The 56,590-nt window shown below is 59.0% G+C and carries 56 protein-coding genes and 1 pseudogene (2 of these 57 running past the window's edge); 22 read left to right on the forward strand and 35 right to left on the reverse strand.

Annotated elements, in window-relative coordinates; genetic code table 11:
* Positions 1-105, forward strand: partial view of a valine--tRNA ligase gene (locus AC6IY8_RS15200; RefSeq protein ID WP_497775368.1) — the 3' end only. Its footprint begins 2,661 nt before the window's first position; the window shows 105 of its 2,766 coding nt (coding positions 2,662-2,766); the start codon falls outside the window, past its left edge; its stop codon occupies positions 103-105.
* Between the two features lie 2 nt (positions 106-107).
* Positions 108-983 carry a carboxylating nicotinate-nucleotide diphosphorylase gene (gene nadC / locus AC6IY8_RS15205; protein ID WP_497775369.1) on the forward strand — a complete coding sequence of 292 codons (876 nt, stop codon included), beginning with the start codon at positions 108-110 and terminating at the stop codon, positions 981-983.
* Between the two features lie 124 nt (positions 984-1,107).
* Here the strand turns inward: nadC and AC6IY8_RS15210 are convergent, their stop codons facing one another.
* The 3 genes from AC6IY8_RS15210 to rpe all read right to left on the reverse strand — a co-directional run bounded on the left by AC6IY8_RS15210 (position 1,108) and on the right by rpe (position 5,613).
* A complete protein-coding gene (locus AC6IY8_RS15210; protein ID WP_497775370.1) occupies positions 1,108-3,318 on the reverse strand; it encodes a response regulator in 2,211 nt (736 codons plus the stop codon).
* Between the two features lie 228 nt (positions 3,319-3,546).
* On the reverse strand, positions 3,547-4,911 hold the full coding sequence (gene bamD, locus AC6IY8_RS15215) for an outer membrane protein assembly factor BamD (RefSeq protein ID WP_497775371.1): 1,365 nt from the start codon (positions 4,909-4,911) through the stop codon (positions 3,547-3,549).
* A 27-nt stretch (positions 4,912-4,938) separates the two neighbouring features.
* Positions 4,939-5,613, reverse strand: coding sequence for a ribulose-phosphate 3-epimerase (gene rpe, locus AC6IY8_RS15220; protein ID WP_497775372.1), 675 nt, complete (start codon positions 5,611-5,613; stop codon positions 4,939-4,941).
* 232 nt (positions 5,614-5,845) lie between these two features.
* On the opposite strand from rpe, the gene AC6IY8_RS15225 reads away from it, so the two are divergent.
* Positions 5,846-6,625 (forward strand): ABC transporter ATP-binding protein, encoded by a 780-nt coding sequence (locus AC6IY8_RS15225; RefSeq protein ID WP_497775373.1) that lies wholly within the window; start codon positions 5,846-5,848, stop codon positions 6,623-6,625.
* A 4-nt stretch (positions 6,626-6,629) separates the two neighbouring features.
* Here the strand turns inward: AC6IY8_RS15225 and AC6IY8_RS15230 are convergent, their stop codons facing one another.
* A complete protein-coding gene (locus AC6IY8_RS15230; protein WP_497775374.1) occupies positions 6,630-7,091 on the reverse strand; it encodes a styrene oxide isomerase in 462 nt (153 codons plus the stop codon).
* Positions 7,092-7,307: 216 nt separating this feature from the next.
* Positions 7,308-8,165 (reverse strand): 16S rRNA (cytidine(1402)-2'-O)-methyltransferase, encoded by an 858-nt coding sequence (gene rsmI, locus AC6IY8_RS15235; RefSeq protein ID WP_497775375.1) that lies wholly within the window; start codon positions 8,163-8,165, stop codon positions 7,308-7,310.
* Between the two features lie 187 nt (positions 8,166-8,352).
* Here rsmI and AC6IY8_RS15240 point away from each other — a divergent pair, with 187 nt between their 5' ends.
* A complete protein-coding gene (locus AC6IY8_RS15240; protein ID WP_497775376.1) occupies positions 8,353-8,706 on the forward strand; it encodes an FmdB family zinc ribbon protein in 354 nt (117 codons plus the stop codon).
* A gap of 115 nt (positions 8,707-8,821) precedes the next feature.
* On the opposite strand, the pseudogene AC6IY8_RS15245 reads toward AC6IY8_RS15240, so the two are convergent.
* Positions 8,822-8,995: pseudogene (locus AC6IY8_RS15245) on the reverse strand (DUF6496 domain-containing protein); the annotation flags it as partial.
* Between the two features lie 31 nt (positions 8,996-9,026).
* On the opposite strand from AC6IY8_RS15245, the gene AC6IY8_RS15250 reads away from it, so the two are divergent.
* The 4 genes from AC6IY8_RS15250 to AC6IY8_RS15265 all read left to right on the forward strand — a co-directional run bounded on the left by AC6IY8_RS15250 (position 9,027) and on the right by AC6IY8_RS15265 (position 11,024).
* Positions 9,027-9,320: a hypothetical protein gene (locus AC6IY8_RS15250; RefSeq protein WP_497778659.1), complete on the forward strand. Its 294-nt coding sequence runs from the start codon at positions 9,027-9,029 to the stop codon at positions 9,318-9,320.
* Between the two features lie 156 nt (positions 9,321-9,476).
* On the forward strand, positions 9,477-10,181 hold the full coding sequence (locus tag AC6IY8_RS15255) for a pirin family protein (protein ID WP_497775377.1): 705 nt from the start codon (positions 9,477-9,479) through the stop codon (positions 10,179-10,181).
* A gap of 20 nt (positions 10,182-10,201) precedes the next feature.
* Positions 10,202-10,633, forward strand: a complete 432-nt coding sequence (locus AC6IY8_RS15260; RefSeq protein WP_497775378.1) for a hypothetical protein — start codon at positions 10,202-10,204, stop codon at positions 10,631-10,633.
* 172 nt (positions 10,634-10,805) lie between these two features.
* Entirely contained in the window at positions 10,806-11,024 is a 219-nt protein-coding gene (locus AC6IY8_RS15265) for a hypothetical protein (RefSeq protein ID WP_497775379.1), read from the forward strand.
* A 52-nt stretch (positions 11,025-11,076) separates the two neighbouring features.
* On the opposite strand, the gene AC6IY8_RS15270 is transcribed toward AC6IY8_RS15265, so the two are convergent.
* From AC6IY8_RS15270 to AC6IY8_RS15315, 10 genes are all read right to left on the reverse strand, one after another.
* The gene (locus tag AC6IY8_RS15270; protein ID WP_497775380.1) at positions 11,077-12,132 is read right to left on the reverse strand and encodes an extracellular catalytic domain type 2 short-chain-length polyhydroxyalkanoate depolymerase; all 1,056 of its coding nucleotides are present in this window, start codon (positions 12,130-12,132) and stop codon (positions 11,077-11,079) included.
* A 143-nt stretch (positions 12,133-12,275) separates the two neighbouring features.
* Positions 12,276-12,734 carry a YybH family protein gene (locus AC6IY8_RS15275; protein WP_497775381.1) on the reverse strand — a complete coding sequence of 153 codons (459 nt, stop codon included), beginning with the start codon at positions 12,732-12,734 and terminating at the stop codon, positions 12,276-12,278.
* A 151-nt stretch (positions 12,735-12,885) separates the two neighbouring features.
* Positions 12,886-15,528 (reverse strand): ATP-dependent chaperone ClpB, encoded by a 2,643-nt coding sequence (gene clpB / locus AC6IY8_RS15280; protein WP_497775382.1) that lies wholly within the window; start codon positions 15,526-15,528, stop codon positions 12,886-12,888.
* Between the two features lie 170 nt (positions 15,529-15,698).
* Positions 15,699-16,187 (reverse strand): Hsp20/alpha crystallin family protein, encoded by a 489-nt coding sequence (locus AC6IY8_RS15285; protein WP_497775383.1) that lies wholly within the window; start codon positions 16,185-16,187, stop codon positions 15,699-15,701.
* 320 nt (positions 16,188-16,507) lie between these two features.
* Positions 16,508-18,187 (reverse strand): pyrrolo-quinoline quinone, encoded by a 1,680-nt coding sequence (locus AC6IY8_RS15290; RefSeq protein WP_497775384.1) that lies wholly within the window; start codon positions 18,185-18,187, stop codon positions 16,508-16,510.
* Positions 18,188-18,339: 152 nt separating this feature from the next.
* A complete protein-coding gene (gene ftsH, locus AC6IY8_RS15295; RefSeq protein ID WP_497775385.1) occupies positions 18,340-20,253 on the reverse strand; it encodes an ATP-dependent zinc metalloprotease FtsH in 1,914 nt (637 codons plus the stop codon).
* Positions 20,254-20,518: 265 nt separating this feature from the next.
* Positions 20,519-21,076, reverse strand: coding sequence for a phosphoribosyltransferase (locus tag AC6IY8_RS15300; protein ID WP_497775386.1), 558 nt, complete (start codon positions 21,074-21,076; stop codon positions 20,519-20,521).
* The gene (gene tilS / locus AC6IY8_RS15305; protein ID WP_497775387.1) at positions 21,043-22,527 is read right to left on the reverse strand and encodes a tRNA lysidine(34) synthetase TilS; all 1,485 of its coding nucleotides are present in this window, start codon (positions 22,525-22,527) and stop codon (positions 21,043-21,045) included. The genes AC6IY8_RS15300 and tilS overlap by 34 nt, the downstream gene beginning before the upstream one ends.
* Positions 22,528-22,553: 26 nt before the next feature.
* On the reverse strand, positions 22,554-24,218 hold the full coding sequence (locus tag AC6IY8_RS15310) for a GMC family oxidoreductase (protein WP_497775388.1): 1,665 nt from the start codon (positions 24,216-24,218) through the stop codon (positions 22,554-22,556).
* Positions 24,215-24,859: a gluconate 2-dehydrogenase subunit 3 family protein gene (locus AC6IY8_RS15315; protein ID WP_497775389.1), complete on the reverse strand. Its 645-nt coding sequence runs from the start codon at positions 24,857-24,859 to the stop codon at positions 24,215-24,217. The genes AC6IY8_RS15310 and AC6IY8_RS15315 overlap by 4 nt, the downstream gene beginning before the upstream one ends.
* A 216-nt stretch (positions 24,860-25,075) precedes the next feature.
* Between AC6IY8_RS15315 and AC6IY8_RS15320 the strand changes: the two genes are divergently transcribed.
* Positions 25,076-25,246, forward strand: coding sequence for a hypothetical protein (locus AC6IY8_RS15320; RefSeq protein WP_497775390.1), 171 nt, complete (start codon positions 25,076-25,078; stop codon positions 25,244-25,246).
* Between the two features lie 118 nt (positions 25,247-25,364).
* On the opposite strand, the gene thrS is transcribed toward AC6IY8_RS15320, so the two are convergent.
* Positions 25,365-27,374, reverse strand: a complete 2,010-nt coding sequence (gene thrS / locus AC6IY8_RS15325) for a threonine--tRNA ligase (protein WP_497775391.1) — start codon at positions 27,372-27,374, stop codon at positions 25,365-25,367.
* Positions 27,375-27,938: 564 nt separating this feature from the next.
* On the opposite strand from thrS, the gene AC6IY8_RS15330 reads away from it, so the two are divergent.
* The 3 genes from AC6IY8_RS15330 to AC6IY8_RS15340 all read left to right on the forward strand — a co-directional run bounded on the left by AC6IY8_RS15330 (position 27,939) and on the right by AC6IY8_RS15340 (position 31,562).
* Positions 27,939-28,337: a BlaI/MecI/CopY family transcriptional regulator gene (locus AC6IY8_RS15330; RefSeq protein ID WP_497775392.1), complete on the forward strand. Its 399-nt coding sequence runs from the start codon at positions 27,939-27,941 to the stop codon at positions 28,335-28,337.
* Positions 28,338-28,339: 2 nt separating this feature from the next.
* Positions 28,340-30,115, forward strand: a complete 1,776-nt coding sequence (locus tag AC6IY8_RS15335) for a M56 family metallopeptidase (protein ID WP_497775393.1) — start codon at positions 28,340-28,342, stop codon at positions 30,113-30,115.
* Positions 30,116-30,266: 151 nt separating this feature from the next.
* Positions 30,267-31,562 (forward strand): cation:proton antiporter, encoded by a 1,296-nt coding sequence (locus tag AC6IY8_RS15340; RefSeq protein WP_497775394.1) that lies wholly within the window; start codon positions 30,267-30,269, stop codon positions 31,560-31,562.
* Positions 31,563-31,644: 82 nt separating this feature from the next.
* Here AC6IY8_RS15340 and AC6IY8_RS15345 read toward each other — a convergent pair whose 3' ends face one another.
* Both AC6IY8_RS15345 and aceA read right to left on the reverse strand, forming a co-directional pair.
* Positions 31,645-32,688 carry a hypothetical protein gene (locus AC6IY8_RS15345; protein ID WP_497775395.1) on the reverse strand — a complete coding sequence of 348 codons (1,044 nt, stop codon included), beginning with the start codon at positions 32,686-32,688 and terminating at the stop codon, positions 31,645-31,647.
* Between the two features lie 279 nt (positions 32,689-32,967).
* Entirely contained in the window at positions 32,968-34,302 is a 1,335-nt protein-coding gene (aceA, locus tag AC6IY8_RS15350; protein ID WP_497775396.1) for an isocitrate lyase, read from the reverse strand.
* A 600-nt stretch (positions 34,303-34,902) separates the two neighbouring features.
* On the opposite strand from aceA, the gene AC6IY8_RS15355 reads away from it, so the two are divergent.
* On the forward strand, positions 34,903-35,688 hold the full coding sequence (locus tag AC6IY8_RS15355) for an ATP-binding protein (RefSeq protein ID WP_497775397.1): 786 nt from the start codon (positions 34,903-34,905) through the stop codon (positions 35,686-35,688).
* A gap of 81 nt (positions 35,689-35,769) precedes the next feature.
* On the opposite strand, the gene AC6IY8_RS15360 is transcribed toward AC6IY8_RS15355, so the two are convergent.
* Positions 35,770-36,195 (reverse strand): MarR family winged helix-turn-helix transcriptional regulator, encoded by a 426-nt coding sequence (locus AC6IY8_RS15360; RefSeq protein WP_497775398.1) that lies wholly within the window; start codon positions 36,193-36,195, stop codon positions 35,770-35,772.
* A gap of 94 nt (positions 36,196-36,289) precedes the next feature.
* Between AC6IY8_RS15360 and AC6IY8_RS15365 the strand changes: the two genes are divergently transcribed.
* Positions 36,290-37,567 (forward strand): MFS transporter, encoded by a 1,278-nt coding sequence (locus AC6IY8_RS15365; RefSeq protein WP_497775399.1) that lies wholly within the window; start codon positions 36,290-36,292, stop codon positions 37,565-37,567.
* Positions 37,568-37,587: 20 nt separating this feature from the next.
* Positions 37,588-37,971 carry a tautomerase family protein gene (locus AC6IY8_RS15370; RefSeq protein WP_497775400.1) on the forward strand — a complete coding sequence of 128 codons (384 nt, stop codon included), beginning with the start codon at positions 37,588-37,590 and terminating at the stop codon, positions 37,969-37,971.
* A 68-nt stretch (positions 37,972-38,039) separates the two neighbouring features.
* On the opposite strand, the gene AC6IY8_RS15375 is transcribed toward AC6IY8_RS15370, so the two are convergent.
* A complete protein-coding gene (locus tag AC6IY8_RS15375; protein ID WP_497775401.1) occupies positions 38,040-38,327 on the reverse strand; it encodes a hypothetical protein in 288 nt (95 codons plus the stop codon).
* A gap of 223 nt (positions 38,328-38,550) precedes the next feature.
* Here AC6IY8_RS15375 and AC6IY8_RS15380 point away from each other — a divergent pair, with 223 nt between their 5' ends.
* Positions 38,551-39,762: a hypothetical protein gene (locus AC6IY8_RS15380; RefSeq protein ID WP_497775402.1), complete on the forward strand. Its 1,212-nt coding sequence runs from the start codon at positions 38,551-38,553 to the stop codon at positions 39,760-39,762.
* Positions 39,763-39,857: 95 nt separating this feature from the next.
* On the opposite strand, the gene AC6IY8_RS15385 is transcribed toward AC6IY8_RS15380, so the two are convergent.
* From AC6IY8_RS15385 to folK, 4 genes are all read right to left on the reverse strand, one after another.
* Positions 39,858-40,376: a sunset domain-containing protein gene (locus AC6IY8_RS15385; protein WP_497775403.1), complete on the reverse strand. Its 519-nt coding sequence runs from the start codon at positions 40,374-40,376 to the stop codon at positions 39,858-39,860.
* A gap of 143 nt (positions 40,377-40,519) precedes the next feature.
* Positions 40,520-42,034, reverse strand: coding sequence for a hypothetical protein (locus AC6IY8_RS15390; protein ID WP_497778640.1), 1,515 nt, complete (start codon positions 42,032-42,034; stop codon positions 40,520-40,522).
* A gap of 21 nt (positions 42,035-42,055) precedes the next feature.
* Positions 42,056-43,282, reverse strand: coding sequence for a hypothetical protein (locus AC6IY8_RS15395; RefSeq protein WP_497775404.1), 1,227 nt, complete (start codon positions 43,280-43,282; stop codon positions 42,056-42,058).
* Positions 43,283-43,411: 129 nt separating this feature from the next.
* Positions 43,412-43,924 carry a 2-amino-4-hydroxy-6-hydroxymethyldihydropteridine diphosphokinase gene (folK, locus tag AC6IY8_RS15400; protein WP_497775405.1) on the reverse strand — a complete coding sequence of 171 codons (513 nt, stop codon included), beginning with the start codon at positions 43,922-43,924 and terminating at the stop codon, positions 43,412-43,414.
* 305 nt (positions 43,925-44,229) lie between these two features.
* On the opposite strand from folK, the gene AC6IY8_RS15405 reads away from it, so the two are divergent.
* Positions 44,230-44,529: an HU family DNA-binding protein gene (locus AC6IY8_RS15405; RefSeq protein WP_497775406.1), complete on the forward strand. Its 300-nt coding sequence runs from the start codon at positions 44,230-44,232 to the stop codon at positions 44,527-44,529.
* A gap of 88 nt (positions 44,530-44,617) precedes the next feature.
* Here AC6IY8_RS15405 and AC6IY8_RS15410 read toward each other — a convergent pair whose 3' ends face one another.
* From AC6IY8_RS15410 to AC6IY8_RS15425, 4 genes are all read right to left on the reverse strand, one after another.
* Entirely contained in the window at positions 44,618-44,977 is a 360-nt protein-coding gene (locus tag AC6IY8_RS15410) for a Smr/MutS family protein (protein ID WP_497775407.1), read from the reverse strand.
* Between the two features lie 15 nt (positions 44,978-44,992).
* Entirely contained in the window at positions 44,993-45,385 is a 393-nt protein-coding gene (locus AC6IY8_RS15415; RefSeq protein ID WP_497775408.1) for an ester cyclase, read from the reverse strand.
* Positions 45,386-45,447: 62 nt separating this feature from the next.
* A complete protein-coding gene (locus tag AC6IY8_RS15420) occupies positions 45,448-46,314 on the reverse strand; it encodes a Bax inhibitor-1 family protein (RefSeq protein ID WP_497775409.1) in 867 nt (288 codons plus the stop codon).
* A gap of 68 nt (positions 46,315-46,382) precedes the next feature.
* Positions 46,383-47,426 (reverse strand): hypothetical protein, encoded by a 1,044-nt coding sequence (locus tag AC6IY8_RS15425; protein WP_497775410.1) that lies wholly within the window; start codon positions 47,424-47,426, stop codon positions 46,383-46,385.
* An 81-nt stretch (positions 47,427-47,507) separates the two neighbouring features.
* Here AC6IY8_RS15425 and AC6IY8_RS15430 point away from each other — a divergent pair, with 81 nt between their 5' ends.
* Together AC6IY8_RS15430 and AC6IY8_RS15435 are read left to right on the forward strand one after the other, a co-directional pair.
* A complete protein-coding gene (locus AC6IY8_RS15430) occupies positions 47,508-48,470 on the forward strand; it encodes a M20/M25/M40 family metallo-hydrolase (protein ID WP_497775411.1) in 963 nt (320 codons plus the stop codon).
* Positions 48,471-48,527: 57 nt separating this feature from the next.
* The gene (locus AC6IY8_RS15435; protein WP_497775412.1) at positions 48,528-48,947 is read left to right on the forward strand and encodes a PH domain-containing protein; all 420 of its coding nucleotides are present in this window, start codon (positions 48,528-48,530) and stop codon (positions 48,945-48,947) included.
* 20 nt (positions 48,948-48,967) lie between these two features.
* Here AC6IY8_RS15435 and AC6IY8_RS15440 read toward each other — a convergent pair whose 3' ends face one another.
* Entirely contained in the window at positions 48,968-49,396 is a 429-nt protein-coding gene (locus tag AC6IY8_RS15440) for a M67 family metallopeptidase (RefSeq protein ID WP_497775413.1), read from the reverse strand.
* Between the two features lie 191 nt (positions 49,397-49,587).
* Between AC6IY8_RS15440 and AC6IY8_RS15445 the strand changes: the two genes are divergently transcribed.
* Positions 49,588-50,046 (forward strand): hypothetical protein, encoded by a 459-nt coding sequence (locus AC6IY8_RS15445; protein ID WP_497775414.1) that lies wholly within the window; start codon positions 49,588-49,590, stop codon positions 50,044-50,046.
* 229 nt (positions 50,047-50,275) lie between these two features.
* Positions 50,276-51,031 (forward strand): lipid-binding SYLF domain-containing protein, encoded by a 756-nt coding sequence (locus tag AC6IY8_RS15450; RefSeq protein ID WP_497775415.1) that lies wholly within the window; start codon positions 50,276-50,278, stop codon positions 51,029-51,031.
* 106 nt (positions 51,032-51,137) lie between these two features.
* Here the strand turns inward: AC6IY8_RS15450 and AC6IY8_RS15455 are convergent, their stop codons facing one another.
* A complete protein-coding gene (locus AC6IY8_RS15455) occupies positions 51,138-51,899 on the reverse strand; it encodes a lysophospholipid acyltransferase family protein (RefSeq protein ID WP_497775416.1) in 762 nt (253 codons plus the stop codon).
* A gap of 221 nt (positions 51,900-52,120) precedes the next feature.
* Between AC6IY8_RS15455 and AC6IY8_RS15460 the strand changes: the two genes are divergently transcribed.
* Complete coding sequence (locus AC6IY8_RS15460; RefSeq protein ID WP_497775417.1) at positions 52,121-54,463, forward strand: alkaline phosphatase family protein; 2,343 nt, start codon at positions 52,121-52,123, stop codon at positions 54,461-54,463.
* A gap of 80 nt (positions 54,464-54,543) precedes the next feature.
* Here the strand turns inward: AC6IY8_RS15460 and AC6IY8_RS15465 are convergent, their stop codons facing one another.
* The 4 genes from AC6IY8_RS15465 to AC6IY8_RS15480 form a co-directional block, all read right to left on the reverse strand.
* Entirely contained in the window at positions 54,544-54,897 is a 354-nt protein-coding gene (locus tag AC6IY8_RS15465) for a hypothetical protein (RefSeq protein WP_497775418.1), read from the reverse strand.
* Positions 54,898-54,931: 34 nt separating this feature from the next.
* Positions 54,932-55,558 carry a LysE family translocator gene (locus tag AC6IY8_RS15470; RefSeq protein WP_497775419.1) on the reverse strand — a complete coding sequence of 209 codons (627 nt, stop codon included), beginning with the start codon at positions 55,556-55,558 and terminating at the stop codon, positions 54,932-54,934.
* A gap of 103 nt (positions 55,559-55,661) precedes the next feature.
* The gene (locus AC6IY8_RS15475) at positions 55,662-56,213 is read right to left on the reverse strand and encodes a GNAT family N-acetyltransferase (RefSeq protein ID WP_497775420.1); all 552 of its coding nucleotides are present in this window, start codon (positions 56,211-56,213) and stop codon (positions 55,662-55,664) included.
* A 136-nt stretch (positions 56,214-56,349) separates the two neighbouring features.
* Positions 56,350-56,590, reverse strand: the 3' end of a protein-coding gene (locus AC6IY8_RS15480) for a tetratricopeptide repeat protein (RefSeq protein ID WP_497775421.1). Its footprint extends 863 nt past the window's final position; 241 of the gene's 1,104 nt are visible here — the last part of the coding sequence; the start codon falls outside the window, past its right edge; the stop codon is at positions 56,350-56,352.

A 56,590-nucleotide genomic window follows, 5' to 3' on the forward strand; every position in this document is an offset into this window, starting at 1 on the left:
CCGGCGAAGGTGGTCGAGGGCTTGAAGACCCGGCGGGTGCAGCTGGAATCTCTGATTGAAAAGGCGAAACTGCGCCTGGCAGACCTGGACGGTAAGAGGAATTGAACATGAACTGGAACAGCCGCCGGATTACGGCGATATTGTCGAACGCGCTGTTGGAAGATCAGGCGATTCACGACGCAACGACGCTGGCGACCATCGACCCGCAGCAGATGGCGATGGCGACGATCCTGGCGAAGGAGGATTGCGTGCTGGCGGGAATCGCCGGAGTACAACGCATCTTCGAGGTTTTTGCCGAGCTGGAAGGCACGGCGCATGCGTATCCCGAGGTCAGCATTCCGCAGGAGATTTTTGATGGCGTGAACCTGCACAAGGGCGAGGCGGTGGCTACTATCCGCCACAACGCGCGCGTGCTGCTGAGCTGCGAACGGCTGATTCTGAACCTGCTCCAGCACCTGAGCGGAATTGCGACGATCGCGCACAAGTATGCGAAGGCCGTGGAGGGAACGGGGGCGAAGATCCTGGACACGAGGAAGACGGTTCCGGGGCTGCGGCAGCTGGAAAAATACGCTGTGCGCTGCGGCGGCTGCCATAACCATCGGCTGGATCTCTCGGACGGAATCCTGATCAAGAACAACCACATCGACCTGGGCGGCGGAGTGAAAGTAGCCATCGAGCGCGCGCTGGCAAATCGCAAGGGCGAGCAGCCGATCGAGGTGGAGGTGCGCGACATGCGCGAGCTGGAACAGGCTCTGAAATACGGCGCGGAATCGCTGCTGCTGGACAATATGACTCCGGCGCAGACGCGGGAGGCGGTGGCGAGGGTCCGCAGGGAGTTCCCGGCCATGAGCATCGAGTCCTCGGGCGGCATTACGCTGGAGAACGTGCGGCAGTATGCAGAAGCTGGAGTGGACTACATCTCGATTGGCGCGCTGACGCACTCGGCACGGGCGGTGGACCTGAGCATGAGAATTCAGCCGTAGTATGCAGTGCTGCGCAGGTTAGTGCCAGAGAACGGCGCGAACCTGGGGCACCCGAAACTGAGATCAGAAATGAAGAAAGGGCACGGAGTGAATCCGTGCCCTTATTTTTTTGCCCGTACGGCTGCTAGTCGTGACGCGAGAGTTCGCGCACGATGGCGGCGATGAGCAAGGGCTTGAATTTCTCAAATACCCGCTCGACGGCCTGATGGACGCGCTCGGCTTCGCTGACTGCGGGTTCGGGGTGCAGCGCGGCCAGCATGGCTGCCTCGTCCGGAGTGGGAGCGTCCTGCGGGACGGCCAAGGTCTCGGGGACGGTTTGTGGCTCGGCGAACGCTTCGGTTGCGTATGCTGGTTCCTCAGTGACGGGCGCGAGCGTGGCGTGAATCTCGGCAGACTCGGGAACCTTCATGCTCAGAATTTCCGTCTCGTAGCTCTCGGGTGCGGTTTGGTGCAACTCAAGAGCTTCCAACTGCTGGAGCGATTGCACGGCCTCGGGTGGGAATGCCGGTTCCTCGGCGGCAAACGGCTCAGTGGTAAAGCCGGCTGCGGGCTCGGCGATCTCGTCCACGGGCAGCGCAGACAGGGGGATCTCCTGCTCAGTAGAGGCGACGGCGCTCAGCGGGATGGCAGTGGGCGCCTCGGGTCCGGGAGCGATGACCTCTGCAGGAGCTTCGTGTTCAATGGCTTCGAATTCGGAAGTTTCGAGTTCGGTAGCGTCGAGCACAGCGGGCTGTTCGGAGATGATTGCGGCGACCTGCTCGTCATCAAGCTCGGGCTCGTGAAGGGCAACCGGCGCTGCGAGCTCGATCTCTGCGGCAGCGGCTGGAACGTCTGTGGATTCAAGCTGCGCGACTACGGGCGGCGCGGCTGGTTCGGGCCAAGGCTCGGCGAAGGGCGACCGGGCGGCGGAAGAGGTGATCTCCTCGACGATGACGGGCTCGCCGTTAGTGGGCAGGCTCCAATCAATGGGATGCTCCGAGGGAGCAGCCTCGACAGGCGTGGGCGGAACCGGGGCGGAAAAGCCCTCATCGAGAAGCGGGTCCTGCTGGTAAATAGCATCGTCGGCTGCCGCAGGCGAAAACGTCTCGAGCGCGGCATCCGAGGAGTCGGCAGACGTCGGCTGGAGGTTCTGCAATTCGATTCCCGCCGCTTCCATTGGAGTGGGTTCGAGCGACGCCAGTTCGGCTGCTTGAATATCGAGGGCCGCGAACTCGCTGGCAGAGGTTTCGACCGGGGCGAATGCAATCTGGTCGAGGTCGGCGGGCGGCTCAGCAAACGGAACAGGTTCGCCGGGAAAATCCTCCATGGGGAGCAGTTCTTCGGAGTTGAAGAGCTCCTCGAAGGCATCGCGGCGTGCCACTTGATCTTGGGTAAGCTGCTCTTCCTGTTGCTCCTGCACGGGCTCGGGCGCGATTGCAAAATTTTCGAGACTGACCTCGGGCTGCTCGCCGAAAGCTGTGGCGGAGTCGAACGGGACGGGCTGCGACGGGACAGGTTCCGACGACAGCTCAAGCAGCGGGTCGATGGTCTGCTCCTCCGGCTGTTGGTCGGCTATGGCTATGGAAGCGGGCTCGTCAATGGCGATCGCAGCGGAGGACTCGACCGCAAACTGCGGGGCGGCGACATCCATTACGGGCGCGGAGGCGAACCCGGTATCGAACGAGTGAACGTCAACGGCGGACGAGGAAGCTGCGGCTGCGCTGGCAAAGGCCGGCTCCTCTTCCGCGATATCAAATCCGGCGAAAGCCGACGCGACCTTGCTGCCAGAGGACGGGGCGGAGGCGAAGAACTCTCCGGCGGAGGCCTGGAATGGAGTGTGTGCGGAGTCGGGATCGAACATCAGGCTTGCGGGGCCGGTAGGTTCTTCGTGGAGAGCAGGTTGGGCGAAGCCTTCCTCAGGAAAGTCTGGCTCGGGCAGCGGTTCAGGCTCGGCGGCAACGGGCTCAGGCTCGGGAGCAAGATCGCTGGGAGTGCCGATTAAGCTGCGCACGGCGCTGATCAATTCGGCGGCGGCGAAGGGCTTCACGATGATGGCATTGGAATGCACATGCTCGCCGTCCTCCGGGCGATAAGGCTCGAGCTTGCCTACGGTTAGCACGACGGGCAGCGACGAGGTCGCGGGGTTGGACCGCAGTTTTTCGCAGATTTCCAGGCCGGTGTAGCCGGGCATGAAGATGTCGAGAATCGCCATGTCGGGCTTCATCTCGCCGATTTTGCGCAGCGCTTCGAGACCGTTGCTTACCGTAAGTACGCTGTATCCGGCATCAACGAGGATTTTTTTGCCCATGTTCTGGGCGGGTACGCTGTCATCAGCAAGGAGAATATTGAGCGGCACGGCGCGTTCCTGACACTTCTGGATTCTGAGTAGAACTAGAAAGTCACGTTAGCGCGTTCGCCGGGCAAGGTCAATGAAAGCGAACCATCAGCCCAATCAAAGGGACGAAGAAGGCCCGCACGATGGTAACTTCGCGCGGGCCTGATTTTGACTCCCTGAACTTCGGAGTAAAGCACTGTGGTCGGGTAACACGGCGCAAGTGCGCTGCTGCCGACCGCCGGTGACTGGCTAGAACGGAATCGGAATCTTCAGGTGACGCTTCTTCTTTTGCTTGCGGCTGGAGGAAGCGTCTTCCTGCTTCGCCGTGGTGGCGGTCGAAGAAGTATTGGCCGCATTCTGATCGGCGGAGGCCGAAGAACTGGCGCTACTCGAAGTCGCCGACTTGCTCTCATCAAGCTGCTGAGGGGCCTCGGCCGGAACATCGCTCGGGTTCACGGCGGCCTGAGTGGTGGAACGCGGCACAGGCTGATTTTCCGGCAGCTTGCCGTTGGCATTCACCGGCTCGATGGCGACCTTGCCAGTGCCGTTCTTGGACTCGTACTCGGTCTTGACGACATCGTTGATCTCGCGAGCCAGACGCGGCGCATCGGTTTCCTTGGGATCGACCAATGTTGGGTCGCCGACGTGAACCGCAGCCGTGAGATCAGGCCGCTTGCTCATGTTATTGAGGAAGCGCTGGTAGCGGGTGGTCGCCTGACGGCTCGCCAACTCCTTCTTGTTCTGTTCGATGGCTTCGGGCGCCGGATTCGGAATGGGACGATCGATGGCGGCCAGACGCTTGCGAGCATCTTGATAACGCGGCATGGCCGGGTAGCGGGTCACGATCTTGCTGTAGGCCTGGGCAGCGTTGTCGTAATAGCCCTTGAGCAGCTTCTGCTTGAGTGCTTCGGGGGCGTTGACCTCGCGGGTGCGGTCAGCCTGCTGTTCATAAGACTGGCCAAGGATGTAGAGTGCTTCGTCGGACCGGCTGTACAGGGGATAGGTATCGGTCAGCGTGCGGGCACGGGCGACGGCAGCGAGAATCGATCCGCGCATGTAGTAGAAGCGGGCGATGCGGAACTCGCGCTCGGCAAGAACTTCCTGCACCTCAAGCAGACGCTGGCGGGCGGTGTCAGCCAGTTTGCTGTCGGGATACTGCAACAACATCTGGCGGTACTCGTCCTCGGCACGGCGGGCGTGGGCGTAGTCGCGATCCGGCTTCTCCATCTGGCGGTAGTGGATGTCGGCAATCTTCAACTGCGCTTCGGCGGCTTCCGGCATGTTGGGGAAGAAGGTGATGAAGTCGCGGAACTCGGTTTCAGCCTGGGCCAGCGCAGCGGTGGTGCCTTCCTGATACCAGCTCTCGCCGACGGCCAGTTTGGCGCGGGCGACGAATTCGGAGTCAGGGTAGGTATTGATGAGGGTCTGCAGCGTCATGCGCGCTACGTCGTACTTGCGCTGCTTCATCGCCTCCATCGAGCGGTCGAAGAGCACCTTGTCCGGCTGCTTGGAATTGATGTGAGCCAGCGGATTGGCGGCCTTCTTGTTCGTGCAGGCCACACCGGCAAGTAGGCTTGCGGCCAGCAACAGGGACGTGAGTACGCGACGAAACATGACACCTCGGTAGAAACTCATGAGCAGTTAAGCCCTTTGCAATGTGGCCGAACGCGCGGCCTGCAAAAGCTGTTGAACATTGTTGCCGGAATCGCCCCGGCCAAACACGGCATTGCCAGCAACCATGATTTCGGCACCGGCTTGCACCACAGTAGATATGGTATCAAGAGTGATGCCGCCATCCACCTCAATACGGAAGCCAAGAGAACGCTGGGCACGCAATTCCGCAAGATGGCGAATCTTACGAACGGTGCGGGGAATGAACTTTTGCCCGCCAAAGCCCGGATTGACCGACATTACGAGCACATAATCAACGATATCCAGAATGTCTGTAAGCGTGGCGACGGGCGTGGCAGGGTTAATCACGACCCCGGCGAGAGCTCCGCGCTGGCGAATGTGCTCGATGACGCGATCCAGATGCACGCAGGCCTCCTGATGGACGCTGATCCACGAGGCTCCAGCATCGACAAAGGCCGGGATGTACTGGTCGGGGTTCTCGATCATCAAGTGGACGTCGAGGGGAGCCTCGGTGTGCTTACGCAGGGCAGCGACGACGGGCGGCCCGATGGTGATGTTGGGCACGAAATGACCATCCATCACATCGACATGCAGCACGGTAGCCCCGGCGTCGAGCACGGGCTTGACCTCTTCGGCCAAACGGGCAAAATCAGCCGACAAAATGGAAGGCGCAATCTCGATCAAGTGGCTCTCTCTCTGGATTAGCTGCGGGAAATTCTAGCACGGGGGAGGGGTAATTGAAGGTTTCGCGAGTTAGGCGAGGTTTCGGAGGTTTCAAGGTTTCAAGGTTTCCAGGGGCTGCGGCGTTGAGACGTTATGGGGTTACTTGCGAAACTTTGAAACGTCGCGAAACCTGCCGCCGCGCTCTTTGAAACCTGCGGAACCTTGAAACCTCCGCCTCTGTTACCCTTCTCTCATGATCCTGGTGGAAGCCTCGCATCTGACAAAAACCTATGAATCGGCTGACGCTTTTGGCAGGAGAGCGGGCGCGGGGATGCGCGCGGTGGACGATGTTTCGCTCACGATCGAGCAGGGCGAAACTCTCGGACTGGTGGGCGAGTCGGGCTGCGGCAAGAGCACGCTGGGACGGATGCTGCTGAGGCTGATTGAGCCCTCGGGCGGCAAGGTGGTCTTTGATGGCAAGGAGATCACAGCTTTGGGAAAGCGTGAGTTGCGCGAAGCAAGACGCGATATGCAGATCATCTTCCAGGACCCCTTCGGGTCGCTCGACCCGCGGCTGACGGTGGAAGAGATTGTGACCGAGCCGATTGCGATTCATGACAATCCGGGGAAGGCCATGCTGCGCCAGCACGCCGCCGAACTGATGCGCGCCGTGGGGCTGGAGGCAAGCGCACTGCCGCGGTATCCGCACGAGTTCAGCGGAGGGCAACGCCAGCGCATCGGGATTGCACGCGCACTAGCATTACGCCCTAGATTCATCGTGGCCGACGAGGCGGTGAGCGCGCTGGATGTGAGTGTGGCGGCGCAGATTGTTAATCTGCTCAAGCAGTTACAGAAGGATTTTGGGCTGACCTACCTGTTTATCTCGCACTCGATGCCAGTGGTGCGGTATCTCTCGACGCGCATCGCGGTGATGCGGCGCGGGCAGATCGTGGAAATCGGCCCGGCAGAGGAAATCACCAGCGCACCGAAGCACGAATACACGCAGCAGTTGCTGAGCGCGGTGGCGGAATAGCGGACTAATCTCCGATGCCGACCGCTCGTTCGCGTGGCAGTTGCACTGCGGCTTTGGCGCGGAATCCCCACAAGAGCATGAAGCAGGCAGCAACGATCGCCAGGCCTACGATCATGAAGCCGAGTTGCACGAAGCTCTCCTGCCAGGGCGCGCCCCGATGCCCGGCTCCTGTGATGGGCGAGAGCGCGGCGGTACCGAAGACGGCTGCGAGCGTCGTGACGAGCCAGTTGGCGTAGGTGCCAAAAAGCACTGTCCAGTACGTGATGCTGCACATGCGATCTGTGAGACGGATGCCGCCCCAGGCGGCGCCCACGGAGAGCAGGAAGGTGCCGTTCATGACGCCTTCGAGGTGGGCGGCAAGGCCCATGCGCATGTTGGCAAAACTTGTCTCGGCAAAGCCGGTGAACAGGCCTAGCAGAAACAGAAATATGCCGTGCCACATCAGGCGACGATTCATTCCATTCATGAGGAACCTCCCGCAACTTTGAGGCGGTGCAGTGCTGCTGCCGCTCGATGACACAGAGAGATGCAGGAGGGTGGGGCTGGAGTTTCCGGTGGGAGGGAGTTTGGGCGGAAAAGTGGGTGCGGTCAGCAAGTCCCACATTCGCCAAAAGAAGGCGGATGTGGGCCACCTGTGAGCATCAAGTGGTTTCCGGATTCAGGTCAATCGCGGGCGCGGTGTTCATTTTCTGCCGTCTTTTTGCATTTCGCGATAGACGTCGCTCTTGCTGATGCCCATCTCCTTGGCGACGCGCTTCATGGCCTCTTTTTCGTCGATCTCTTCGGCCTTCATCAACTCGCGGACACGGGTGCGGGCGTTCTTGAGGGTGACGGCCGGGATGCCGTGTTGCTCTTCGGCACGAGCGATGAGGAGAGTGATTTCGCCGCGAACCTCTTCGCGCTGCTGGAAATTCTTAAGCACCTCGGAGGCGGTGGCGCGCACGAACTCCTCGTAAACCTTGGTCACCTCGCGAGCGACAACGACGTGGCGGCTGGGCCCGAGCACTTCGGCTACGTCTTCCAGGGTGGCTACGAGCCGGTGTGGAGCTTCGTAGAAGATCTGGGTGCGCGGCGAGTGTTGGATCTCTTCGAGAGCCTTGCGGCGCTGGCCTAACTTTGACGGCAGAAAGCCACGGAAGCAGAAAGAATCCGTCGGAAGGCCGCTGGCTACGAGCGCACTGAGAAAGGCCGAGGCTCCGGGGATGGGGACTACGGGAATCTTGTGGCGGATGGCGAGCGCGGCGAGGCGGTAGCCGGGATCGGAGACGCCGGGCATGCCCGCATCGGTGACGACGGCGATGGACTGCCCCTGCTCGAGGTGCATGATCAGTTCAGCAGAGCGCGTCAGCTCGTTGTGCTCGTGGTAGCTGATGGTGCGGGTCGCAATGCCGTAGTGAGTCAGCAGTTTGGAGGTCTGGCGCGTGTCTTCGCAGGCGATGAGATCGACTTCCTTGAGTATGCGCAGGGCGCGCAGGGTGATGTCCTCAAGGTTGCCGATGGGCGTGCCGACCAAATAGAGCGAGGGTTGCGATGCAGGCATTGCGTGAGCCTCCGGACCAACAAGCTTCGAGCGCGTCGCCCGGATCAAGCGGCGCCTACGGGCGAAGTGTACCAGAGGTGCCGGTGCAAAATTGACCGCATCCACCGCAGGAACCTAGAATCAAAGTACAGAAGACGCAATTCAGAACGCCGTGCCAGCTATCGCGGCGAGGTTCAACGAAGGAAACATGCCTCTCTACGAATACAAATGCAGTGCTTGCGCTCACCGTTTTGAGCGCATTATGAAGTTCTCTGACGAACCAGTGAAAACCTGCCCCAAGTGCCACAAGGACACGGTCGAACAGCTCATTTCCGCCCCGGTGATCCAGTTCAAGGGAAGCGGATGGTATGTCTCCGACTACGGTGGGAAGAATGGCGCCTCGACCGCGCCGTCGGAGAGTTCGACGGACTCGTCCGCCTCAACCAGCACTTCGGACAGCAAGAATACGACGAAGTCGAGCGATACGACTGCCTCGACGAGCGCGCCTGCGCCCGCACCAGCAGCCTCTAGCACCAACACGGGAGCCACGGCGAGCAAGTAGTTCGCAAGCAGCAGCAGGATTCAGTTCCGCAGACGAAAGGCCCGCGCGTCGGCGGGCCTTGTCTCTTTCTCCGAACGTCGTTCTGTCCGAACGTTTCCTTAGAAGCGTTGTTGCCTCACGCAGCCTTGCGATGCGGGGCCGGCGGAACCTTCTTCCCTGCCCGCCGCGCCTCGGATAATCCGATGGCGATGGCCTGCTTCGGATTTGTGACCTTCTTTCCGCTGCGGCCACTCTTGAGTTTCCCCTGCTTCATTTCTTTCATTTCTCTTTCGACATTCGCGCTGGCCGAGGGACTGTATTTGCGGCGCGATGTCGTTTTTTTGGCAACGGTCTTTCTTGAGCCTGAAGTCCTCGATTTTGCAGAGACATTGGAACGTCGAGTGGACCGGGAGTGCGTCGCCGAACTTGGACGCTTGCTACGGCTGGAACGCGATGAAGTGGAGCGCTTGGCGGTGCGACCGGAGGAGTTGGACCGGCTGGTGGAACGCGAGCGTCCCGAGGAAGTCGAACGCGCCGACGCACTGGAACGCCTTGCTGTGCCCGAGGAACTCCGCGATGAGGCGGAACGCCGCGACGAAGTAGATCGGTTAGCTGCCTTTCTTGCTGCGGTGTGACGTGTACTGCGCTTCGCTGTTGCCATAGAGTCTAGCCTCCAGTCCTTTTGAGACGCCGGGCAACCTGGAGCGAGTTGCGCGGACCGTTGCCTGAATCGAATTAGTTGTTGCAACATCTAATTGAGTAAAGACAAGAAATCCAGCCTGGAGGTGCCCATGATCACTGTCAGACCGGCCAACGAGCGAGGCCACTTCGACCACGGATGGCTCGACACCTATCACACGTTTTCCTTCGCGGGGTACCGCGATCCGAAGCATGTACACTTCCGGGCGCTGCGCGTGATCAATGAAGACGTGGTTGCGGCAGGCGAAGGGTTTGGCATGCATCCGCACGAGAACATGGAGATCATTACCTACGTGTTGAGCGGAGAGTTGGAACACGGCGACAGCCTGGGCAATGGACAGATCATTCGTCCCGGCGATGGACAGCGGATGAGCGCCGGATGGGGCATTGAGCACCGCGAGTTCAATCCCAACCCGAGCAAGCCTGTGCACCTGTTGCAGATATGGATTGTGCCCGATGAAGACAAACTCGACGTGGAGCCCAGCTACGAGCAGAAGCCCTTCCCCGATGAGGAGAAGAGGAAACAGTGGCGAGTGATCGCCTCGCCTACGGGCGAGAACGGCTCGGTGAAGATCAATGCCGATGCACGGCTGCTGGTAACGAAACTCGAGGCTGGCGAGAACCTTCCGTTTGAACTGAAGGCGGGCCGCCATGCGTGGATACAGGTCGCGAAGGGAGCCGCAACGCTGAACGGCACTCCGCTGCAGCAGGGCGATGGTGCCGGAGTAAGCGACGAGGTGAAACTCGAACTCGCAGCAACGGAAGACGCTGAGGTTCTACTGTTCGACCTGGCCTGAGGCGATGTAGCCTGACACACATGCTGCTTCGCAACGAAGGCGCGGAAAAACAACAGCCGCAAGCTGCAGCCGCCGGAGAACATCTGGTGGCCGTGCTGCTTGCGGCTTTTTCTTTGCTCGCGGCATTCTACGGAGTAGCGAATGAAGCAGGCTGGCTGCCGTTCAACGCAGGTGCCTGGGTGGTGGGAGAAGACATTGCGCAACGCGGGCCGGTTGCGTATCTGATCTCAGCAACGCTGCATGCAATCGCCGCTGCAGGAGTGTGGCGCGGATGGCGATGGGGCCGCTGGGGAGCCGTCGTTCTACTCGCGGTGGGATTGCTGCCCGCAGTGCCAGGAATCTCGGCGGCGGTCGTCGATCTGCGGATATCAGGAATTGCGCTGTGGGGGACGCTGATCGTGTTGCGAACGGCGGCACTCTATGCGATGTTCAGAGGAGGCAATGATGAATGAAGGGGCTCGACTTACACTGCTTGGCACGCAAAGAAAGTTGGTCATCGCCTTTGCCCTGTTCACGCCCTGGGCGATGTTAGCGCAGGCCCCAAAGTGCAAAGGTAACCCTCGACTGTCTGGTGCCTGTTATCGCGTACACGGTCGTGCGACAGTCGGAAGTGGCACGCCCGCAATGCGAATCTGGATAGTAGGCACGAAGCGAATGCTTGGCGTAACAGGCGGGCCGAAGGCTGATGATGCCGAGGCTCCAATTGCTCCCAAATCGCTGCTCTCACATCTCCCCGGGGCGGATGTATTCGGCGACTTCGAGGTATGTCCGTTCACACCTGAGAGAACGGGCTGGATGCGAATGGTGTGCGTCGAGTCGGCATCAAACCTCATCGTGAAGTGATCGGCTGAGCTCAACATCGCGTGCGCCGATGAACAACTTCAGGGTTTCTCGTTTACTTCAGCCCTGCCACGCGCGCCACCATGGAATATAGCGCCTGCATCTGCGGCCCGCTCTTCTGGGCATAATTTGCATCGTTGAGATAACCCCACCAGTCCCAACAACCTTCGCCATTGGTGATGGGCGTGGCAATGGCTTGCGGGTAGAGCACGATGATGTTGTTGGTGTCGGCCCATTGGTTGATGCCGGAGTTGTTTACGAAAGCGGTACCGATCGATTGCGCGTATTGCAGGCAGCCGTGCAGCGCGAGCACCAGTCCGCACTGAGCGCCCTTGGCACAGGCGGCGGGAATGAATGCGTAGCCAGTGTTGTCCATGCTGAGCGCCGCAGCACTGCCTCCCGGCGCAAATTGATTCTGATCAAAAGTGATGACTTTGCCGGTGAGCGTTCCCTGATTCTTCGGCTTGAGGGTTCCGAAGAAGCGCTGGAGCCACACCTGCTCGGAGTCATAGGCTGTCGTGAGTGGAACATTCGACAGCGGCGGATTGCGATCACTGTTGAGGCATTGAATGATGTAGGGCGTTGCGTTGGTCTGGCAATTCAAGGGCGCAGTGGGCGATTCCCATCCGTGCTCGGCATTGTAGTTGTTGTCGTACTGGAATACGTTGGCGCCGAAATGCTGGTAGTAGGACTGAAGCGAGTTCATCACCGGCTGCACGACCGTAGTATCAAGCACGCCGGACCACAGATAGACTGGCTGCCCTTGAAGATTGCTGACAGGATCAATGAGCTTCTGTTTCGACCAGGTGAGGGTCGTTGCTTCCAGCGCCGAGAGAGGAATCGGTGGAGCATCATCGAGGCAGGTGGTGAGCGCGGCTGTAAGGCTGTCCTGCGCGCAATAGTATGGGCCTCCGGCATATACGGCCGCGCCCTTGAACGTGCGCGAGAACGCAACGTGCATCTGCACAGCCATGTATCCGCCAGAGGAGATACCGGCGACGAAGATCTTATTGGTTGGAACGGAGTACTTGCCCAACTGCTGCGCCGTGCAGGAAAGAGCAACTGCGACAGCGACGACCAAAACCACAATTCGAATCGCAAGAGATTTCATGCTTCCCCTCTGTTCAGCGAGACAATCCAGAATGCAAACTTCGACATGCACGTCGAAGCGCTAGTGAGATGGTCTTAGCAAAAGGGGAAGTTGTCATGAAATGAGGAGCCCCGGATGGGCTCCTCAGAATGTGCGATGGTGCGCTAGCGCTTCTTCTCGTCAGGCTTCTGCTGGTCGCGCCAGATATCCGAAAGGTGTTCGCTGACGATGCGCAAGGTGCCGTCCTGACCGAGTACGAAGACCTGAGTGGCGCGTCCATCGCGAACGGCCTTGTCAAACTTGCGGTCGAGCAAGCCCAACTCCATGTTGGTCGCCATCCAGCGGAAGGGATAGCTGGCAACGGCTATGGTGTCGCTCAGCAGTTTCACATCGATCATGCCGGTGATCTCGGCGCGGAATGTGGTCTGCGGAGTAAAGTACTCGCGCTCCTTGCGGGCAGCCGATACACGCCCCGGTTCGCTGCGAGGCGAGAAGGGATTGAATACCGTGCAGTCGTAGGAGTAGAAGGCTTCCATCTCTCCCGTGGTCTTTTCCATCAATACGCGCCAATAACGGCGCACGGCGGCCTCGACTTGCGAGGTGGAAATCGTAGTTGTGGTCATGAACGCCCTGCGGGTGAATTCTGATTGCGTAGAGTTTTCCCGAAAGCGCTGGCTTTGTCCACTGGTATTCACCACTAGCAATGGTTACTTTCGGGCTAGAAAAAAGCCCCGGGATGTTTCCCCGGGGCTCGATGATCACCATGCGCTTGCGTTATGCCACTGGCGTTGCCTCTTCCGGTTGCGTGGCAGGTTCGGGTTCGCGGCGCTGAACGTTGAAGACGAGTTTGTCGTCTTTTGCGTCCACCACAACGTGGTCGCCGTGCAGAACCTCGCCATCGAGGATCTTCATCGCCAGCGGGTCCTGGATCATGCGCTGGATGGCCCTCTTCAGCGGACGTGCGCCGTAGGCCGGGTCGTAGCCCTGCGTAAACAGCGTGTGCTTTGCTGCCTCCGTAAGGTCGAGCGTGATCTTGCGGGCCGCAAGCATTTCTTTCAGGTCCTCGAGTCGCAGATCCACGATCTTCGTGAGCTGTTCGGTACCAAGCGGACGGAACACCACGATGTCGTCGATGCGGTTCAAGAACTCCGGCTTGAAGTGCCCGCGCAGAGCAGTCATCACCTGTTCGGTGGCGCGCTGCCAGCGATCGGGCACACTCAGGTCTCCGGAGAGCGACAGCGAGCCGGTGTTGGAGGTCATGATGAGGATCGTGTTCTTGAAATCCACCACGCGACCCTTGCCATCAGTTAAACGACCGTCATCCATGATCTGCAGGAAGACATTGAACACATCCGGCGCTGCCTTCTCGATTTCATCGAACAGCACTACCGAGTACGGACGACGCCGCACGGCTTCAGTAAGCTGTCCGCCTTCCTCATAGCCGACATAGCCCGGAGGCGCGCCGATCAAGCGTGAAACGGAATGCTTCTCCATGTATTCACTCATGTCAATGCGTACCATGGCGTGCTCGTCGTCAAAGAGGAACTCGGCAAGCGCACGAGCCAGCTCCGTCTTACCTACGCCGGTCGGGCCAAGGAAGATGAAGGAACCAATGGGACGGCGCGGATCGCTGAGTCCGGCACGTGAACGGCGGATGGCATTGGAAACTTTCTCCAGTGCCTCGTCCTGTCCGATGACGCGCTGCCGCAGACGTGCCTCCATGTTGACCAGTTTCTTGACCTCGCCCTCGAGCATCTTCGAAACCGGAATGCCAGTCCAGCGGCTGACGATGCGGGCGACATCTTCTTCGTCCACCTCTTCTTTCAGCATGCGTGACTGCTTGTTCTCCGCTTTCTCGGTCAGCTCGGCTAACTGGCGTTCGGCCTTCGGCAACTCGTCATACTGCAAGCGCGAGGCGCGTTCGTAATCGCCACGACGCGCGGCTTCCATCTGCTGGAGCTTCAGCTGCTCGATGGTTTCCTTGAGCTGGCGCACTCCGGCGATGCTGTCCTTCTCTTCGCGCCAGCGAGCTTTCAAGGCATTGGCCTGCTCGTTGACCTCGGCCAATTCGCGCTCTACGACAGCGAGGCGTTCCTTCGAGTTCGCGTCATCTTCCTTCTTCAAGGCCTGACGCTCGATCTCAAGGTTGGTTGCGCGACGCTGTAGCTGGTCGATCTCGGTCGGCATAGAGTCGATCTGAATACGCAGCGATGCCGCCGCCTCATCGATCAAGTCGATGGCTTTGTCGGGAAGGAAGCGGTCGCTGATGTAGCGATGCGACAGCATGGCCGCCGACACAATTGCCGAGTCCTTGATGCGCACGCCGTGATGGACTTCGTACTTCTCCTTGAGACCGCGCAGAATGGCGATGGTGTCCTCGACCGAGGGCTCGCCCACATAGACGATCTGGAAGCGGCGTTCGAGCGCAGCATCCTTCTCGATGTACTTGCGATACTCGTTGAGCGTTGTGGCACCGATAGCACGCAGATCGCCGCGGGCGAGTGCGGGCTTGAGCATGTTGCTCGCGTCCATGGAGCCTTCGGCAGCACCTGCACCCACAAGCGTGTGCAACTCGTCGATGAACAGGATGATGGTGCCCGCGCTCTCTTCAATGTCCTTGAGCACGGCTTTCAAACGATCTTCGAACTCGCCGCGATACTTGGCACCTGCGACCATGGCGCCCAGATCGAGCGAGACTACGCGCTTGTTCTTCAACTGCTCGGGAACATCGCCGGAGATGATGCGCTGTGCGAGTCCCTCGACAATCGCGGTCTTACCAACACCTGGCTCGCCGATGAGCACGGGATTGTTCTTGGTACGGCGGGACAGCACCTGCACGGTGCGGCGGATCTCTTCATCGCGGCCAATCACCGGATCGAGCTTGCCACGGCGGGCAAGTTCGGTGAGATCGCGGGCATAGCGCTCTAACGCCTGATACTTCGATTCGGGATTCTGGTCAGTGACGGTCTGATTGCCGCGCACTGCCGCTAACGCTTTGAGCAGCGTGTCTGACGTGACGCCCTGACCGGAGAGCAACTGCTGTACGGGGTCGCGCTTCAGGGCCATCATGCCGAGCAATAGGTGCTCGGTGGAGACGTACTCGTCCTTAAAGTTCGCCGCAGCCTTGAATGCCGCATCGAGCAGTTCGGTGGTCGAGTCGGCAAGGTGAGGCTGGGCCGCCGCGTGGGCCAGCTTCGGCAAGGCGGCGATTTCGCGACGCACCTGCGCGTCAACCGATGCGATCTGCACCCCGGCGCGCGTCAGCAGAGGCGGCACGATGCCTTCACGGTCTTCGAGCAGCGCCGCCAACAAATGGAGCGGTACCAGCTCCGGATTGCCGTTTTCGCTGGCCAGATCGCTGGCCCGCTGCATCGCCTCCTGCGCCTTGACCGTCAACCGATCCCAACGGATTGCCATATTCAATACTCCTTACGGGGCCGACACGCGAGAAAGTCGCGAAAGACGGCCTAAAAATCTGATTCTGAAATTCAAAAAAGGGGAGCGGGAGGATTCCACGGATCCATCCAACGCTCCCCTTTTGGATGCCCAGCGGGGCTTGGTTGAGCCCCGGCTCATCCCCTAGATCATTACTTGCCGGCGACTGCTTTTTCGCCGAGTTCGGGCGTCACGTTCACCTTGATCTGCTTCGGCCGGGCTTCGGCTTTCTTGCCCAGATGGATGTTCAGCACGCCCTTGTTATAGCTGGCTTTTACATCTTCCGGGTTCACAGTGTTAGGCAGCGTGAAGCTACGGACAAAACTGCCATAGCGGCGCTCGATGCGGTGATAGTTCTCTTCCTTGGTTTCCTGCTCAAGCTTGCGCTCGCCGCGAACGGTCAGCAGATTGTTCTCAAGCTGAATGTCGATATCCTTCTCGTCGATTCCGGGCACTTCCATCTTCACCTGAATGCCCTTCTCGTCTTCATATACATCGACCGGCGGAACGAACGCTCCAGAGGTCAGCGCTTCATTAGCGCCCTGACCAAATGTTCCAAACGAGTCGCTAAACAACCGATTCATACGCTCCTGCAAAGTGGCAAGCTCTCGAACGGGTTCCCAACGGGTAAGCAACGTCATGGTAACGATCCTCCTAGTATCAGGAATTTTTGTTTGCGTGGCCGACTCGCCTTTCGGGGGTCTCGGCCTTACACAGTGTTTGATGCAATATCAGCACAAACGAATCATGAAATATGAGCGCTGTGTTGTCAAGTATCTGGCCGGAATTTTTTGGAGTTGATCTTCCTTTGAGGGGAATGACGGTTTTTCAATGACTTAGGGTAGTTTGAAAGGATTCCGGGGCTGGAGGGGCGAGGCACAGACTGGCGGGACACCCTGCTCAAGGGTGGATTGGCGATCACCACCCCGGAGGCAGAATCTGGCTTAATGGCAGGCGCGGGCTAGTTGCTGAGGAGACCGTAGATCTCCAGCCTCTGAATGGCCCCGACGTACACCTTGCCATCGGAGATGGTGGGAACCGTGAATTTCACGGCTGATCCGGCACCGTCGCGGGCGGGGTTCTGGTTGCTGTTGTAGAGCTCATGCGCTACGTTCGTGGCATCGTAGGCGTGCAGGATGGCGAGATTCGTGTCCGTCCGCTCGACCGTCCACACGATTCCATCGGAGGTGCCATTGGCGGAAATGCCCGGGGTGGCACCCGGGAATCGATACTGGGTGGTGCCGACCGCCACGGGCGTTGGGTTGATCATGCCGTTGCTCCAGGAGAACTGCTTGATCACGTCGCGGTTTCCGACGAAATACAGATTGCCGTTCCAGTAGGCGGCGGTGGCAAAGAGACCGCCGGGAAAGGCAGAGGCCATCTCCTGTACGATCTGGCTGTCGCTGCCGGACTGGAACTTGCCAAGATTGTCGCGATCGACAAGATGCAGCCTGCCTTCCTTCCCGGCAAAGACCATCTCGTGAGCGTGGGCTGAGCTGTTTTCGGGTAGCAGGACGACGCCTCCCGAGCCAAGGTCCAGATCCGGAGGTTCGAGAGCACTCCAGTTGAAGGGCGTGAAGTAGTCGGACACAGCCAGCGAGTTGTTCGCGTAATTGAGCTTGAGCGCCGTCTCGCCATAATTTGAGGAGGAGGCGTCCACCGTGCCGTTGCCGACGACGTAGTAGAGGTTTCCGTTGGAGTCAACGCCCGGCGCAGCGCCTGACATCCAGATACCTCCCTGCTTACCGTTCGGTGTTGTATTGAACTTCGCAACTAACTTGAGGGTGTCAGCGTCAAAGCCCAGAATCCATCCATGGTACGGGTCAACGTCGGCAAGCGAGGCCCAGCCCGCATAGACGACGTTGTTCACCAGCGCCAGGGACACGCGGTTGTTCTCGTGCCACGGATCGAAGCAGACCTGGCCATTTGCCGCGTCATATCCGGTGCCGGAAACGCAGGCGGAAATCTCGACAGGCTGTCCGGTCTTTTCGGCGCCAGTGCTCAAATCGAGCGCGTGTATGTACTGGTGATACGAGCTGTCCTTTGTGTTCTTGACCCGCGAAACGACATAGATCACGTTGCGCGAGCGGTCGATGACCGGGGTAGAGATGACGCCCCACTCATCGCCCACGCCAAGATCGGTGCCAGGCACGGCGATGATTCCGTTGGCAGCGTCGAAGAGGGTGTCGTGCCAATAGGGGTTCTTAGTGGCTCCGTCGGCGTCGAATGCGTACACACTGCCATGAGCAGTAACGGCGTAAACGACATTATGAGTGCCGCCGCCGATGCTCAGATCGTGCACGACCAGCGGCTGTCCATAAACATATCCGTCCACCCCGTAGGTGATCTTCTTGCCGAATGTATTCACATTCACGTTGGCTGGCGTGAGGACGGTCTCATTCAGATATTGCCCCGTCCGCGCCGGATCGTTGTGCCACATCAGCACGTCTTTGGGGTTGGTGGTGGAGGGAGTAGGCGTAGGTGTGGGAGTGGGCGTGGGCGTAGGCGTGGGCGAAGGATTCGTAGCCGGGGGATTTGAGCTTTGATTGATTTGGGTGCTCGCGCCGGAGCCGCAACCATTCACGAAAAGCAACGACACGGAGATTAACAGGACCAGAATAGGCAAGAACTGCTTCTTCACGAGCTTCCTCCGGGAACACGCATGAGACGTTCTGATTCAGCAATGGACCGTAACGTTTGCTCGAATTCCGACATGGCTGAAGAAGCGTTCAGGAAAGAGAACGGAAAAGGGTGGCCACGAGGGCCACCCTTTGTATCGTGTTGCAAAACGAGCTATGCGGGGCTTGGACGCTCACCCGGGCTGAGACCCGGCTGGCGGCTGGGCTCCGGACGGAGTACTTGCTGCACCGAACCAGAATCGTCGGCAGGCGGATTCTGCACGCGGGCAGGAAGCGTCTTGCCAGCAATGATCATCTGCAGTTCGGCCGAGTCGAGGACTTCGCGCTCAAGCAGTGCCTGCGCGATATTCTCAAGAACGCTGCGATTGCCGTCGAGCACATCGAACGCCGTCTTGTAGGCGGAGTCAATGAACCGGCGAACCTCGGCGTCGATTTCGCGAGCGGTCTCTTCGGAGTAGTCGCGATGCTGCGAGAGCTCGCGGCCCAGGAAGATCTGCTCTTCCTTCTTACCGAAGGTCAGCGGACCAAGCTGGCTCATGCCCCACTCGCAAACCATCTTGCGGGCGATTTCCGTGGCGCGCTCGATATCGTTTCCGGCGCCGGTAGTCATCGTCTGCAGGAAGATTTCCTCGGCGACGCGGCCGCCCATCATGATCGCCAGTTGGCTCTCAAGATAGATGCGGTCATAGTTGTGCTTGTCATCGATGGGCAACTGCATGGTGACGCCCAGGGCCATGCCGCGCGGGATGATCGTCACCTTATGCAACGGATCGGCGTGCGGGACCTTGGCGGCCACCAAGGCGTGTCCACCCTCGTGATAGGCCGTGATCTTCTTCTCTTCGTCGGTCAGGATCATGGACTTGCGCTCGGCGCCCATGAGCACCTTGTCCTTCGCGAGTTCGAAGTCGTACATCAGCACCGTCTTGCGGTTCTGGCGCGCGGCGAGCAGGGCGGCCTCGTTGACCATATTGGCCAGGTCGGCACCGCTGAAGCCCGGTGTGCCACGGGCAAGGATCGAGAGATCGACGTCATCGTTAATAGGAATCTTGCGGGTGTGTACGCGAAGGATCTCTTCACGGCCACGCACGTCAGGACGGGCAACCACCACGCGGCGGTCAAAGCGGCCGGGACGCAGCAGAGCGGGATCGAGGACGTCGGGACGGTTAGTCGCGGCGACGAGGATGACACCTTCGTTCGATTCGAAGCCGTCCATCTCCACCAGCAACTGGTTCAACGTCTGCTCGCGCTCATCGTGTCCACCGCCGAGTCCGGCACCGCGATGACGGCCCACGGCGTCGATTTCGTCGATGAAGATGATGCAAGGAGCATTCTTCTTGCCCTGCTCGAATAGGTCGCGGACGCGGCTTGCACCGACGCCAACGAACATTTCAACGAAATCCGAACCAGAGATAGAGAAGAAAGGCACATTGGCCTCGCCGGCAACAGCGCGCGCCAGCAAAGTCTTGCCGGTGCCCGGAGGTCCGACGAGGAGTACGCCCTTGGGAATGCGTCCGCCCAGCTTCTGGAACTTCTGCGCCTCGCGCAGGAACTCGATGATCTCGCGCAGCTCTTCCTTGGCCTCATCCACGCCGGCGACATCTTTGAACGTCACCTTCTTCTGCTGCATGGAGAGCAGGCGCGCACGGCTCTTGCCGAACGACAGCGCCTTGTTGCCGCCTGACTGCATCTGGCGGATCATGAAGAACCACAGACCGAGGATGACGACCAGCGGCAGCATCTGGAACAGCCAGCTCGGCCAACCGCCGCCGCTGACGTCCTTAACGTTGACGCTTACGCCCTTCTCGCGAAGGCTCTTGTACATGTCGGAGTAGTTCGCCGGCACGGTGGTGTGGAAGCCCGCCTTCTCGTCGCGATAGTTGCCGCGCACCTCTTGGCCATAGATGGTTACGTCCTTGATTTTGCCCTGATCTACCTCGGCCAAGAACTGCGAGAAGTTGACTTCGCGGTCCTTCACGCCGCTGCTGTTGTTCTTAACAACCGACCACAGCAACACGCCGGAAAGAAGGATCACGAGCCAGAAAACCACTTGCTTGACGGTCGAATTCACCAAAAAGCTCCTATGTGTAAGGCGGAAAAAGCCTCTGACGAGACTGCCTCACCCGATTAGATGCCCGTCCACGTAGCTGGAATCAGGTTTTTCCCGCACCCCTCGGATTTTACCCGTTTTTTATAAATCCGGTACCGAAAGCGACCCCACGCCGCCTGAGTGAACCACTGAAGTGACTGATGAAAATACCAGATCAGAGAAGCACGTTAGATGGGTATCCCGTTAATCAAAGAGTATACATCTCTCGCCGCGAACGCGCTACTTCTCAATGGCCTGACAAGCGGTGTTCGGGAACGGCGTAGATAAACGGAATATTGCGATCGAGGTACTCGGTCGGCGTGCCCAGACCGTAACCAGCGAGCCACTGCGGGCCAATTTCAAAACCGCAGTAGGAGACATCGACATGCACGCGACGGTCGGACTCGCGGTTGAGCAGGCAGCAGAGCGCGGTCGAAGCCGCGCCACGCGCCTTGAAATTCCGAATCAGGAAATCGATGGTCTGACCGCTGGAGAGAATGCCCTCGCAGAGCAGGACATGAGCACCCTTCACGTCCACCTCGGGCGCGAAGAAGATTTCGCGCGTGGCCGTGCTGTGATGGATGATCTCGCGGGTGAAGGGCTTTACGAATTGACAGCGTACGGGGCAATCGATTTCACGAACGAGGTCAGCGACAAAAACAAACGCGCTGTCGAGAATCCCCACGCAATGCACGATTCGGCCCTGGTAGTCATGCGAAATCTGGCGCCCCATGGCGGCGATCCGGTCATGCAACTGCACTTCAGAGATTACTAAGTCGTGCTTTTCGATGGTTTGTCTCGCCATTGGAATGCCCTGTCCTCTCGACTGCACATTTCCAGCATGACTGCCTCGCCTTGCCCCGGCGACCACGCAAACTCTGCGGCAACCGGCAAACCGGGCACCCAGACGATGCGTCCGGCGGCGAGAACTACAGGCCAGCTTCGACGTTCGGTGGCCGGTACAGCTAAATCCTGCAAGAGTCGGGTCACTTTGCGTTCACCACTTGAATGCAGGATGCGGATACGATCTCCAGGCAGTAAGTTGCGAACCGCCAGATACTTGCCAGCCCGGGAGCGATCCAGCAAGGTGACGGAATTATACGCCAGCTCTGCTTGATGCCAATCCAGCAAAGATGCAGAAATCTCCGCTCCACCCCGCGCGGCAATGGTGACGCAGCCCGGAATCGCGAGTTCGATGGAGTACTCCGAAGCTGGGGCAGCCCCTTGTGGAGGATGCAGCACCAGCGACGGCGAAGCATTCTTCTTCCGGACTACCTCTGCCTGGAATCCACGCACGAGCGGCAACCGCCCTGCACGCAAGGCCAGCGCAAACTCGCGCATCAGTTCGAGGTGCGCAAAATCAAGTGCCAAGCTGTGCGACTGGCACAGACGGCGCAGCACCCGACGCTGCAACGCAAGGGGCAACTTCTGGAACGCGGGTAGCGGGACAGTGCCGGAATCGGGCACGAAATACGCCGAGACGATTCCTTCGAGGTAGTCGTTTTCTGCCGCTGCGATCTCGGCTGTCTCACACAAGGCTTCGCGAATCGCCGGGTTGTAATCGCGCTCGAGCGCAGGAAGCAACTCGGCGCGCACGCGATTGCGCAGGAAACGCGGATCGGAGTTCGAGGCGTCCTGCCGAAACGGCTGCCCGAGCGAGCGCAGATAGTCCTCGACCTGCTGACGCGAAGTCGTGAGAAGCGGGCGGATGAGGCGAACCTGCTGCGAAGTCGCATCTTCCTGTACATCTTCTTCCGGCACTGCCGCAGGCGCGAGTTCCGATAGTGGCAGCGAGCGATGAATGCCCGCCAGCCCGCTTGTCCCCGCACCACGCAGCAGGCGGAGCAGGACGGTTTCCGCCTGATCGTCGCGTGTGTGCGCCGTGGCGACGGCATCAAGATGAAGGTCGGCCGCCGCTCGCTGAAAGAAAGCGTAGCGGGCACGACGTCCCGCGGCTTCGAGTGACAGATGAAGCAGCGATGCGAGTGACCCCACATCCTGCGACTCGATTTCGCAGTCGAGCCCCAGTTGCGATGCGAGTTCGGAGACAAAGCGCTCGTCGTCGTCCGAATCAGCGCCGCGCAGGCGATGATTCAGATGCAACACGAAAGGCACGATACCGAAGGCCGGCGCCAGTTCGGCCAAAGCGCGAAGAAGCGCGACGGAATCGGCTCCACCACTGACAGCCACACCGATGCGCTCGCCCGCGTGCATCAGGCCATGCTTTTGGATGTAGCGTTCCAGAGTCTTCAGCACCCGAACATCATAGCGGAGGAAGCGGCTCAGGCATGAGGTATCTCGCCTTTGCGTGCGGCGGCCGCGATGCGGTCGGCTGCGCGGAAGGCGAGCGCCTGGATGGTCATCGTGGGCTGTCCGCGGCCGGAGGTCACAAAGCTGCTTCCATCGCACAGGTACAGGTTCGGAATGTCGTGGGTGCGATTGTCAGGGTCGATCACGCTCGTGCGGGGATCGTTGCCCATGCGGCAGGTCCCCAGCAGGTGCACTGCCGAGGTGGAGTGCTCGACCGGGAAACTCCATTTCTTCTCCGCTCCAGCGGCGTCGAGGATCTCGAGCGCACGGGCCTGCAGGAATGCGCCGGTTTTCAGATCGTCGGGATGATCTTTATATGTGACGCGGATAGCGGGAAGGCCGTGCTTGTCCTTGAGCGTGGGATCCAGCGTGATGTTGTTCGTGTCCAGTGGAAGCGACGTGCAGTGGCACAAGGTGAACATGGTTCGAGTGAAGTTCCGCGCCAGCGCTCGCTTGTATTCTCGCCCCCAGGTCGGAGTGTCGGGGGAGAGCCCTGCCTCGGCAAAGACAACGGGGCCGACGTCGAAGCGGGCGTCAATGCCGCCTCCACCGTAGAAGCCGTGCTTGGGATCGATCTCATAGAAGTCGTGAATCAATCGCGTATCGGCCACGCTGCGGTAATCGTTGAGCGGGTGCTCGAAGGTGGCCGCGGCAAAAGCTCCGAAATTGAACATTAGATAGCGCCCGACGAGACCACTGGAGTTCGCGAGCCCGTGCGGAAACTGCCGATTGGCCGACATTAGCAGCAGGCGCGGCGTTTCCGCTCCATTGGCTGAGACGATTACGGCCTTGGCACGCTGGAACTTCTCGCGTCCCTGCGCATCGAAGTATGCCGCTCCCGTCGCTCTGCCTTTTGCGTCGGTCTCAATGCGACTCACGGTCGACAGCGGACGGATTTCGCAGCGCCCTGTGGCGAGCGCCAAAGGGATCATGCTGGCCAGCGTGCTCGACTTCGCACCCATCTCGCAGCCGTAGAACTCGCAAAAGCCACAGTGCATGCATCCACTGCGCCCGTTGAAGGGCTGAGACAGGATGGCCAGAGGCGCAGGCGCAGGATGCCATCCCAGCTTGCGCGCGCCACGCTCGAACAGTACGCCCGAAGACTTCACGGGCATAGGCGGAATGGGATAGGGTTTCGAGCGGGGAGGCTCAAATGGATTGGCCGCAGCGTCGCCCGAAACACCGATCTCCCAGTCAACCTTGGTGTAATAAGGTTCGAGGTCGGCATAGCGAATTGGCCAATCGGCAAGGCCGGTTTTTGCGATCGTTCCCTTCTTGCTCGCCTCGATGAAATCGATTTCGTGAAGCCGCCAGTAGTTCCCTGTGAAGTGGACCGTGCCGCCGCCCACCATGCGTCCGTAAATGAGCGAGAGTACAGGATGCGCAGTTTCAGCTTCGGTGGAGCGGAAGGTTTGCTTTTGGTCGTGGTTCACCAGCTTGCCGAGTTGCAACTGGCTGAACTCGTCATGAGTGAAGTCGCTCTCGGTGAGGTACGGCCCCTGCTCAAGCACGACGACACCAAATCCGCTGGTAGCCAGCTCCTTTGCGAGTATGCCTCCCGCTGCTCCGGCGCCAACAATCAGGAAATCGACGGCATCTTTTTGCGCGTAGCGCGGCTGGGCAGGAATCCCACTCATGACTTCGCCTCCGGATGCTTGAGCAACTCGGCATCGTAGTAGCCGAATGGCGGCTCGTGCGTGGGCTCCGCGTCGAATCCGATGAGCTTCCAGCCGATGCCATCCTTGTTTCCGCCGAGCGCGGGATCGCTGAGGAATCCGGCGATGACCAGCGAACGCAGGACGTGGAAGCTGTTGCTGCCAATGCCGTAGAAGCTACCCAGCATGTCGGCTCTGGGTTTGTCCGGCATCTTCTCCAGCGAGGCGATGACGTCCATCTGCTGTGCCGGAGGAAGGGCGGCGAAGCGCTTGGGCGACCCTACGGTCTTCAGCGCGAGGCTGTTCAACTCCGCCAAAGCCTCGCGGAATCGCGGTTGCGCCGATGGTTCAAGCTCGAGCAGAACATGATCGATGAAGTATTCGACATTGGCTTCCGCAGCGCCCGGCGTTTCATCCATAGGAATCACCTGCGCGGCGAAGGCCTTCACGTCCGCCGCGTCTTCGGGCGTGAGAAACCGTAGCGGCGCACCGGTGGCGGCCGCCTTCTGCGCATGTTCATGTGCGGCAAAAAGCTGTTCGGGAGTGACGGAAGCAAGCAGCGCGCCGCTCACACCGATTGCAGTGCGCACCAGAAAAGCTCGCCTGGAATAGAGGTTGCCCATACTCACATCCGCATTCGCGGCCGTCCCCACAGCGGCCAAAGAATGCCGGAGAGCGTATCACGACGAGCTGCACCGGACAACCACTAGGAAAGCGCAATCTGGAGCACCGAATCGAACCCTGATTTCCAAAACGGAACAGCTCTGTTTTTCCTGCGAATCATTGCACGCCAAGGTTGCACGATTTGCTGCACGATGTATCTGGAGGAAATTACGCCCGTGGATTCAGAGCCAATAGACAAGGATTTCGGCGAATGGCGGCCACCTGTACCTCCCAGCTATGAGCAGTGCATCGCGGCACCAGCCACGGTACATGCCGACCGTGTGGTCGCTCCGCTGGAAATGGCCTCACTGCTGGTTTGGGATGAGGATCAAGACGACGATTACTGACAAACAACGGACCGAACGGTCCCCTAACCTTTGTACATTCCCCCGGCATTCATAAGACGGTCATAACGAAAGGGCAGACCACAAGGCCTGCCCCTTTTTATGCTTCGAACCAATGGATCTAGTCGAGCTTGGTGCTGCGCGACTCGATCAACCGCTTGACGCGATCGACAAAGGCTTCGACCTTTACGGTGCCCTCCGCCTTTTCCTGGCCGCGCACACGCACGTTGACCTCACCGGATTCCGCTTCTTTATCGCCCACGACCAGAATGAATGGCACTTTCTGCAACGCATGTTCGCGAATCTTCGCGTTCATCTTTTCGTTGCGTCCATCCACCTCGACACGCGCTCCGATTGCCTTGAGCGCATCGCCCACCTTGTTGGCGTACTCGATGTGGCGCTCGGCGATTGGAATCACCGAAACCTGCGTCGGCGACAGCCACACGGGGAAAGCTCCGGCATAGTGCTCGATCAGCACTCCGAAGAAGCGCTCGACCGAACCGTAGAGCGCGCGGTGCACCATCAAAGGCTGATGCCGCTGTCCATCTTCGCCCACGTACTCGAGTTCGAAACGCTTGGGCAGGTTGAAGTCGAACTGCACGGTCGAAAGCTGCCAAAGTCTTCCAATGGCATCGACCAGCTTTACGTCGATCTTTGGACCATAGAACGCAGCCTCGCCAGGGATGAACTTGTACGGAATCCCTTTGCGCTCGAGCACCGTCTTGAGCGAATTCTGTGCAAGATCCCACTGCTCGGGCGAGCCGACGTAGTGCGTGCGATCCTCGGGGTCCCACGCCGAGAGCTCGACCTGGAACTCCTGGAAGCCGAAGGTGTGGAGCACGCTGATGGCGAAATCTATGCACCCCTCGACCTCGGCCTCGATCTGCTCCGGCGTGCAGAAGATGTGAGCATCGTCCTGGGTAAAGCCGCGCACGCGCATCAGGCCATGCATCACGCCGGAACGCTCGTAGCGATACACCGTTCCGAGCTCGCCCAGACGCACCGGCAGGTCGCGATAGGAGCGGAGCTGGTCCTTGTAGATCAGGATGTGGAACGGGCAGTTCATCGGCTTGAGCCGATACTCGGCGTCGTCGAGCTCCATGGTGTCAAACATGTTCTCGGCGTAGAAGCCTTCGTGACCCGAGGTCTGCCACAGGGCGCGTCGCGCCACGTGCGGCGTAAACACCAGCGAGTAGCCGCGCTTCAGGTACTCGGCGCGCAGCCAGTCTTCCATGATGGTGCGGATCAAGCCGCCCTTGGGATGCCAGAAGATGAGTCCCGGGCCAGCGAGTTCCTGAATGGAGTACAGATCAAGCTGCTTGCCCAGGGCGCGATGGTCGCGGCGCTTGGCTTCCTCAAGCTGCTTCATGTACTCGTCCATCTCTTTCTTCGAGTAGAACGAGGTGCCGTAAATGCGCTGGAGCTGCGGATTGCCTTCCTTGCCAAGCCAGTACGCACCGGCAATGTTCAGCAGCTTGAAAGCCTTGATCTTGCCGGTGGAAGGAATGTGCGGCCCGCGGCAGAAATCGACGAACTTTCCAGTGCGGTAGAGCGAAATCTTTTCATCGGGCCTGGTGAACTGCTCGATGAAATGGCACTTCATGAAGTCGCCCTCTTCCTTAAAGCGCTTCAATCCCTCATCGCGGTTCAGGAAATCGCGCGCATAGGGCTCGTTGCGCTCGACGATCTCCTTCATTTTGGCCTCGATTTTTTCGAGGTCTTCGGGAGTGAAGGGCGTCTCGCGCAGGAAGTCGTAGAAGAATCCGTTCTCGGTCGCCGGACCGTGGCCGAGCTTCGTCTCAGGGAAGAGTTCCAGCACGGCGGCCGCCAGCAGGTGAGCCGAGGAGTGATGGAAAACTTGCCGCGCCTCGGGATCTTTGTCGGTCAGCAGGCGGAGCTGCGAATCCTCTTCGATGGGACGGGTGAGATCGACGAGCGTGCCTTCTTCTTCGGCTACTGCGGTCGCCGTCCCCCCGCCTCCGTTGCCGGATGCATTGAGTGGCGCGATTTTAGCGGCCAATGCGGCGTCGGCCAGCCGGGGCGAAATAGACTTCGCGATGTCGAGGGCGGTGGTGCCCTTAGGAACTTCTTTAATACTGCCGTCGGGGAGTTGAACCTTAATATCAGACATAGGGTAGGTCTCCGCTCGCGCTTACAAGTGCGCAATGCCGGAAATTATTGGAGTCTTAAGTCTAAAGAGTTCGATCAGGAGAAGCAAACAAGGAAACATCTCGCAAAACGGATTCTACCGGCTCGAATACAAGTGGTGCCCCTGTTCAAGGCGTTTCAACAGATGTTAGGGGCTGAAAATCACGCGCAGCAGAAAATTGAAAAAGCCGTACTCACGAATGTAGTAAATGCTCCCAGCAATCGTGAGTGCTGCGCAAGACACTTTCGCCCACATGGGAAGTCTGTCGAATAACTTCTCAATGGCCTTATAGATCAACCTTCGTACTCCTGCTCAAGGAACAACCGCGCCGATGAGGGTTGGTAGCCTCACCGTCAGCAATTTACTCCGAATCAGCTGAGAGCTCCACGGTTGTGAGAGATAGAGCGGAGAGCAGAACAGGCGTGAATAGCTATCCAAAACACCGAAAACCGGGCACCAAGAAATATTTTGACCTCATCTCCTAAAAACTTAGTTGACCTTTTTCGATTTCGGGCGTCTCATCTACGAAAGCTTTAGGAGATAGACGTGAGAGGAAAAGCGAAGTCGAACCAAACCTTGACGCCCTTGGAGTTGCAGATCATGCAGGTGCTCTGGGAACAGGGGCCAAGCACGGTGAACGATGTGCAAGCCAAGCTGCCGGGAGATCCTGCCTACACCACCGTGCAGACGATGCTTAACGTGCTGTTCCGAAAAAGTAAAGTGAAGCGGATTGCCGAGGGCCGTGCTTATCGCTATCAGCCGATTGTGAGCCGAGAACGGGCGGCTGGCTCCGCCGTACATGATCTGGTGAAGCGCATGTTCGGCGGCTCGACTGAGGCATTGCTGATGGCCATGGTCGATACTCGCCAGATCAGCGCCGAAGAACTCGAGCGTGTTGCACATCGATTGGCCGCGGCTGATCGCGACGACGCAAAGGAGGGCTAGCCATGGAACGCGCACTGCTTGAGTACATCCTGAATGCGCTATGGCAGATTCCGCTGCTCGCCTCTGGTGGATGGCTGCTGATTCGCGCACTGAAGGCCTCACCCGCCGCACAGCACTGCATTTGGCTCGCGGTACTTGCCTTGGCTGTGCTGCTTCCGTTGCGCGGCATTATGAACAGCGACGCTGGCGACGGCGCGGCTGCTTCGATCACTGCCGACGAACTCCGCAGCGCGATGGCATTGCCTGCGGTCGTCGAAGCTGTGGCTACCCCAGAACCACCTCCGCGACTCGCGGAGAGTTCTCGATGGACGCGGATCCCTGCGCGCATTCGCAATGTGCACATCAGCAGCGGCACCATGCATGCAGTCACGGTCGTTTACATCGCGCTCATGGTTTTCGGGATCATGCGCCTCGGTTACGCATGGTATTCGGCGCGCCAGCTTGTGAACGCATCGCAGCCGCTCTCGCCCATTACCGAGAGCCTGCTGAGGCGCAAGTTGCAGAGTGTCCAATCAGCCAGCGGTGAATGGACGAAGCTGCCGCCGGTTCGCCAGTCGGACGCCGTTGTGTCGCCGGTAGTCGTGGGAGCCCTCTCGCCTACGATTCTGCTGCCGCGCAACTTCGCCCGGCACTCTGACAGCGAGGTGCGAGCCGCGCTCTGCCACGAGATGGCGCATGTGCGCCGGCACGACTACCTGGCCAATTTCATCTGCGAAGTCGCATCGCTGCCGGTGGCGTGGCACCCGGTCATACGAACTGTAGAGCGGCGCATTCGCCACACGCGCGAAATGATATGCGACGCGATTGCCGCGCAGGAGATGTGCTCGGAGATGGGCTACGCGCGCTGCCTGGTAGCCATGGCGCAGAAGATGATCGGCGTCAGCCATTTGGCCGAGCGCGCACAGGCGGTTGGACTTTTCAGTAAAAACACACTCGAGGAGCGGGTCATGCGATTGATGGAAACAAAATCTGTTATGAGTGTGCGGGCGAAGCTGGCCCGCCTCGCCTGCGGCGCTGCGGCAATGGCTTCGGCCATCGTGATCGCCGCCATCTTCCACGTGACGCCAATCATGGCCGCCCCGCAATCGTCGAACGCGCCCCAAGATGCACAGGCAGCGCCGGCACCGGTCAATGCGCCAGCGGACGTTGCCCCACCTGCGACGCCTGCCCTCCCGGCATCGCCTGCTGCGCCATCCGAGGCGGCGGTCGTAGCTGCCCCGGCCGCACCGGCTGCGCCGCAGATGGCCCCGGCACCGGTTCTGCCGCCAGCCGCTCCAGCATTGCCGCAGAAGCCAAGCGCACAGCATCTGGCGCAAATGCCGCCGCCCCCGGCTCCTGGCGGAGAGCAACAGCAGAGCGCGGTCGAGATGCCAATGAACTTTCCCGACCCCACAACGCATGCGGAGTTCAAGCGCCAGTTGGAGGAAATGAAAAAGCAGTTCGAAAGCCCCGAGTTCAAGAAGCAGATTGCCGAAATTCAGCAGCACGCACGGGAACTCACGGTGCAGAGCGAGGAATTCAGGAAGCAGATGGCGATTCTCCGCAGTGAAGAGATGAAGAAGCAGATGGAATTCCTGAAGAGCGAGCAGTTCCAGAAGCAGATTGCCGAGGCGCGGAGGCAGGCGACGGATCAGGCGTTCCAGGCTCGCAACGAGGAGATAAAGCGGAACATGGAGGAACTGCAGAAGAAATTGCAGAGCGGCGAATTCAAGCGGGACATCGAGAAAGCAATGGAACAGCTAAGGCAGGAGCAGATGAAGATTCAACCTGCGCACTAGTCCGTTGCAGTCGCACTATCGCTCACTTGGGAGTTGCACGTTTGACACGTGCGCTCCCATTCTTTTTGCCACGCAATCCGAGCTCGTAACGAACACCTAGGCTGACAAACTCTGCTCTCGAAAAGCCATCCTATGCAGCAGGAGCGCCTCGGTGTCGAACTCGGAACTGACTTCTATTCTGTTCATTCTTTTGTTGCTGGTGGGTCTCGCCCAGCTTCTGGGCTCTGTATTCGTAAGGCTGCGCCAACCGAAGGTCATCGGCGAGATCGTCGCTGGAGTTATTCTTGGCCCGGCATTGATCGGGCGCCTTCCCGTGGCGGCGCCGCTGATGGAAGCGATCAAGCACGAAGGCACGGTGCTGAGTTTCGTGTACTGGATGGGCCTTCTGCTGCTGATGTTCCTCTCTGGGGCCGAAACTCGCCAGCTCTTTACTCGCGAAGAGCGCCGTGAAGTCGGCTGGCTGACGATCTTCGGCACTGGAATTCCTTTCGTACTCGGCATCATGTTTGGCTCGCGGCTGCTGCATCCGGCCCTCGCCGGACCAACCGGCAATCGCATCTCGCTGATCATCGTGCTCGCCGTCGGAGTGGCCGTAACGTCGGTCCCCGTGGTGTCGAAGATCTTTGCCGACCTCAAGATTCTGCACACGCGTTTTGCGCGACTGGTGCTTGGCGTCGCCGTGCTTGAGGACATCGTGCTCTGGCTGGCGCTTGCAGTTGCGACCTCCATCGCAGGAAAGACCGCGCTGAACGTGCGTGCAATGTCGTGGCACCTGGCAACGACCGTCGCGTTTTTCGTCCTTGGACTCACAATCGTGCCGCGTGTGGTCAAGCGCATCAACAAGGCGCGGTTAAACGTGATTGCCCGGCAATCTCCCGTGGCCTATGCCATTGCCGTGTTGCTCGCCTACTGTGCCCTGGCCGGGGCGCTGGACGTAAGCCTAGTCTTCGCCGCCTTCCTCGCCGGATTTGCCGTGGTGCACAAGAAACGCCAGCTATTTGCCGAAGCTCTCGAGGCGATTGGCAAGGTGTCCTTCGCGATTTTCATTCCCGTTTACTTCGCCATCGTGGGATTGAAGCTGGACCTCGTGCACGGGCTCTCGCTCAAGATGCTCGCTGTCTTTCTAATTGGCAGCTGCGTGGTGAAGATCATCTCCGTCTCGCTTGCGGGGCGCTTTGCAGGATTTAGAGGACTGGATCTCATCAACCTCGCCATTACGGCCAACGCGCGTGGCGGCCCCGGTATTGTGCTTGCCAGCGTGGCATTCGATGCCGGAATCATCAGCCCAAGGTTCTACACCACGCTTGTACTGACCGCTGTGTTGACGTCGCAGGTCGCGGGTGCGTGGCTCGACTATGTGTTGCGCAAAGGGTGGCCATTGCTGAGCACACCAGATGTTGCGGAGTCTTCCGTGGTAGTTCCGGGGGAGAGCCGTTCAGCTGCCTGATTTGAGACACAAGAAAACAGGTGCTCCTATGTCTGGGTAAGGAGCACCTGCCTGAAGAAGGGAAGGGCTGGTTTTCCCTTTCCTAAAACGTGGTGAACGGCAGCGTAAGGCTCGTCGGGTTCGGGCCGGCCATTGCGTCCGGAGTTCCTGAACATGCGGTGCCAACGCCATAGAGCCCTGCGCCGAAGTTAAACGTGTTTGCACTCAGCAAGGATGCACTTTGGCGGATGATTCCCGTGTGCACGGAGAGCAGGAACGTGTCACCCGGAGCAACCGAGATATTCTGCACGCAGGTGTTCTCACCCTGCGGCGTGCCGCTGCCGAAGGCCGAGATGTTGAACGAGGTCTCGTCAATCTCGCCCGTGGTGTTGAAGGTGAATACCGCATTGCCCGGATTGTTGGCCGGATTCGTTTCCCAGTGCGTATCGAGCGATATCTTGGCGTCGAAGGTTTCAGTGGTGCCGCAGGTGTTCACCACGAGCAGGTTGTCGGAAAGCTGGCCCGGATTGGTGGCAACGATGGTGCCCTTCCGGTTCACATTCACCTGCACCGAACTCAGGATCTGTGTGAAATCCTGATCGGTCGCGAAGTTGTAAACGTTAAGGCATGTCGTAGCTTTCGGCACGACCAGCTTGACTTTCACTTGGACCGAAGTGTTTGTCCCTAGATGGGGGTCGCCAGCAGAGGCATTCAGATTACCAACCAGCGTGCTGCCATCAGTAGTGTTGTTGGCAACTGCTTCCGTAGGAATATAAATGCTGACCACGGTCGATCCTGTCCATCCGGCCCCAGTCACAGTGAAACTGGAGGCAGCAGGCGTTAGCGTCACCTGCGTACTTCCCGTCTGGTTCAATGTGAGCGTCGTCGGATAGGAAGGAAGGTTTTTGGTGCTGGTCTCAATATCCTTCAGGTTCAGCGTGAAGGAGCCGAAGTACCCGGCTGGGAACTGGTTAGCAACGACCGTATAAAGAATGGAAATGCGGCCGGGCGAGATAGCTCCCTGCCCATTAGGAGTGACGATTGCAGTGGGTGTCACGCTCGTGACACTCGACTGCACGTCATCACCGGCAAATGCGAAACTGCACAGAAACGCGATAGCGAGAAGACTAAAAGCGAAACGGCGCATCGGAATTCCCCTCGAAGGACTGCTTAGAAGTTTCTGCACTGCTTAGTCCTACAGGGCCACAACTTGCGAGTAGCGTTCCAAAGTAGCTGCTTTGTTTAAGTTATTGAAAATGCGTCTTGCGCCTTATTTCGCTCCGACTTCGGCACAAAGCTCTGCAGGGAGTCGCACACCGTAGTGGAAAATGTTTTCCCACGACAAAGGAAAGCTGTTGTCCCTTTACTCACAAAAATGCCCGGCCCCATGGAGGACCGGGCTCTTCGGAGCGGGAAGAGAACTACATCATTTTCTGGTTACCGGAATGCGGCGCTCGCACTCCACGCGGGCGCACTCCACGCCATGGAACTGCTCCTGCTCGGTGGAGCCGTGGAAGGCGGTCGTGCTGCTCTCGCCTCCGGCAATCACCTGCGCCACGTCGTCGAAGTATCCGGTGCCGACAAAGAGCTGATGCTTGATGGCGCGGTAGCCATCCTTCTCGGCTGCGAACTCTTTTTCCTGCAGAACCGAGTAAGCCGACATGGCGTTCTGCTTGTAGCCCTTCGCCAGGTCGAAGATCGAGTAGTTGAGTGCATGGAAGCCAGCCAGGGTGATGAACTGGAACTTGTAATTCATCGCCGCCAGCTCATTCTGGAAGTTCGCAATCGTTGCATCGTCCAGCTTCTTCTTCCAGTTGAACGATGGCGAACAGTTGTAGGCGAGCATCTTTCCGGGGAACCGCTCGTGGATGGCCTCGGCAAATCGGCGCGCCTCCTCGATGTTCGGCTCGCTGGTCTCGCACCAGATCATGTCGGCATAAGGTGCGTAGGCCAGGCCGCGTGCAATCGCCGTGTCGAGCCCGCTCTTGATGCGGTAGAAGCCTTCGCTGGTGCGCTCCTGCCCGATCAGGAACGGGGCATCGGCAGGATCAATATCGCTGGTGAGCAGTTTTGCTCCGTTGGCATCGGTGCGGGCGATGATGATGGTCGGCACACCACAGACGTCAGCAGCGAGTCGTGCCGCAACCAGTTTCTGAATCGCCTCCTGTGTCGGCACCAGGACTTTGCCGCCCATGTGTCCGCACTTTTTCGCCGAGCTCAACTGATCTTCGAAGTGCACCGCGGCGGCGCCCGCCTCGATCATGCCCTTCATCAGTTCGAATGCGTTCAAGGTTCCGCCGAAACCCGCTTCGGCGTCGGCCACCAGTGGAACGAGCCAATGCTTGCCGTTCTTGCCTTCCTGATGCCAGATCTGGTCAGCCCGCAGAAGTGCATTGTTGATGCGACGGCAGAGCTGAGGTACCGAATCGGATGGATAAAGACTTTGATCGGGATAAACCTGCCCGGCACTGTTGGCGTCGCCCGCGACTTGCCACCCGCTTACGTAAATGGCTTCCAGTCCGGCTTCCACCATTTCGATGGCCTGATTTCCCGTCATCGCGCCCAGGGCGGGGATGTGGCTGCTGGTCTGCATCAGCTTCCATAGCCGTTCGGCGCCGAGGCGGGCCAGGGTGTGTTCAATGTGAATGGTGCCGCGCAGGCGTTTCACGTCCTCTGCCGTATAGGGACGTTCAATGCCGCTCCAGCGCGCATCCGTGTTCCAGGTATGTGTGATGTCGAAGCCGTTGTTGTTCGCAGTCACTGTCGTTGCTCCCCTTTTGTAAAACTTCGATGCTGAGATGATTGATGTCTTGCTGCAAGTTGTGCTGCAACCGCAAATAAGCTGCTGCTGGATATGCCCTTCGTACAGCGCTTTCCTTCGCCAAACGTGGTCAGCCGTGCCTGAGCGCCGCGGAATTGCGAGCACCTGGCAATACGTAAATTGAATATTTCGACTTACAGGGTCGTGCGCCTGTTCACACTTCGGGCAAGGTTCAGTCCTGAAATTCGAACTTTCGAACGCGGCGTTGGTTGACGCCGGTTCCGAGGGAGAGCCCACAATGCCTGGGGCCAGAGGTCTATAGGGTCGTTCGTTGGGGTCCCGCGCGCCGGAACTGCGTTAGTCCACGCGCATTCCTGCCTTCAGATGCACAGGTCTGATTGACGGTTGCAGATGTTATGACTGTTTCGTTCGCCAGATGGTGGCGAGAATATTTTCGCCTGTTCGCGTGCTACGCGAAGGTGTTCTTTGGCTGCTTGCTAGATATTTCTTTCGACTTTTGCAGAATTTCCCCACAGGCCTTGAGTGGTTTGCCCGAGCTTGGCTCTTGATAATTGGGCCAGCGTGCCTCAAGCTTTTTGTATGCCGAATCCGAACTCAACCGCCGAGACCCCCTGCCCGATCTGCAACGGCACGGGGTGGCACATGGTGGCACGCGAACACAAGGGCCGCACCGTCGAGCAGGCTACGCGTTGCGAATGCATCCGCCGACAGCAGGGTGGGCGATTGCTTGACGCTGCCCGCATTCCTCGCCGCTATCTTCACTGCGAGCTATCGAATTTCGAGCATGAAGGCCCCTTCCGCTCGCTGGCCTCGGCCCACATGGCAGCGCTGCGCTTCGTCGAAGAGTTCCCCATTGAGAGCGCAGGACTGCTGCTCACCGGCCCCATCGGCTGCGGCAAGACGCACCTTGCCGTCGGCATTGCCAAGGAACTGATCGCGCAGAAAAACACCGGGTGCCTGTTCTATGACTATCGCGAACTTCTGAAGCAGATTCAAAACTCGTACAACGCCTCCGTGCAGGTCACCGAGATGGAAGTGTTGCGGCCAGTGTTTGACGCCGACGTTCTGATACTCGATGAACTCGGTGCAGCCAAGCCGACCGAATGGGTCTGGGACACCGTCTCGCACATTCTCAACACCCGCTACAACGACAAGCGCACTACGATCATTACGACGAATTACAAAGACCTGCCTCCGGCCGGGACAGAAATCCCCGAGGGCCGCGCGGTACGCGCATCACGCGAAGAAACTCTCGGCGATCGCATTGGAGAACGCATGCGCTCGCGCCTCCATGAAATGTGCCGCGTCGTACGAGTCGAAGGCGAAGACTTCCGCATGAAATACAAGAGCGCCAGCCTGCGCTAGCGCTCTTGTTTGCGCACCCATTTGGGTCAAGGTTCTTGCTGTGATGTGTACAGACCTGCTGTTTGACCAGTACGGTACCGACTAGTTGGTTGCGGTGTTCGCGCACTGCCCCAGCCTCTTCAACTCCTCCGCAAGCCTGCCCCACTCCGATTTCCCGAAGCTTTCGATCAGTTTCGACTGCACTTGTTCCCAGCGCTCGACCGCTTTTGCAAGCACCCGCTCGCCTTTTGCCGTCACCACTGCAGAGCGCGAGCGCGCATCACTGCCCGCGGCCAGCTTTACCCAACCCTCGCGCTCCATCGGAGTCACTGCACGATAGAGCGATGTGCGATCCATCTCCAAATCATCGGCAACCCGCGCCAGCGGCTCACCATTGTGACGTCGAATGCTGCGCATCACCGCGAACTGCGTCACTGTAATCCCCGAAGGCGCAAGTGCCTGGTCATACCTGCGCCCAAGAATGCGCGAGAGCTTCTTCACCGTCGTGCAGGCACAGGGTGAAACCAAAAGTCCGGAATCCTTCTTTGATGTGTACACATCATTCATGCTAGCATCACCACTCTCGCGGTTCAACGGGCGTGTTCGACGGCAGGTTCAAACCATGAAGTTGAGAAACTCACATTTTCACTATGCCTGGGTGGTGGCCGCCGTCACCTTCCTCGTGCTGCTGGTAACAGCAGGAATCCGCGCTACTCCCGGCGTGTTGATGGTTCCGCTGGAGTCCGAGTTCGGCTGGACGAACGTTGCGATCTCCGTCGCCATTGCCATTAATCTCGCGCTCTTCGGATTGATCGGCCCTTTTGCGGCCTCGCTGATGGAGCGTTGGGGATTGCGCCGGTTAGTGCTGTGCGCGCTCGCATTGCTGAGCGCATCTGTTGCAGCAACTACGCTGATGACCTCTCGATGGCAGCTCATTCTGCTCTGGGGAGTGTGCGTGGGCTCGGCCACGGGAGTCACCTCTCTCGTGCTTGCCGCCGTCATTGCCAATCGCTGGTTCGATCGCCATCGCGGAGCCGTACTCGGCGCGCTCACCGCGGCCAATGCCACAGGACAACTTCTCTTTTTGCCTGCACTCGCCCGCATGCTCGAGCATCATGGATGGCGCAGCGTATCTCTCACCGTTGGCGCATCGGCAGCCATCGTCTTCCTCGTCGTGCTGGCTTTCATGCGCGAGCGACCTGCCGACCTGCATTTAGGACGCTACGGCAGCAGCGAATCGAGCGCTTCCCTGCAACCGGCGCCCCCTGCTTTCACTCCGCTACAAGCGCTCGATCACGCCCGCCGCTCGCCTGCCTTCTGGGTGCTCGCCGGAAGCTTCTTTGTCTGCGGCGCCAGCACCAACGGGCTAATCGGAACGCATCTCATACCAGCCTGCCACGACTACGGAATCCCTGAGGTTCGCGCCGCAGGACTGCTCGCCATGATGGGTGTGTTCGACATCGTGGGCACCACGGCCTCAGGATGGCTGAGTGATCGATTCTCCAGCCGATATCTGCTCTTTGCCTATTACCTGCTGCGCGGGTTGTCGTTGCTCTTCCTGCCGCACACGCTCTCGCACGGACAGAACCAGTTGAACTGGTTTGCCATCTTCTACGGACTTGATTGGGTCGCCACCGTGCCGCCCACCGTGCGCCTCACCTCCGATGCTTTTGGCCGCGAGAACGCCGGCGTCATCTATGGCTGGATCGGGGCCGCCCACCAACTCGGCGCAGCACTGGCGGCGTTTGGCGCGGGATCGATTCGGACCATGCTCGGCGACTACAGCGCTGCATTCTGGATTTCCGGCACCATCTGCTTCCTGACCGGATTTACTTTCCTGTTCACCGGCCGAGCGCTCGAAGCGCGAATACCTGTTAGCGCCCCTGCTGCAGCAGACTGATTTAGAAATGGAGAAAACGTATGCCGTTCGTTCGAATTGATCTTCGTGAAGGAAAATCCACCGACTATCGCGCACGCATTGGAGATGTCGTGTATCGAGCAATGCGCGAGACATTGAACGTCCCTGAGGATGATCGCTTCCAGGTCATCACCGAGCACCCGGCCTCGGAACTTCTCTTTGACCGACGCTATCTTGGCGTGGAACGCACAGACGACTGCGTCTTCATTCAAATCACACTTAACGCCGGACGCGCTACGGATGTGAAGCAGAAGTTCTACAAAGCCGTGGCGGACGGGTTGCACGAGGAATTGAACTTACGTCGGGAGGACGTATTCATCAGTCTTGTCGAGGTCCAGAAACAGGACTGGTCATTCGGCAATGGCGTTGCGCAGTACGTGCAATGAAGTATTCACAAATGTAGATAAATGAAAGCCCCGCATCGAGGCGACTCGGGGCTTTCTGATTTCTCAGATTATCGCAATGCGCAAAGCTGCAGCATGGCGGGAAGATATTCCTTGCTGGCCGATCGCAGATACCATTCCTTGGCGTGCTCAGGCTCATCCGCCGCATCAAAAACGCTGCCGATCATGAACTCGGCTTCTGCATGACCGTTCACGGCGGCCACGGCCAACGCCTCACATTCTTCTTCGCTCATCTGGATCTTAGGAAACGATGTGAGGAAGCGGCACAACTCGCGCAGAGTCGCAGCCAGGCTCTTCCTGGCGGTCACGTTCCGTAACGGCATGGTTACAACTGGCATTCCACCCACACTCCTTAATGCGCGTAGTGTGCCAAACCTCGAGACAGCTCGGCAGTGATTTACTTCCGTCTGGAATTGTTCGCAGCGTCACAATCTATATCGGCAGGCGCGGCGTTGGCCATCATTTCTTTTGCACGGACGTAGAGAAAATCCCGATCCGGCGAAATTCGGAATACACACACCTTCTCCCAACCCATGCACGGTTCGCGATAAACTGTCCGCTGTGCTGACCCGTATCGAGTTCGATGCCGAGCGTGACGAGGAATTTTTTGCCGCGCTGCCTGCCGCGCCCGCAGTGTTCGCGCTGCGTCCGCCGCAGGCCCGGGCAGAGCCTTACGTCAGCAAAACAGCGAATCTGCGTCGCCGTCTTCAGCGACTGCTCGGTGAAGCCGAGGGACGCCGCCTGTCTCTGCGCGATCGCGTGGCCGTCGTCGAGTACCAGCCTGTGGGCGGAGACTTCGAAGCTGGCGTCGCGCTGTATCGTCTGCTTCGCGCCGAGTTTCCGCAGAAGTATTCCGACCGCCTTCATCTGAGGCCCGCGCCTCTCATTCATTTGTTGCTGTCGAATCCTTATCCTCGCGTTGCTGTCACCTCGCGCATCCGCTCGTTGCGCGGTGGAGGTGTCTACTTTGGACCTTTCGCCTCGCGTGCCGAGGCCGAACAGTATGCCAACGATTCGCTGGACTTCTTTCTGCTAAGGCGTTGCACCGACGAGCTCGCGCCGGATCCGGCGTTCCCCGGATGCGTTTACTCCGAAATGAAGATGTGTCTCGCGCCTTGTTTCAAGGGCTGTACCGACGAGCGCTACGCCGAGGAATCCCGACGCGTCGAACGTTTTTTCGAAAGCGCAGGACACTCGCTGGTCGTAGAAATCAGCCGGGCGCGCGATGAGGCCAGTGAACGCCTCGAGTTCGAAGCCGCCGCTGCAGCGCATGCCACGCTCGAGAAACTCAAGACGGTGCAGACTCGCGTCGCCGAGATCGTTCATCGCATCGACCGCCTCAACGGACTGATGCTCCAGCCTTCGCATCTTGAAGGGCACATCGAACTGTTTCGCATTGCAGGCGGGATGCTGCACTCGCCGGTGGCACTCGACCTTCGCGAACGCGTCGTGCATTCAGCCGAAACCGGGGCGCAAACCGCGACTCATCCGCAAAGCATGGAGGCGCGCATCAATCAACTGCTCGCAACTGTTGAGCCTACGGCACCCACGAGCGCGCAGGAGTGGATGGAGCACCTCGCGATTCTCAAGCGCTGGTACTATCGAACGAACAAGGTTGGCGAGATCTTTTTCGAAGATGAACACGGCGCCCTGCCCATGCGCCGTGTGGTACGCGCCGTGCGTCGCGTGCTTAAGGGTGAAAAGCCGGCAGGCGACCTAAGCGAGACGGCGGGAGATTATTGGGTCTTTCGCAGCAAAGAGGCCGGCCTGTAGCGCATCCCCGCAACTTCACGCGCATAAGTAAAGGGCCGGCCCACGCCAGCCCCAGATCAAGCCGTCCTGCAAACATCGATACTCCTCAATCTACGTTATTGCTGTTTTGCCGCGCCGTGCTTGGCTTCGCGATAACCGTTCTTCTGCGCGTCGGCTTCGCTCATGTACTCGCCATTCTTTGTCTTGCCATACCAGCGGTCGCCGGGCTTGTGATAAACCTTTGTGTCCTTGTTGACCCACACGCGATCTCCGCCGCCCACTGCCGAATTTGCGCTGCCAGCAGACGCGTCATTGGCCATCGCACCGGCGTTGCTGTTGCTTCTGGAACCGGTGTTGCTGCTTGTCGTCCCTGAGCTGCTGCTCATTGAACCCGTGTTGCCGGTTGTCGCATTCGTGTTGGCGGCTGCGTCTTTGGATTTCTTGCGGCTCTTCTTAGTGGTCGTCGCCTGTTGGTTTTGATTGGCGTTACTGCCCTGATTCGATTGTGCGCTTGAGCTACCCTGGTTTGTCTGCGCATTCGTGCCGCTCTGATTCGTTTGCGTGGAACTCTGGGCCGCGCTCATTGAAACGGCGAGTGCCAGTGCTCCGAGTACGGCTAATAGTCGTTTCGGCATACATCTTCTCCTAAGTGTGGTCGGAAGTGGCGCTCTGGTTGGATGCGCACAATCAACGCGGGTGGCCTCAGGCCAGCTTCTTTAAGGCAAAACCCGGGCCTGTGCTGAATGCGGCAACAATCCTATTGGTGAGTACGATCTGCTTACTCGCGCTGTTTCGAAAACACAACACGGATGCCGTCGCGCCAGCGTTCGTCGAGCCCTACCAGCTTCCAGTCCAGCTCAGGAGAGAAATATCGCAGCATGGTTGCCGTAGCAGGATGAACATGCAAGGCCGGCGCCGCGAGAATCAGAATAGGATCGCGCTCGGAAAGCATGCGCCCTGGAAAGTATCCGTACTTTGCGAAGTCACCTCGCCGCTGATGCTGACGCACGCGGGCCCAGTAGTCGAGTCCCTGCACGGGGAGATGAAAATCCTCGGCGGCCTTGAGTTCGATCACCGCCAGGCGGCCATCGCGCGTGACTCCTAGCAGGTCGATGACTGCACGATCTCCGGCGGCAAAGGCAGGCACCTGCGGGTACAGCACCGCAGAGTCAAGCCGCCCGTCCAGCAATGTAACATCGCGCTCCACCACCGACTGCAGCCAGCGTTCGGGTTGCAGCCGATAGAAAGGATGCGTGTGATCGCGGCCGACGCGCTTCTGCAACAAGCGTTCGATCAACTGGCGCAGCAGGGGTTCGGTCTGGTCGTTCCATTCATATTCTGCTGGCGCGGCGCCGAAAACGATTCGCTCTGCAATGCGGAAGTGCTCGTCCGGCTCCATCGTCGCACGCGCAAACTCCAGTCCATGAAACCGGAAGCTCACTGACGATGAGCTTTGCGCCACCGCCTCCACCTTTGGGCACAACGCTCTCATTCGATCCACCGACTTGCGAAATCGTTCCAGCGTTTGCTCGCGGTTGAGGCAACGCACGAGTTGCGATGAGATGTTCAACTCGGTGGCAAGATCGAGTTCCTCGGCCTGGTCCGTGTGCTCAGCGAGGGCAAACAAGCGCCACTGTGCTGCCTCGCGGTTCAGATGCGACATCCGTAACTGCGCCGTCGCCTCACGTCCGGCGGGAACGAAGAGCGCTACTCCACCAACATGCGACTTCGCCGAAAGATTTTCGCGACAATAATCGAGCCACAGAATTGCGACCGCCACCGCGTTGTCGATTGTGGTTTGCAACTCGCCTTCGCCACAGCCCACCACGGCCAGGCGCTCCTGCCCACGACGCAGCAGGCCGCGCGCACACACGGCACCAAAGGAGTGTTCGAGGTCAGCCGAGGTGGTGAGTCGATCCAGCGTCCACCCTGGAAACTGCGCCAGCAGTGCGCGTTCCAGCGTGCGCTGATACGCCGCCCTCATCGCCTTCAATGCAGAAGGAGACCGCCGTTCGGCTTTCGAACAGATTTCCAGCCGCGCTGGGCGCGTCTGTCCGAATCGTGTAACTGTGAGCTTGAGGATTCCGTTCTTGATTTCCGCAGCTATCGCGCGGCGCACGACATTCCGCTCTTCCGACCAGATTTCCAGCAGGCAGCGGTCGCGTTCCGGAGTGGCCGTGTAGTGCGCGTGCGTGAAGTCAAACAGTTCCTTGCCGTCTTCGATCACCACTGCCATCGGATTTTCTGCGACGTAGTCGGCGAGAAGCGCGGCAATTTCCTCGGGCGTCTGCACTGCACTCAACGCGTCATCCTCTTATTCTGCTTTGAGCGAAACGTTCTCGAACTCAGCATCTGCGGGCAGCGCGAAACGTTCGCTCTCGCGACCCCAGCGGCGGAATCCCGGCGCTTCGAAATGTACGCGGAGCTTATATACCGCCTTGTGCGTGATGCGAGTCTCGCGCTCATAGCGATTAATCCAGGGATGCCAAAGCAGCGGCATCTCGCCCGGGCCGTACGTCTTTCCATCCGGAGCGATGAGGCTTGCCTGCGGCTTCAGGTTGGGAATCAGGCGTCCGGTGCGCGAGTCGCGCGGCACAATTGAGAGCCGCACATTCTGCTTGCCCGAGAAATCGATCAGCTTTTTCGGATGCAGCTTGGCTCCCGCCACATCAAGAGCCACCTCGGTCGAGTCCAGAGAGTAAGCGACGAAATAGTCGCCCGATGGCTTCTCCGCTCCGGCGGCCGACTGCTGCCACATGGCTGTAATCGCCGCGCTCAGAGCGGCGTTGCATGGCTTCAGCAGTTCGGCTTCGTTGACGTAATCTGTTGCAGTCGCCAGCGGAATCTGCGGTACGGACTCGAGCGCAATCGGCACCGCTGCAAACTCGGCCACGGTCGTGCGCTCCGCAGGCGAACCCTCGCGCGCTCCGTTCACTTCCTCCACCGTGACCCGCAGCGTGTAGTTGCCGTCTGTATCCATCGGCACGTTGCCGCCATAGGCGTTGATCAGCGGATACCAGCCAAAATCGAGTGGAACCGACTGCTCGTTTCCATTCTCATCGCACAACGTGGCGCGCAAGGTCAGGCCCGGAACCATCCTGCCATCCACCATATCCATCACAAACACACGCAGGTGCACCGCATCATCGGGAGCATCGTGCCAAGCCAGTCGTCCATTGCCAGCCTTGTCCCACCAACCCTCTGCGGGCGTAATGGTGAATGCGACCCGCAACTGACCGGCGCGAACGTCGCCCTTCAGCGGACCAGAGTTGGCCAGCACCCAGTCGAGCACAGCAGACTCCGCCGCGCCCTCCTGCTTTGCAATCTTGACCTGCTCGGAACTTCCCCGGCTGCCTTGCGCCGCCTGCGGCATGCGAATAGGGGTGGAGGCCCCAGTAGCGCCTGCCGCTGGCGGTGGAGTGGATGAGGTTGGGGGCGGCGTCTGCGCCATCGCAGGCGTCATCTGCATGAAATAGCAAATTACGAACAGGGCTGGAATCAGTCGGCGATAGCGCCAGACAAACATCGTGCTTTGCGGCAAACCATCCTCCGGATTTCTTATGACCGTATGAAGCTATGAGGCGCTGCTGACCAACACTCTACACTGTAGGCGGCCATCGAGGCGATGATCACCCAGCAGGCGAAGTCCACGCCGGATGCGCGGGCACAATTAACGCGCCACGTCCAGCCGCCCGAGCCTGCGAACCTGCGCCATTTCTCGCGGCAGCGCCTGCAATAACTCCAGCACGGTCTGATGCAGTACGGGATGCTCTACTTGTGGTGCGATTTCCGCTAGCGGTTCCAATACGAATCTGCGCTCATGCATGGCTGGATGCGGAACCGTAAGTTGTGCCGTCCGAATGACGCGGCTGCCATAGAACACGATGTCCAGATCGAGTACGCGCGGCCCTTTCGGAATGTAGCCCTCACCCCCGCGCCGCCGCCCCATATCGCTTTCGATTCTCATCATGTGCCCGAGAAGATCTACCGGCTCGCCTTGCCAATGCAAAGCCACGGCGGCATTGGCGAACCACGGCTGCTCGGTGTATTCCACCGGCTCAGTCTCGTAGGCATGGGAGACGGCGGTCACCGTGGCGAAATCGCGCAGCGATGCTATGGCGGACTGCAGGTTTCCCATGCGGTCGCCCAGGTTCGAACCCAGCGATAGGTAGATCTGCTCCATTCGTTTGCTGTTTTTTCCTCCCGGCCCGCTGCTCACATTCTAGCCTCAAGCGCGAAATCACTGGGCCAAACGCAACCATCTACATACAACAGGTAGTGGTGATTCTGCTCAGGATTCGGCAATCCACAATCCATTGGGCTCTCCTGAACGCCCGCAAGGGGCATGAATACAGCACTAAAACTATAGCCCTGTGGAAAAACCCGCATAAAATCAGGTTGAAAGTGCTTGTCGTGCGCAAAATCAAAGCGTTATGATGTGCGGGATTGAGCGTTCGAGAACGCTTCATCTTCAAGGAGGAATATCCTATGGCTGCAGGCTTGACCAAGACTGCTCTCGTTCGTCTTCTGGCGGAAAAGCTGGAAACCAGCAACAAGGCTGCTGGACTGTTCTTGACCACCCTCGCGGAAATCGCCGTGAAGGAAACGAAAAAGAACGACGTGTTCGTTCTGCCCGGCCTTGGCCGTCTGAAGAAGTCCTCGCGCAAGGCGCGCGTAGGCCGCAACCCGCAGACCGGCGAACCGATCAAGATTCCTGCCAAGACCGTCGTGAAATTCTACGTCGGCAAGTCCGTGAAGGACGCAATCGCCCCGGCGAAGAAGAAGTAGTCTGGTTTTATGCGCAGAGGCCGGCCCCATCGGGTCGGCCTTTTTCGATTCTGCTCGCCTCTCGCGAAGCAGGGCCGTTCTCAGTTGCTCACAGCACCACGATCGTGATTCCCCGATTGATCCTGCCGAAGTCGCGATCCTCTTTGATGGCCTTCTCGCGCTTCACCAGTTCCCAGCTCGCTTCATTGGACATGCGGAAGTTCTCACCCGGAATGAAATCCTCGATAAACCCGACGCGCTTGAATCGATCCAGCGTCTTCCAGACCTCCTCTCGCAGCGCGCCGCCTACTCCCGTCGAGCCATAACCATGGATCAGCTTCAGCACCGGGACGCCTTCGTGACGAGCGGCCACAATGGCGCGTTCCATGCGCAGCAGACCGACGTTGACCGTAGGCCGACCTTCTTCGAGATTGATTGTCCGGAAGCTCATCTGAGTGCTGTTATCCATGGTCGCACAAAGAGCTCACGAGAAGCCCAGCTGCCTGTTTTGCGAGGATGAATCGCGAGCGCCCCAGCGCCGATGGATCAGCCCATCCTTGACCTCGAACCACTCCATCGCGATCAGTTCATAGCTCTTGCCAGTAGGCCCGAGCCCGCGAAACGCCTTCACCGATCTGCCGCGCTCGACGTATCGCACGGCCACAACGTCTGCTTCGGCGATTATTCCGGCAGCTTCCAACTGGATATTGAGGCACTCGATCAGATCTTTCCACACCGGGCGCGCCTGCTCCACGGTTCCCCATCCCAGCACGCCCCACACCAGCGCATCCGGTGAAAATAGACGGCAGACGCCATCGAGATCGCCCGCATTGAACGCCTGCACGTACGCAAGCACTACATCCTTTTCGCCAGCCATCACAGCCTCCGCCGCGAATTCTAGCATTCCGAGCTGAATCGAATTTGTTGAGGCGAGGTTGATTACTGCGACAGCTTCTCCGTCGGGTCCCCGTCATCCCTGCGACTCATGAACCCCGACACCAGCAGGTACACGTTGACCGAGTTCATGAGCAGAAGCAGCGCGCCGAGAACAGAAGCTTTCCACCCTTCGGCATTGTCGTCGTCGTATTCCTGATACAGATCGCGAATCTGCTGAGCGTAGTACCCAGCCAGCAGAGTGAAGATCACTACTGCGATCGAGCTGAGCGTCCACACCGAAGAGGCGCTTCCGAGCAGCAAATTCACGAGGATCAGAATTACGCCTCCCACAAGCATCATGAAAACACCGGTTACGGGGCGCGCAAGATCGGCGCCTGAGCGAAAGCCCCAAAGCGACATCGCACCATACATGAGCGCGACGCACAGAAAGGCCACTGCCAACGATGCAGGCGACAATAAAACGGAAAACTCCAGCGCGGAGAACACGGCATAAACAAACAACAACACCGCCGCGGGAGCCATCGAGAGCTTGCCAACAAATCGGTTGCAGAACCCCACCAGAATCAATTGCACGACGAAAATTACGCGCAGATACACCGCAAAGGCGAGGAAGTCGTGATTCTGGGGCAGACTCTGAATCAGCGTTGCCGCTGTTATCGATCCCACAAAAAGCGCGCAGGCAGCAATCGCCAGCGCGCGCGCAAGAACCCTGCGATATGTTCCTTCAATCACATCGCCTGATATCAGCGGGGCGTCCGATTGCGCCGGAGTCGCAGTGGTCCCGTCGAACACCACGCTCGCGTGCTCGTAATATCCTCCACGCGCAATATCATTTTCGGCGACAGGCATAATCCCGGTGCCCTCGGGAATAGGAGGAAGATTGCTGTGCGGCAGAGAGGCGTCGGGCATGTGTACCATTGTGCCGCAGGAACACTCGCCGCGGAAAGGCGAACTTCACGCCTTCAGGCTGGGCGCGATCAGTAATACGTGAGCTTCCGCTTGGTCGTCGATTCCACTGTGTTTTCGCCTGCATCCAGACGCGTCCTGACCTGCTTCGTCCAGTTTCCATGCACGTCATACGCGTAGCTGTAGCGTCGCTTTGTGGTCGTCACGTGCGGTTCGAGTTTTTCTCCTTGTGCCACGAGGTTTCCCTGCTCGTCGATGCCATATCCGGAACTCATCCTGGGCCGGTCTTTTTCCATGACCTCTTCTTCGCTGATGTCCCCATGCTCGTTGTAGCTGTATTTCGATACTGTCTCGCCCCAGATGCCCATATTGACGCGCTTCTCGATCAGGTTCCCCGCCTTGTCGTAACGGTATTCCGAATCGCCATGCGCGAAAGCCAAGGCCACGAATGCGGTCATGGTTTTCTTCTGCGCATCATTCAACGGCATATCCACTCCGCCGGTAATTTCCCTTGCTCCGGCGTCGATATTCTCCGCCCGCAGCTTGTCGCCCGTGACTCTTCCCTTCTCGTCATACGAGCGATGAATGCGTCCCATCACGATTCCATCTGCATTCGTGATCTCCGCCTCGGAAGGCCGGCCCTTGTCGTCATAAAGGGTCACAATGCTTCCACCCGACGGAATCTGGAAGAGCAATTCGCTGTCTTCCCAAGTGATTCCGCCCATCGCCATGTTTTGCGATCTCTCAAACGTTGGGAGCTGTTGCACGCTGCGCTTTCGTCCATGCTCGTCGTATTTGTAGTCGGAGAGCCCCGCGGCCCCGCCCAGGGACTGCAGTTTTCCCTCGCCGTCGTAGCGGTATGTCGTCACCACCGCGTCCGGGTCTTGTCCGGAGCGTAATTCCAGCAACCGGCCTTCCGGCGAATAGAGCCGCATTGTCGTCGTCGTAAATTTCTGCGAGGGGTAGCTCGTTTCCTCGACGCACTCCTTCACCGGCCCGCGCAACCCGACGTCCGACGCCATGGTCTTCAACACTGCGTTGCCACTTGCAGCCGCCGAATGCATTGCCGCCACCATCATCAATCCGACCGAAACCGCAGCCTGTACGAATCGCAAGCCAATCCCTCCAACCTGCAATCCTTGAGATGTCACCTGGAACATCGGTGACAACTGCTTCTATTGCCTTAATTCTTCAGCATGCCCCTACAATCAGACATGCTTCTCCGCGACTTCATTCTCGGGCTCCTTCTCCTTCCACCCGCTTTGTTCGGACAAGCAAAAGACGCATTTGGCGATGCAAACACTACCGCGCTCGCGCACTACGTCGCCGGACACATGTCTTTCCTCGCCTCCAACGCTCTACAGGGCCGCGGCAGCGGCACGCGCGACGAGTGGATCGCTGCGACCTATGTTGTTTCGCAATTTCAGTCCTTCGGACTCGACATGGCAGACGTACAGCGGGCCGGCTTTCCACGTGGCACAACCTACAATGCCATTGGCATACTGCGCGGCAGCGATCCTCGATTGGCCAACGAAGTCCTGCTCCTCAGCGCGCACCTCGATCACCTCGGCAAACGGCGCAGAGGCGATTCTGAAATCACCTACCACGGTGCCGATGACGACGCCAGCGGCACGACAGCCGTACTCGAACTGGCACGCGCGCTCGCCACTCTGCCGCGCCCGCGCCGAACGGTTGTGTTCGTGTGCTTCGGCAGTGAAGAAAATGGCGGATGGGGCAGCCAATACTTTCTCCAGCACCCGCCTGTGCCTCTCTCGTCTATCGTCGCGAATCTTGAATTTGAAATGATAGGCCGCCCCGACGGCGCCGTCGCCCCCTCTCAGCTATGGCTCACCGGATGGGAGCGCAGCAATCTGGGCCCAACCCTCGCCGCGCACGGCGCACCGCTCGTCGCCGACCCACACCCGAAGGAGCATTTCTTCGAGCGCTCCGACAATATCGCGCTGGCTCTGCAAGGAATCGTGGCGCAAACCGTCTCCAGCTACGGGCTTGGTGCTCACTATCATCAACCGAGTGACGATCTGGCGCACATCGATTTCCTCACGCGCGTCATCCAGTCGATGATCGCTCCCATCGAGTGGCTCGCCAACACCGACTGGAAGCCCGCGTGGAAGCCCGGAGGACGACCCACGATTCATTGAAACCCGCTTGGAGTGGGTGTAGCATCCTCGCTGTTTGTAGTTGAAAGGTAAATTGCGATGAAACACGCCGCGAAGGTTGACTGGTGGATCGGTTTAGCGGTCATCGTCGGCCTGGCAACGATCACCGTCTGGGCAATCAGCAGCCGCAATCCGGTGCTCTACGGAGTTGCCGCCGTCGTTTGGATCATTGACTTCGGCCTGTGCTATCCGCAATCTTACGAAACCACCGAAGACAGGCTTATCGTTCGTGCCGGTCTGCGCAGGTGGAAAATCCCATACTCCACAATCAGCGCGATACATCCCACGACGGATGGACGCAGCGCCGCAGCGCTCTCACTCGACCGCGTGGAAATCCAGTATGCGTCTGGCAATCTGCTGATTGCGCCCAAGGATCAGGAAGCATTTTTCGCTGACGTTTCGGCGCGGGCTCCGCAGCTCTCGAAACACGGACAGGACCTCGTCGCCTCACTGAACTGACTACGTGCGAACGTGAGGAATCATCTTTCTGGAGGCCCGAAGTGCACCGGCTCCGTTGCCCACTCGCCTTCGGACACCAGTCGCATTCCCGACACCGCCGCTAGCGTTCCCTTCTCCACTGCGCAGATCAGATAAACGCAACCGGTCCAGTGCCCTTCCTGCCGGTCTGATTCCGAAGCGTCTGCCGAGTGATCGGGATGCGAGTGATAAAAGCCCACAATCTCCAGCCCCGCCTCGCGCGCCTGTTTCTGTGAGGCGATCAGTTCCGCCGGATCGATCGAGTAACGCCGCTCCGGTTGCGAATCGCGGTTGCAACACGGCACGATGCGCTCAACATTCGAGTCCTGACCCTCACGCCGCCCCAGCAGAATTCCGCAGCCCTCGCGGGGATATGCCTGCTCCACCTCGGAACGCAACTGCTTCTGGCAATCGTAGGGAATCGAAAGCATTCGCATGATCTTGCGCCAGCGTCGCAGGGGCGCGCAAGTTCCGCTTCGCACGCCTGCCCGCTTGCAAAGTTGCCCGATTCTCTGCCGTGTGCGAGAGTAATGTGTTGCGAATCGCTACGGCTTTTCGCATTCATTCTTACTGGCTCCGTGGGGAGTTCAGTTTCTGGCGCGTCGCAATCCGTGAGGGGAACATGGCTAATTTCGCTCCACTGAAGAACGTAGTCCGCAGCTTCGATCAGGCTGTTCAATGGCTCACCGAGCACGGGTTCGAGGTCTCCTCGGCTTCGGGCAGCGGTCGCCAGGTCAGGAAATACAACTGCGTCGCCGTGATCGAGCCCGGCAACAACGCAAACGCGCGCATCGCTCAGTTCCCTGCCTGCCTGATCGCCGGAGAGCCTGCCGACCTTGTCGATCGCGGATACCAGAAGTTTCTGAAGACCAGCAAGCTTGAAATCGCAGCAACCGCCGATCATCTTCAGAACCTGCATCGTTTCAGCGAGGAGCTGAAAGAGGCACTCGGCTACACCAGCCTCTACAACGAAGGACTGGGCAGCGTCAGTGCTCGCTATCGCTACGACCGTGTAGTCGGGCGCGACCTGCCGGAACCGGAGCGGGAAGCGCGTCCGTGGGAGCAGCACAAAAGTTCGTAACACCACATCCGCTCAGGTTGCCTGCAAACGAGGAGGGCGAGTTCAGCTCACCCTTTGCTTTTGCCTGTTTTCGATCATTTTCATTCCCTTCTCGTGTAAACCTTCGAGCGCAAACCCTAATCCAAGCTTGAGGACGTTCCCGTTGCGTCGGCTCCGTTAGCCGCAATTTGCATTTGGCCGGGAACCTGTCAGCGCTCGCCTGCCAAAGGTTCGCGCTCATGAGGGAAACATGATGAAGTATGCATTCAGGCTTCTGCTTGTAGCCGCGCTCGTTTCAGCCGTGCCGGCCTTTGCGCAGTACGACAAAGACGACAATGCCAAGGACACCGACAAGAAGGTAACGTCTTCCGGCAACCAGGATCGCGGCGAAGTTGAGAAGCGCCTCACCGAGGCCGCTGCCGATCTCAATCGACTGACAAACGCGGAAGATAACAACATTCCGCAAACCATTCTGGCTGACGCCAGGTGCGTCGCCATCGTTCCCAAGCTTATCAAGGGCGGATTCGTCGTTGGCGCGCAGCATGGCCGTGGCGTAGCGACCTGCCGCACCCAGAAAGGCTGGAGCGCTCCCGCCTTCTTCACCATCACCGGCGGTAGCTGGGGAGCCCAGATCGGCGTGGAAGGCGTCGATCTCGTAATGCTCTTCATGACCCAGGAAGGCGCTAACAAACTGCTCGATGCCGAATGGAAAATCGGTGCCGATGCCGGAATCGCCGCAGGACCGTTTGGCCGCGATGCCAGCGCCAACACTGACTGGAAATTGAACAGCGGCATCCTGACCTACTCTCGCGCCAAGGGAGTTTTCGCTGGAGCCACGCTGAACGGCGCCAACGTTCGTGCCGACATGGATTCGATCCGCTCGTTCTATGGACGCACCTATGACTTCCGCACGCTGCTCACCGGACAGGTCACGCCGCCAGCCGCTGCGCGTCCTTTCCTGGCGCAGATTCGCCAGAACTTCCGCGAAGCCAACGCCGCGAAGTAAACGCTGTCGAGTAGCAGTCAGCTTACGGTGCTGAAGAGCGATAACGGATGAAGGTCCAGCTTCGGCTAGACCTTTCTGTTTTGCTTGAACGAATCGAACAGCGAACTTACGCCACGGGAGCTGGCAAATTGGCGTTCGCGTAGTAGAGGTCGCGCATTGCCTGCTGCACACGTTGCGAGAGAGCGTCCATGTCTCGGGCCACTAATCCGGTGGTCGGGATGAGCTCGCCAACTACAAGTCGGAAGGGCGTGGGCTGGATCACATAGGTATTCATCGGCAGCGCCTCGTATGTTCCGATGATGGCCATAGGAACGATGGGCACTTGCGCCTTGATTGCCACATAGAAGGTTCCGCCGAGAAATGGCTGGAGGTGGCCATCCGTGCTGCGTCCGCCTTCGGGGAAAATAACGAGCGGCATGCCTCCTCGCACCGTTTGCGAAGCTGACGAGAGAGATCGCAAGGAAGCGCGGGCGTCCGTGCGATCGATAGGGATCTGACCCGAGCGGCGCAGATGCCATCCCAGGAACGGCAGGCGGAACAGCTCAAGCTTGGCGAGGATGCGGAACTGGAAGGGCAATCCCACGTAGAGCACCGGGATGTCGAGCGCCGAGGAGTGATTAGCGGCGTAGATGGCGGGCTGTGACAAGTCGATGCGGTCTAGCCCTTCGACCGTGAGCGGGCATGACGAGGTTCGCAGGATGAGCCACGACCAGAGACGGGCAAATCCATGCTGCATCCGTCCGCTGCCATCAAAAAGCGAGCTGATCAGCGACAACGTCCCCAAAACGGCGGTGTAGAGGTAAATGAGCGGATTGCGCACCAGATAGGACGCGAGTTTGGTGGAAAGTCTGTGCGCTTGTTTGCTCATGCTGATTTAAAGGATAAAGCAGCGCAGCGGCCCCGCGGGGAAGATTCTGAGTAGAGCTTGTGGAACAGAAAGCGCCACCTAAGCACCAACTCTGGACGACTTTGGTGCATGTAATTCAAAGATTTAGCAAAGCGGAGTCTGCGGTGCTGTTTGTAAATCCGAACCCAATGGGCAACTCTGGGTATGTTGCAAGGACTCCAAATTCAGTGGAGAACCTGTTAATGAGAGCTGTCCGTGTCCTTTCTGCTCTGGTCTTTTCCCTTTCAGCAATTTTGACCCTCAATGGATGTGGCGTTGGCACAGCCGCCCCTTTCAATCCCGCACCGACCGTACAGTTCACGGCAAATCCGACGTCCGTTCCTCTGACGAACGGGAGTGCGACGCTCACCTGGACTTCAACTAATGCCACCGGTGCAACGATTGACCATGGTGTCGGGGCCGTTGCGGCCTCCGGCTCAGTGGTGGTCAAGCCGACCGCAACCACCACCTACACAATCACCGTCACAGGCCCGGGCGGAACCACGACGGCTCAGGCTACCGTAACTGTTTCGGCCAACGCACCGACCGTAACCATCACGGCCAATCCTACTTCGATCCAGAAGGGCAGCCCGACCACGCTTACCGTAGCGGCCACCAATGCTACCAGCGTGGTGGTAACCAACAACGTCGATCAAACCAGCATCACGCTGCAACCAGCAGGCGGAACCGCACAGGTGACTCCGCAGACGACGACCACCTACACGGCGACCGCAACGGGCACGGGTGGAACCGTGACCGCGACAGCCACGGTGACCGTGATTGGGCCTCCACCAACGGTGACGATTACGGCCAATCCTGCGGCAGTTCAGCCCGGAGGTCAGACCACGTTGACCGTTACTGCCACGGACGCACAGGCCGTCGCAATCACCGACAACGTGGACACCACGACTTACCCGCTGACTCCTACCGGAGGAACGCAGGTAGTAACGGTGAATAAGCTCACTACGTTCACGGCCAGCGCCACCGGCACGGGCGGCACCGCCACGGCGTCGGTAACGGTGAGGATCACCGGCAGCGTGCAGGCGGTAAACCATGTGCTCTTCATGCTGCAGGAGAACCGTACCTTCGACCATTACTTCGGCATGCTGAATCCGTATCGCCATAACAACGGCATGGCCACTGGCGATGACGGCAAGGTGTACGACGTGGACGGGATCGATGACAAGCTGTCCACCATCTCCAACACCAACGATGAGGGTCAGACGTTCAAGCTGTTCAAGACCACCTCAACCTGCCTGGACGACATGACCTCGGCCTGGCTCGAAAGCTATGGAGAGGTGAACCGTTACGATTTCTCGACCACGCGCAAAATTCTGATGGACGGCTTTGTGCACGTCGCTGAGAACTTTGCCCTGAGCGGCGCCGGGAGCGGCACGTTTACCGATACGACAGGAAGGCGCGCCATGGCGTATTACGACGAGCACTTCCTGAATTACTACTACTACATGGCATCGCAGTTTGCGCTCTCCGACCGCTGGTTCTCTCCGGTTTCGAGCAAGAGCACGCCCAACCGCATCGCGACCATGACAGGCGGCACGACGCAGGGACTCGTGCGCGATCCGTTTGTGGATGACAAGCTCACTGGCCTGACGATCAAAACCATCTTCGAGCAACTCGATACCGCTCCGACTCCGGTATCGTGGAAGATCTACTACTCGCTAACGGGCTCTAACGGCGTGCCGTTTACCACCTTCACTGGCTTCACCTATTCGAGTAAGTATCTCTACGGCAATCCGACGCACGCGGCGTGTACCGCTCCGCTGACGCCCGGAAACTCGACCAACACGTTCTGCATCGACACTTCGCATATCGCTCCGCTGTCGCAGCTCTACACAGACATGGCGAATGGCACGCTTCCAGCTTTCGCCTACATCGAGGCCGGATACGGACAGGATGACGAGCATCCCGGTTCGGGGCAGTCGATTCTGAACGGTCAGTCGCAGGCGGCAAACATCATCAATAAGCTGATGGCCAGCCCGTCGTGGGCCGATTCGGTCTTCTTCCTCAGCTATGACGAAGGCGGCGGCCCGTACGATCACGTGCCTCCCGTGCCGGGACATACCAACGATTTCACCAGCCCGAGCCTGGGAGTGACGACCGATATCGGCAGCATCGCCGTCAATCCCGATGGCTTCAATCCTTGCTTGCCTGCGGGTGGAACGCCAACGGCGAACTGCGATTTGAAAGCGGGCGAGCCGGGCACTTCTCCAACGGATGCGGCAACGGCAAACGGATTCAAAGCACAGTTGGGATTCAGATTGCCCAACATGATTGTGTCTCCGTTCACGAAGAAGCACTACGTGTCGCACACTCCGATGGACCACACTGCGGTTCTGAAATTCGTGCAAAGCCGCTTCATCGCTCCGGGCACAAGTCTGACGCCTCGCGATGCGGCGCAGCCGGATCTGCTGGAGTTCTTCGACTTCACCATGATCCCGTGGGCGACTCCGCCAACGCCTCCAGCGCCGGTCACCAATGCGTCGCTCGGAACGAATACCTGCACGCCGGATAGCATGGGTCCATAAGAAGCAAAGAATGTCCATAGCCCGGATACTCGCAGTGTCCGGGCTATGTACTGAACTTGTAACACAGGAGAAACGCAGACCTATTCTGTTGCGGTCTCAGGATTGGTAAGGCTCTGAACAGTTGACAGTAATTCCCTCGGGTTCATCGGATCAATACAAGCCGCTGCACCTTCGAGCGGTGGCTCGTCTGCTCGGAGCAGAGCAAGTACGGGAGCATTCGAACAACGTCGAACAGCCGCAATCAGTGCTTGCTTGTCGCGATGAGGTATGGAGTGCCCGATGATCACGAGGCTGTAAGAGTCCTGCTCACAATGGTTCAGAGCGTCGATGAATCCTTCCGCAGATACAACGGAGTGTCCTTGCACTTCGAGCAGTGACTGGCGGGTCTGGAGCAACGCTCTATCGTAGGAGACCGAGAGGATTCGCGATTGCATACTCATACACTCGAATAATAGAACGAACCGAAGCCTATCTATTATCCCCGAACGCGACAAATGCCCCCAGTCCCATCATTGCAATGCCGGACGCCACTCGCTGATTGCGGCGGAAACGAAAGCTAGATCGCAGACGCTTACCAATTGGAGCGGCGAAGGAGACTACGAGCAAGTCGGCAGTGGTGTTCAACGAAACGGACATCACACCAAGCAGCAGAAACTGCACCATGACATGCCCAAGCGATGGATTCACGAACTGGGGAAGGAACGACAAGAAGAACAGAGCCGTCTTGGGATTCAGAACTTCTGTAGCTACGCCTTGCCGGAATGCACGATTCGGAGCCGGTTCCTCGTACGAATCATCGATGGGCACGTTCCGTGTCCGGATCATTCGCACCCCCAACCAGAGCAGGTAGATCGCTCCCGCGTATTTGACCACCGCAAAAGCCGCCGCCGATGCAGCCAAGACCGCTGACAATCCCAGCCCAGCAGCGATGACGTGGATCAGTCCTCCAGCGAACGTGCCAAATGCTGAAAGGATACCCTCTTGCTTGCCTCCAGCGAGGGTGCGGGTAAGGACATAGAAAATCCCGGGGCCAGGAGTGACCGCAAGCAGAGTCGCCGCAGCAAGAAACAGTACGAGGAGGTGTCCGTCCAACATTTCGAGATTATAGCTTCGCGCTCGACGCGAAGATCGGCGTTCTTGAATCCGAGTTCGGCCGCTGTCCCGCTCGGCCCTGATTGGCAATTTTGAAACTTGAGTGTTATCCGCGCGCGACCGCACCCGTAGGGCGCAGCATGAGAAAGTCTTTCTGGTGATCGTTGCCAACTACAAAGATCTGCTCACCAGCAATCTCGAAACCCCACTTCCTATAGAACGCGATCGCACGTTCGTTCTCGGAGAAGGCGCTGAGCCACACGGGACGCGGCGATTCAGCACTCAGCATGGACAATGCGCAGTGTACAAGCGCGCTGGCGAGACCCGCTCCGTAAAACGGGGGGCTGATGTAAAGCTTGCGAAACTCTGCGGCATTAGGAGCCGCGAGCAAAGGATGCGGATTGCGGCGGGCCACAACCATGTATCCAGCCAGCTCGCGCTCGGGCGTGAAGGTTTCAGCGACGAGAACGATCAGATTTTCGTCTTCGATGAAGGATTCGAAGCGGGCTACCGACAGCTCGTTGCGAATGTAGCTATCGAGGTCTTCTGGAGCAGTTGCTGGGCAGCCAAGAGGAAACAGTTCGGCCGCAAACACCGCAAGATGCGCTGCGTCGGAGATGGTAGCTCGACGGATTGAAGGATGGGGAAGCTCGGTCACGTTCGGTTACTAGATTACAGGAGCTTCGAAAGAAGCGTCATGCCGACACGAGGTGCCGCGCAAAAAACAAAATCCCCACCCTAAGCTCGAAAAGGCGGAGGTTAGGATGGGGCGCGATGTTCGATATCAACTTTGGTTAGCCAGCGATGCGCTTGTAGTCCTTCTTAAACGCAGGATCGTTGCCGAGGTGCGGGGCAGCAGCGCGGAGCTCAATGGCCGCATCGGCGCGGCGTCCTTCCTTCTCAAGAACAAGACCCAGCTTCCAATGAGCGGTGCCGTGGCTGGGAGCGCCGGCTTCGGGTTCGCGCGAAAGATACTGGCGCAGGTAGCGCTCTGCGCGCGGCATGTCAGCGCCAGTTTCGAGCAGTGCCTGGGCG

It is taken from the genome of Koromonas soli (assembly GCF_059726265.1).

Coding starts and splice junctions, on each gene's coding strand:
- AC6IY8_RS15265 (WP_497775379.1), top strand. CDS start 10,806: ATGCGAATCTGGATAGTAGGCACGAAGCGAATGCTTGGCGTAACAGGC.
- AC6IY8_RS15445 (WP_497775414.1), top strand. CDS start 49,588: ATGGCTAATTTCGCTCCACTGAAGAACGTAGTCCGCAGCTTCGATCAG.
- bamD (WP_497775371.1), bottom strand. CDS start 4,911: ATGTTTCGTCGCGTACTCACGTCCCTGTTGCTGGCCGCAAGCCTACTT.
- AC6IY8_RS15465 (WP_497775418.1), bottom strand. CDS start 54,897: ATGCAATCGCGAATCCTCTCGGTCTCCTACGATAGAGCGTTGCTCCAG.
- AC6IY8_RS15345 (WP_497775395.1), bottom strand. CDS start 32,688: ATGCGCCGTTTCGCTTTTAGTCTTCTCGCTATCGCGTTTCTGTGCAGT.
- AC6IY8_RS15315 (WP_497775389.1), bottom strand. CDS start 24,859: ATGGGCAACCTCTATTCCAGGCGAGCTTTTCTGGTGCGCACTGCAATC.
- AC6IY8_RS15375 (WP_497775401.1), bottom strand. CDS start 38,327: ATGCCAGTTGTAACCATGCCGTTACGGAACGTGACCGCCAGGAAGAGC.
- folK (WP_497775405.1), bottom strand. CDS start 43,924: ATGGAGCAGATCTACCTATCGCTGGGTTCGAACCTGGGCGACCGCATG.
- AC6IY8_RS15370 (WP_497775400.1), top strand. CDS start 37,588: ATGCCGTTCGTTCGAATTGATCTTCGTGAAGGAAAATCCACCGACTAT.
- AC6IY8_RS15240 (WP_497775376.1), top strand. CDS start 8,353: ATGCCTCTCTACGAATACAAATGCAGTGCTTGCGCTCACCGTTTTGAG.
- AC6IY8_RS15270 (WP_497775380.1), bottom strand. CDS start 12,132: ATGAAATCTCTTGCGATTCGAATTGTGGTTTTGGTCGTCGCTGTCGCA.
- AC6IY8_RS15405 (WP_497775406.1), top strand. CDS start 44,230: ATGGCTGCAGGCTTGACCAAGACTGCTCTCGTTCGTCTTCTGGCGGAA.
- AC6IY8_RS15415 (WP_497775408.1), bottom strand. CDS start 45,385: ATGGCTGGCGAAAAGGATGTAGTGCTTGCGTACGTGCAGGCGTTCAAT.
- AC6IY8_RS15435 (WP_497775412.1), top strand. CDS start 48,528: ATGAAACACGCCGCGAAGGTTGACTGGTGGATCGGTTTAGCGGTCATC.
- AC6IY8_RS15310 (WP_497775388.1), bottom strand. CDS start 24,218: ATGAGTGGGATTCCTGCCCAGCCGCGCTACGCGCAAAAAGATGCCGTC.
- AC6IY8_RS15430 (WP_497775411.1), top strand. CDS start 47,508: ATGCCCCTACAATCAGACATGCTTCTCCGCGACTTCATTCTCGGGCTC.
- AC6IY8_RS15450 (WP_497775415.1), top strand. CDS start 50,276: ATGATGAAGTATGCATTCAGGCTTCTGCTTGTAGCCGCGCTCGTTTCA.
- AC6IY8_RS15420 (WP_497775409.1), bottom strand. CDS start 46,314: ATGCCCGACGCCTCTCTGCCGCACAGCAATCTTCCTCCTATTCCCGAG.
- AC6IY8_RS15365 (WP_497775399.1), top strand. CDS start 36,290: ATGAAGTTGAGAAACTCACATTTTCACTATGCCTGGGTGGTGGCCGCC.
- AC6IY8_RS15455 (WP_497775416.1), bottom strand. CDS start 51,899: ATGAGCAAACAAGCGCACAGACTTTCCACCAAACTCGCGTCCTATCTG.
- thrS (WP_497775391.1), bottom strand. CDS start 27,374: ATGTCTGATATTAAGGTTCAACTCCCCGACGGCAGTATTAAAGAAGTT.
- AC6IY8_RS15355 (WP_497775397.1), top strand. CDS start 34,903: ATGCCGAATCCGAACTCAACCGCCGAGACCCCCTGCCCGATCTGCAAC.
- AC6IY8_RS15460 (WP_497775417.1), top strand. CDS start 52,121: ATGAGAGCTGTCCGTGTCCTTTCTGCTCTGGTCTTTTCCCTTTCAGCA.
- nadC (WP_497775369.1), top strand. CDS start 108: ATGAACTGGAACAGCCGCCGGATTACGGCGATATTGTCGAACGCGCTG.
- AC6IY8_RS15385 (WP_497775403.1), bottom strand. CDS start 40,376: ATGCCGAAACGACTATTAGCCGTACTCGGAGCACTGGCACTCGCCGTT.
- AC6IY8_RS15225 (WP_497775373.1), top strand. CDS start 5,846: ATGATCCTGGTGGAAGCCTCGCATCTGACAAAAACCTATGAATCGGCT.
- AC6IY8_RS15285 (WP_497775383.1), bottom strand. CDS start 16,187: ATGACGTTGCTTACCCGTTGGGAACCCGTTCGAGAGCTTGCCACTTTG.
- AC6IY8_RS15410 (WP_497775407.1), bottom strand. CDS start 44,977: ATGGATAACAGCACTCAGATGAGCTTCCGGACAATCAATCTCGAAGAA.
- AC6IY8_RS15335 (WP_497775393.1), top strand. CDS start 28,340: ATGGAACGCGCACTGCTTGAGTACATCCTGAATGCGCTATGGCAGATT.
- AC6IY8_RS15260 (WP_497775378.1), top strand. CDS start 10,202: ATGCTGCTTCGCAACGAAGGCGCGGAAAAACAACAGCCGCAAGCTGCA.
- AC6IY8_RS15300 (WP_497775386.1), bottom strand. CDS start 21,076: ATGGCGAGACAAACCATCGAAAAGCACGACTTAGTAATCTCTGAAGTG.
- clpB (WP_497775382.1), bottom strand. CDS start 15,528: ATGGCAATCCGTTGGGATCGGTTGACGGTCAAGGCGCAGGAGGCGATG.
- AC6IY8_RS15230 (WP_497775374.1), bottom strand. CDS start 7,091: ATGAATGGAATGAATCGTCGCCTGATGTGGCACGGCATATTTCTGTTT.
- AC6IY8_RS15255 (WP_497775377.1), top strand. CDS start 9,477: ATGATCACTGTCAGACCGGCCAACGAGCGAGGCCACTTCGACCACGGA.
- AC6IY8_RS15470 (WP_497775419.1), bottom strand. CDS start 55,558: ATGTTGGACGGACACCTCCTCGTACTGTTTCTTGCTGCGGCGACTCTG.
- AC6IY8_RS15440 (WP_497775413.1), bottom strand. CDS start 49,396: ATGCTTTCGATTCCCTACGATTGCCAGAAGCAGTTGCGTTCCGAGGTG.
- rsmI (WP_497775375.1), bottom strand. CDS start 8,165: ATGCCTGCATCGCAACCCTCGCTCTATTTGGTCGGCACGCCCATCGGC.
- AC6IY8_RS15275 (WP_497775381.1), bottom strand. CDS start 12,734: ATGACCACAACTACGATTTCCACCTCGCAAGTCGAGGCCGCCGTGCGC.